Genomic DNA, 57087 nt, shown 5'->3' on the forward strand with positions numbered 1-57087 from the left:
GCCCCAGGCCGCGGCGGCGCGCCCGGCGCCTGCGGATTGCCGCCAAAACCCAGGCCTTCGCGACTCAGGTTGGCAAGGTCCGACACCTTGCTGGTGGCCTTGAGGTCGCCGCCCTTCGCGGCCAGCACCGTGATGACGTCGGCCCGGTTGGCCGCCGCGGCGTACATCAGCGGCGTCTGCAACCGTACGCCGTCCTTCGCGTTGACGTCGGCGCCGGCGTCCAGCAGCACTTTCACGGCGTCTACCTTGCCCGACGCGGCGGCCACCATCAGCGGCGAGGTGCCGTTCGGCGTGCCGGCCTTGAGGTCGCTGCCGGCGGTGAGCAGTGCCTGGATCACCGGCCCGTGGCCCTGCTGGCTGGCCAGGAACAGCGGTGTGTAGGCGCCCAGGCGCGTGGTGGCGCGGACATTCGCGCCGGCAAAGACCAGCATCTGCGCCAGCTCGAGGTCGCCGCTCATGGCCGCCCAGTGCAAGGCCGTCATGCCGTCGCCCTGCGCCGCGTTGACGTCGGCGGCGGACTTCAGCAACGCCTTGACCGCGGCCTTGTCGCCGTTCATGGCGGCGTCGGCGACGGGCGCCGTGGCGGCCGCCGACAACATGGCCGACAGGCCGATGGCCATCACACCGGCGACGAATGAGCCGCGAATCACTTTACGCATATATGTCCCTGTCACTTACTTTGACCACGAAGGACACGAAGACTAACGAAGGGCACGAAAAACACTTTGCTCAACTCTTTGAGAAAGAGGCTTCGTGTCCTTCGCGTTTCCCTTCGTGAACTTCGTGGTTGCCTTCCTATTCAGCGGCCGCGGTGGTCGCTGGAACGGTGTTCAGGTCATAAGCCGCGGTGCTGTCGCCGAACGACTTGAAGTCGTCCATGCCCAGCAGGTGCGCCACCGACAACATCACGTTGGCCATCGGCGTGCCGTCGGCCGCCTTCAGGTGCAGGCCGCCCTTGAGCGCGCCGCCGGCGTGGCCGGCCAGGAACAGCGGGCAGCGCTTATGGTTGTGCACGTTCGAGTTGCCCATCGGCGAGCCGTAGACGATCAGCGTGTTGTCCAGCAGGTTGCTGTCGCCGTCCGGCGTGTCCTTCAGCTTCTTGAGGAAATACGGAATCATGCTGATGTGGTACTTGTTGATCTTGGCGAAGTCGGTGATGCGCTCGTCGCGGTCCTGGTGGTGCGAGGCCGAGTGGAACGCCGCCTTGTAGCCGCTGTCGGGATAGACGCGGTTGGAGGCGTCGCGGCCCATCTTGAACGCGAACACGCGGGTCGTGTCCGACGCAAACGCCAGCGCCTGCAGGTCGAACATCAACTTGACGTGCTGCTCGAACGAGTCGGGGACCCCCACCGGTGCGCCCGGCAGCTCGCGCTGCTCGCCCTTGCTGTTGGACGCCTCGACCTGCTGGATGCGGCGCTCGATCTCGCGCACGTCTTCCAGGTAGTCGGCCAGCCGCGCCTGGTCGGCCGCGCCCAGGTTCTTGTTCAGGCGCGCCACCGCGCCACCCAGCCAGTCGAGAATGCTCTGGTCCTCGCTGCGCCGTTCCTTCCGCTCGGCCGGCGTCGCGCCGACGCCGAACAACAGGTCGAACACGGTGCGCGGATCGCGCACCATCGGCAGCGGCTGGTCGGGCGCCGCCCAGCTAATCGAATCGGTGTAGGTGCACGAGTAGCCGTAGGAGCATCCGCCGGCCTGGTCGACGTTCTCAATGCACAACTGCATCGACGGAATGGCCGTGGTCTGCCCGAAGCGCTGCGCGTAGTACTGATCGAGCGAGGTGCCGACGAACACGTCGGACCCCTGCGTCTGCTTGGGGTGCATCTGCGTCAGGAACACCGCGCTCGAGCGGAAGTGGTCGCCGCCGATCTCCGGGGCCGTGAACGCCTCGGCATTGCGCACGTCGGTGTTGCTGACGATGGTGAGGTCGTTGCGGAACGGCTCGAGCGGCGCCAGCGAACTGGGCGACAGGTCGAAGTCGCGGCCGACCGCGGCCGGCGCCCACAGGTTCTGCTTGATGCCAAACGCCGTGCTGCCGGCAGAGCCGTGCACCATTTCAATCGCCGCCAGGCGGACCTTGCCACGCGCCTGCGCAGAGGTGGCGCGAGCCGGCACCATGGCCTCGAGGAACGGCAGCGCCATGGTGACGCCAACGCCCTTGAGCGCGGTGCGGCGGGAAATGTGCTTCTGCGTGATGTACATCGTCTCTGCTCCTGCTGCCCTATCCGGCTAAAGCCGGATGCTACATCTGCCTAACGCGCGACGTCGGTCGCGCGGCGTTGCTTGCCCGTATCGGTCATGCCCATCCTGAACGCCGGGCTGTTGACCACACCCATCACAAACGCCGACAGCTTGTTGTCGCTCTTGCCGGCGTTACGCACGATTGTGCGAATGGCCGGCATGTCGGTGTACTCAACCCGCCGCCCGATCGCATAGGTCATCAGGCTCTCGGTGAATCCCGTCAGGAACACGTCCGAGTGCGTCATCAGCGCCTCGCGCAGGCCGGCCGGGCCGTCAATTTTGGTGCCGTCGTAGAGGTCGCCCACCACGTCGACCGGCACTTCGTTGTCCTTGATCCGCCAGGCGCCGGTGACGTCAAAGTTCTCGAGCGCGAGGCCGAGCGGATCGATCACCCTGTGGCACGAGGTGCACGCCGGGTTCTTGCGGTGCTCTTCCATGCGCTCGCGCGTCGACAGCATCTTGCCGCCTTCGTTGGCCTTCACCGAGTCATCGAGCGACGGCACGTTGGGCGGCGGCGCCGGCGGCGGCGAGGCCAGCAGCACTTCCATCACCCACTTGCCACGGTTCACGGGTGAAGTGCGGTCGGCGACCGAGGTCAGCGTCAGGATGCTGCCCTGCCCGAGCAGGCCGCGGCGGTTCGGCGGCAGGGCCACGCGCTGAAACGCGCTGCCGGTCACGTTCGCAATGCCGTAGTGCTTGGCCAGCCGTTCGTTGACGAAGCTGTAGTCGGCGGTCAGCAGGTCGGTGACCTTGCGGTCCTCGCGCACGATGCTGTCAAAGAACAGCTCGGTTTCCCGCTTCATCGCCCGGGCGAGCGTGTCGTCGTACTGCGGATACAGCAGGTAGTCGGGGAAAATCTTGTCGAGGTCCTGCAGGCGCAGCCACTGCGACCCGAACCGCGTCGACAGCGCCTCGGCGCGCTTGTCGGCGAGCATGCGGCGCACCTGCTTCTGCAGGCCGAGCGGCGTGCGCAACGACCCGAGCGACGCCGCCTTGACCAGTTCCGCGTCGGGCACCGTGCCCCAGAGGAAGAACGACAGGCGCGAGGCCAGGTCTTCGTCACTGATGCGATACGTGACCACCCCGGTGGCGGTGCGAATCCCGGCCGGCTGTGCCTCGAGACGGAACAGGAAGCGCGGGCTCATCAGGATCGACTGCACCGCCATGCGGATACCAGGCTCGAAGCCGCCCTTGGTCCGGCCCTGCTCGTAGAACTTCATGGCGTCCTGCAGGTCGGCCGCCGTCGGCGCGCCGCGAAACGCCTGGGTCGCAAGTTGGTTGACGATCTCGGCCGCGCACGACTCCTCTTCGGCGGCGCTGGTCGGCCGGCACGAGAAGATCTTCAGGCGGCTCGGCGTGTCGGACACGCCGGTGACGTCAAGCGGGCCCTGCACCACGAAATCGCGCAGGTGCGGCAGCATGGTGATGCCAAAGGTGATGCTGACATCGGCCAGCGTGTTCTCGAGCGGCATCAGCAGGTCGTCGACCGGGCCGTCCAGGTGCTGAATGAAGGCGGCGGTCACGCGCTGCGGGCCGGCCTTGATGTGCACCGGCGGCGTCTGCAACTCGAGGCTGTTCTTCGGGTCGGTCTCGCTCATCCGCGTGTTCAGGTCGAACAGCGCGACCCGCTCACCGTTCACCGACACTTCAACCTGTTCCTTGAGGCCGTAGGCGGTCATGGTGTTGCGGCCCGCCAGTCCGCCGAGCGGTTCGTAGTGCAGCGAGGTCTTGAACACGTAGTGGCCGTCGGCGGGGAACGTGTGCACCACCGAGGTGCCGCCGCGCGTGCCCATCGGCGCGCCGTCCACGCGGCGCATCTGCGAGGCGGCGCGGGCGATCTTGTAGGTGGTCGAGCTCGCCGAGGCCTGGCGATCGCCCACCGCCAGCCGGCTGATCTGACTCGCCGCGCGCAGGTAGCCGTCCATCAAGGTCGGCGAAAACGTCTGGGCGTCAGCCACGTTGTCGAACCCGTGGCTGATGGTGTCGGGCGGCAGGTAGGTCGTCACGTCGACGTCCACGTTCAGCAGGTCCTTGACCGCATTCGCGTACTCGGCGCGGTTCAGCCGCTGAAACGGGCGCGAGCCGGGATTCGGGTTGAGCGCCGCCACCCGGTCCATGCGGCTCTCGAACGCCGACGCCAGCCCGGTCAGCACCGCCGGCTCGGGGCGGCGCGCCCCCGACGGCGGCATCATGCCGGCGCGCAGCTTGCGGATCAGCTTCTCGGTGGTCTCGCCGTGCTCTTCGAGCTTGGCGGCATCAAACGACGCCAACGACAGGCCACCGGCCTTGCCGCGCTCGCTGTGGCACCCGGCGCAGTACTGCTTGACGAGCGCCGTCTGCTCCGCCGGCAGCATGGTGGTGGTGGCCGGAGCATGCGAGACCGCCGGCTTGACCGGCGCCTTCTCGGCGGGCTTCACCGCTTGCTTGCCCACCGTAGCGCGCGCGTTCTGTTCTCGCGCGTAGGTGGGCGCCGAGACCGCCACACCAACCAGGGCCGTGATGAACACGGCGCTAACAAAAGTCTTCGTCAGCATGTGATGCACTTGTGGTTGTTCTTGGCGCCGAGCGACTCGAGCAGCTTGATGGTGTCGGGATAGGGCTGCGTGCGCTGCACGGGGCCGTTGGCGATATCGACCGTGGTGTTGCCCTCGCGGTTCACGCGCATGACATCGGCGCCTTTCGAGACCAGGAACAGAATCGATTCGTTGTCGCCGCGCGATGCCGCCAGGTGCACGGGCGTGTTGCCCTCGTGGTCGGTGGCGTTGACGTCGGCGCCCAGCTCTTCGACCAGGTACTTGATGGCCGGCAGGAACCCGGTTGGCGCATAGCGGTGCGAGTTGGCGGCGAAGCCTTCGCCGTAGCCGACGCCCGACGCGGCGTGCAGCGGGAACACCGCGGGACCGCCATACGGAACCGGCGGCACGCCGGACAGGTCCTGGATCTGGCGAATGCCCTCGCCGGTGAACGGCCGGCCGGCCGGCTTCATGGTCGGGATGTTCGGATCGGCGCCGTGCGCCACCAGCAGCTTCATGGCGGCAACGTCGTTGGCATACGAGGCACGCCAGAACGGGGTGGCGCCGCTCTCGTCCACGCCGGCGAAATCGGAATTAAAGGCCTGGTACCAGACCTTGCGCTGCAGACGCACGTTCGGGTCGGCACCCTTGTCGAGCAGCATCTTCATCAAGTCGAGATACGTCGTCTGCTGCTGCTGATACGCCTTCGGGCTCGGATAGAGCGACTTGGGCGCCCACTGGATGTTCAGCACCGCGTAAAGCGGCGTCGCGCCGTTGAAGGCCGCCACGTTCGGGTGGGCGCCCTTCTCGATCAGGTAGGTCGCCAGGTCGAAGTGGCCGTTGATGATCGCCATCAGCAGCGGGCTGGTCTGGTCACCGGCGTTCAGTTGGTTCAGGTCGGCGCCGCCCTCGACGAGCGCCTTGACCGTGTCGGTGAAACCCTGGCGGGCCGCAAACAGCAACGCGGTGAGGCCGCCCTGGCTGCTGATCAATTCGTTATAGCGGTAGCTGCGGGTCGCGCCGGCGATGTCAACCGGACGGTTGGCGGCCGCCGCCGGGCGGCCGCGGCTCATGGCCTCTTCTTCAGGGGCGGTCAGCGCGAACAGGTCCACCACCTTGGTCGTGGCCTTGTGATCGGCGCCGCGCGCGAGCAGCAGCTTCACGGCATCGGTGCGATTGAACGCCGCCGCAAACATCAGCGGCGTCTCGCCCTTGGCGCCGTCCCTGGCATTGATGTCAGCGCCGTTCTCGACGAGCGACGTGATGGTGCGGGTATCGCCGGCGGCTGCGGCAATCATCAGCGGCGTGGTGCCATTGGTGGTGGTCGCCTTGGCATCGGCGCCGGCCGCGAGCAACGCCGCGACCACTCCCGAATGGCCGCCCTTGGCAGCCAGGTACAACGGGGTGTACGCGCCCAGCCGGGTCGTGGCGCGCACGTTGGCGCCGGCGTAGATCAGCATCTGCGCCAGCTCGGCATCGCCCGTCATCGCCGCCCAGTGCAGGGCGGTGGTGCCGTCACCCTGGGCTTCGTTGACGTCCAGGCCCTTCTTGAGCAGCGCCCGCACGCCGTCGCGATCGCCCTTGCTGGCCGCGTCGGCGACCGGCGCGGGTGCCTGCCCACTGATCGCCACCGTCAGGCACACCGCCAATCCGAGGGCTCCGAATGCTTGCTGTCGCATCATCACGGGGGCCTACTCCTGGGCGGCGGTCGCGTCGGGCGCCGTCGTGAGGTTGAAGGTGCCGCTGCTGTCACCGAAGCTCTTGACCTCGTCCAGGCCCAGGCCGTGCATGACGCTCAGCATGGCGTTGGCCATCGGCGTGCCGTCGGCAGCCTTCAGGTGCAGCCCGCCCTTGAGCGCGCCGCCGGCCTTGCCCGCAAAGAACAGCGGGCAGCGCTTGTGGTTGTGGATGTTCGAGTCGCCCATCGGCGAGCCGTAGACCACCAGCGTGTTGTCGAGCAGGTTGCTGTCGCCGTCAGGCGTGTCCTTCAGCTTCTGGAGGAAGTACGGCAGCATGCCGATGTGGTACTTGTTGATCTTGGCGAACTCGAGGATGCGGTCTTCGCGATCGCCGTGGTGCGACGCCGGGTGGAAGCCGGTGCTCACGCCGCTCGTCGGGTAGACGCGGCTTGACGCGTCGCGGCCCATCTTGAACGAGAACACGCGGGTCGTGTCGGACGCGAAGGCCACCGCCTGCAGGTCGAACATCAGCTTGACGTGATCGTCAAACGAGTCGGGCACGCCGACCGGCGAGGTCGGCAGTTCGCGCATCTCGCCGCTCTTGTTGTAGGCCTCGACCTTCTGGATGCGCCGTTCGATCTCGCGCACTTCGTCGAGGTAGTTCGACAGGCGCGTGCGGTCGGCGGCGCCAATCTCCTGGTTCAGTCGCGCCAGCTGCGCGCTGATCAGGTCGAGAATGCTCTTGTCTTCGGCGCGGCGAATGGCGCGCTCTTCAGGCGTGGCGCCAACGCCGAACAACTGGTCGAACGCCAGGCGCGGGTCGCGAATCATCGGCAACGGCGAGTTGGGGTCGGCCCAGCTGATGGTGTCGGTGTAGACGCACGAGTAGCCGTAAGAGCAGCCGCCGGCCTGGTCAACCGCCTCGATGCACAGCTGCATCGATGGGATCGGCGTCTCCTGACCGAACTTCTGCGCGTAGAGCTGGTCCATCGACGTACCGGCGCGCACGCCCGAGCCCTGCGTCTGCAGCGGGTGGGCCTGGGTCAGGAACACCGCGCTCGAACGAAAATGGTCGCCGCCAATTTCCGGCAACTCAAACGCCTCAGCGTTGCGGACGTCGGTGTTGCTGACAATCGTCAGGTAGTCGCGGAACGGTTCGAGCGGCGCCAGGCTGGTCGGCGACAGGTCGAAGCCCGTGCCCACGGCCGCCGGCGACCAGAGGTTCTTCTGCAGGCCGAACTTGGTCGCACCCGCGGAGCCGTGCACCATCTCGATGGCGGCGAGCCGCACCTTGCCCGCGGCTGTCTTGGCGAAGACGGTGCGCGCCGGCACCATCGCCTCCAGCATCGGCAACGCCATCGTCACTCCCATGCCGCGCAGGACGGTGCGACGGGAAATGTGCTTCTTGGTGATGAACATCAGCCTCTCTCCTCCGTTAACGAACGACTTATCCGGCTAAAGCCGGATGCTACATTGCCCATGTGGTGTCCGCCTTCAGGCGGACCGTGCCTACCGACCCGCGGCGGTGGTCGTTTCGACCGCCGCGACCCGACCCATCCGGAACGCCGCGCTATTGGCGACTCCGGTAATGAACGACGAGAACTTGTAGTTGTTGCGCTTGGCGTCGCGGGCGATGGCGCGCACCGTCGGCATGTCGTACGGCTCGACGCGGCGGCCCAGGGCATAGGTCATCAGGCTCTCGGTGAAGCTGAGCATGATCACGTCCCGGTGCTTCAGCAGCGCATTGCGCAGCGCGATCGGGCCGTCGAGCTTGGTGCCGTCGAACAGGTCGCCGGCCGGATCGACCGGCACGCCGTTGTCCTTGATGCGCCAGACGCCGGTGACGTCGAAGTTCTCGAGCGCCAGCCCCAGCGGGTCGATCACCTTGTGGCACGACGTGCAGGCCGGGTTCTTGCGGTGTTCTTCCATGCGCTCGCGCACCGACAACGTCTTGCCCGCGTCAACCGACTTGGTCTCTTCGAGCGTCGGCACGTTGGGCGGCGGCGCCGGCGGCGGCGAGCCGAGCAGCACTTCCATCACCCACTTGCCACGCAGCACCGGCGAGGTGCGGTCGGCGATCGAGGTCAGCAGCAGCACGCTGCCCTGCCCGAGCACGCCGCGGCGATTGGGATCGGCCAGGGTGACGCGGCGGAACTGCGGACCCAGGATGTTCGGGATGCCGTAGTGCTTGGCCAGCCGCTCGTTGACGAAGGTGTGGTCGGCGGTCAGCAGGTCGGTCACCGGCCGGTCCTCGCGGATCAGGCTGTCGACGAACAACTCGGTCTCGCGCACCAGCGCCTGGGACAACGTGGTGTCCCAATAGGAATAGAAGTGATGGTCGGGCCGGACCTTCTCGACGTCCTGCAGCCGCAGCCACTGCGACGCAAACCGCGTCGACAACGCTTCGGAGCGCGGGTCGGCAAGCATGCGCTTCAGCTGCTTCTCGAACACGGCCGGGGTCTGCAGGGTGCCCTGCATGGCGACCTTCACCAGTTCCGCGTCGGGCACCGAGCCCCACATGAAGAACGACAGCCGCGACGCCAGGTCGAGGTCGCTGACCCGATATGTCTGGCCGGCCCGCAGCGTCGCCGGCGCCTGTTCCATGCGGAACAGGAACCGCGGGCTGGCCAGAATAGCCTGCACCGCCATGCGCACGCCCGACTCGAAGTCACCATCCTGGCGGCCGCGCTCGTAGAACGTCATCAGGCCCTGGAAGTCGTCGGCCTTGACGGGGCCGCGATAGGCCTGGGTCGCCAGCTTGCGGACGATGTCGCCGGCGCAGCGCGTTTCCTCGGCGGCGGTCGTCGGCCGGCACGAGAAAATCTTGCGGCGGCTCTCGGTATCGGACACGCCGGTCACCGCGACCGGCCCGGCCACCGTGAAGTCGCGCAGGTGCGGAATGGCGGTGGTCCCGAATACCTCGCCGATGTTGGTGTCGGCCAGGGTGTGCTCGATCGGCATGATCAAGTCGTCGGCCGGCCCCTCGAAGCGCTGCACGAACGCCGCCGACAGGCGGTGCTGGCCGGCCTTGATGTGGACCTTCGGCGTCTGCATGGTCATGCCGTTGGGGTCCTGCTCGTTCATGCGCGGGTTGATGTCCATCAGCGCGACGCGCGCGCCGTTGATCGACACCTCGATCTGCTCCCCGCGGTAGGGGCCACCGAACAGGTCGCCGGTGGGACCCATGTGCAGCATGATCTTGAAGTAATACTCGCCGTCGGCCGGAAACACGTGCAGCACCGACAGGCCGCCGCGGGTGCCGAGCGGCGCGCCCTCGACGTGGCGCATCTGCGAGGCCGTCCGCGGCACCTTCCAGGTGGTCGAACCGGGCGAGGCGTGGCGGTCGCCCACCGCCAGCCGGCTGATCTGGCTGGCCGCGCGCAGGTAGCCCTCCATCAGCGTGGAGGAAATCGTCTGCGAGTCGGCGATGTTGTCGAAGCCGTCGCTGATCGTGTCAGCCGGCAGGAAGGCGTTGACGTCAACATCGATCGCCAGCAGGTCCTTGACCGCGCGCGCATACTCCGCGCGATTCAGGCGCTGCGACGGACGCGACCCGGGATTGGGGTCGAGCGCGGCGGCGCGATCGATGCGGGCCTCGAAGGCAGTCGCCAGCGCGTTGATGACCTGGGGCTCAGGACGCCGCGAACCAGCCGGCGGCATCATGCCGGCGCGCAGCTTGCGGATGATCTTCTCGGTCGTCTCGGCGTGCTCGAGCACCTGCGCCGCATCGAAGGCGGCCAGTGACAGGCCGCCGGCCTTGCCGCGCTCACTGTGGCACCCGGCGCAGTACTGCTTGACGAGCGCGGTCTGCTCAGCCGAGGTCAGGACAGCGGCCGATGGGGAATGCGAAGCGGCCGGCCTCACCACCTGAGGCTGTCCCGCCGTAGCCGCCCGCGGGCTGGCGGCGGAGGCGGACCGCAAGGGCTGTTGACCGGCCGTCATGACGACCGCGGCGAGGACACCCGCTACTGTTAGACCCGTTCTTTTCATCATCAACACGACACGCACTTGTTGTTGTTCTTGGAGCCGAGCTTCTCGAGCAGCTTCAGCGTTTCGGGATAGGGCTGGGTGCGCTGCACCGGGCCGTTGGCCATGTCGGCCACCGTCTGGCCCTCGCGGTTCACCCTGGTAACGTCGGCGCCCTTGCTGACCAGGTAGAGAATCGATTCGTTGTCGCCACGCGCGGCCGCGTGGTGCAGCGCGGTATTGCCGTCGTGGTCCACCGCGTTGACGTCAGCACCGGCGACTTCGACCATGTACTTGATGCCGGGCAGGAAGCCCGCCGGCGAGTGGATGTGCGAGTTGGCGGCGAAGCCTTCGCCGAAGCCGACGCCCGACGCGGCCTGCAGCGGCGGCACGCCGGGACCGCCGAGCGGCACCGGCGGCAGGCCCGACACGTCGGCCGCCTGGCGCACTTCGCCGGTGTCGCCGAGCCGTTGCCGGCCGGCGGGACGCATCGTGGGAATGTTCGGGTCGGCGCCGTGCTCCATCAGCAGCGTCATCGCCGCGACGTCACCGGCAAAGGCGGCACGCCACATCGGCGTGGCGCCGATCTCGTCGACGCCGGCGAGATCGAAGTTGTATTCCGAGTACCAGACCTTCCGCGTGAGCCGCAGATTCGGATCGGCGCCCTTCTCGAGCAGCGCCTTCATGAACGACAGGTAGGTCGTCTGCTGCTGGTTGTGCGCCCGCGGCTGGGGATAGAGCGCGCGGGGGGCCCAGGTCACGTTCAGCGCGGCATAGAGCGGCGTCACGCCATTCTCGGCGGCCGCGTTCGGGTTGGCGCCGCGCTCGAGCAGCCACTGCGCCAGGTCGAACTGGCCGTTGATGGTGGCAATCAGCAGCGGGCTGGTCTTGTCGCCGGCCGACACCTGGTTGACGTCGGCACCGGCCGCCACGAGCGTCTTGACCGCGTCGGCATAGCCGCCGCGCGCCGCCAGCATCAGCGCGGTCACGCCGCCCTGGGTGCCGATCAACTCGTTATAGAAGAAGGGCCGGTCGATGCCGGGCCTGCCGCCGCCACCGCGACGACCGCCGCCACCGCCGGCACCTGGGGCCGGGGCCGGGGCATCCGCTGGCGGCGTGGTGCCGGCGGCCACGACTTGACCGGTGCGGCCCTGGCCGCCACCACCTGGCTGCGCGCCGCTGCCTGAGGCCTGCGCGAGGAACTCCTGTTCCTGGCTGCTGAGGCTCCCGACGTTGACCACCTTCGACGTCGCCTTGACGTCGGCACCGGCCTTGATCAGCGCCTGGATGGCCTCGACGCGGTTATTGGCGGTGGCAAACATCAGCGGCGTCTGCCCGAAGGTCTTCTCGCGCGCCTCGATTTCGGCGCCGTTTTCGACCAGCGTGGTGACCGCGGTGGCGTTGCCGGATCCGGCGGCAAGCATCAGCGCCGTGGTGCCGAGCGCGTTGCCGGCCTTGGCATCGGCGCCGCCGGTGATCAGGGCGGAAATCACGGCCGCGTGCCCGTGCTCGGCGGCCAGCAGCAGCGGCGTGTAGCCGCCCAGCCGCGTCGTGGCCTTGACGTTGGCGCCGGCGAACAGGAGCATCTGCGTCATCGCCGCATCGCCGTGTCGCGACGCCCAGTGCAGCGCGGTCATGCCGTCGCCCTGGGCCGCGTTCACGTCGGCGCCGCTCTTGATCAGCGTGCGCACGGCCTCGGTGTCGCGCTTCATCGCCGCATCGGCCACCGGCGCGGCCGCGGCGCCGAGCATCACCGACAGCGATAGCGCGAGGACAGCGACGAGCCCGAGACCCTGAATCACTTTGCGCATATGCGTAACCCTGTCACTTGCCTTCACCACGAAGAGCCCGAAGACTACGAAGAACGCGAAGCCAAGTTTTCCAGAAGGACTCTTCGTGTCCTTCGAGATGGCCTTCGTGTCCTTCGTGGTTGCCTTTACTCCGCCGACGCGGTGGTCACCGGCACGGTGTTCAAGTCGAACCGGCCGGTGCTGTCGCCGAAGCTCTGCACGTCGGTCAGGCCGATGTCCTGCATCAGGGCCAGCATCGCGTTGGCCATGGGCGTGCCGTCGGCGGCCTTCAGGTGCAGGTTGCCGCGCAGCGCGCCGCCCCCCTTGCCGGCCAGGAACAGCGGGCAGCGCTTGTGGTTGTGCACGTTCGAGTTGCCCATCGGCGACCCGTAGATCACGACCGTGTTGTCGAGCAGGTTCTTGTCGCCGTCCGGGGTGTTCTTCAGCTTGTTCAGGAAGTACGGAATCATGCTCACGTGATACCGGTTGATCTTGTTGAAATCGGTCACGCGGTCTTCGCGCTCGCCGTGGTGCGACGCGGGGTGGAACGCGGAGCGGACGCCGCTGTCGGGATAGACCCGCGCCGAGCCGTCGCGGCCCATCTTGAACGAGAACACGCGGGTCACGTCGGTGGCAAACGCCAGCACCTGCAAGTCGAGCATCAGCTTGACGTGCTCCTCGAACGAATCGGGCACGCCGATCGGCGCCTCCGGCAGTTCGCGGACTTCGCCGGACGCGTTGTGCGCCTCGACGCGCTGGATGCGGCGCTCGACTTCACGCACTTCCTCGAGGAAGGCGCCCAGGCGGGCGCGGTCGCTGGTGCCCAGCTGCTTCTGCAACCGCGCCACCTCTTCGCTCACCCAGTCGAGAATGCTCTTGTCGGTGCGACGAATGGCGGCGCGCTCGGCCGGCGTCGCGCCGACGCCGAACAACGAATCGAACGCCGCGCGCGGGTCGCGGATCATCGGCAGCGGGGTGTGCGGATCCGACCAGCTGATGGTGTCGGTGTAGGCGCAGCTGTAACCGTAGGCGCAGCCGCCCGACTGATCGACCGTCTCGATGCTCAACTGCATCGACGGGATGGCCGTCTCCTGGCCGAACTTGTGCGCGTAGAGCTGGTCGAGCGACGTGCCGGCCCGCACGTCGGAGCCCTGCGTCTTCTTGGGGTGCGACTGGGTCAGGAACACCGCGCTCGAGCGGAAGTGGTCGGCGCCGATCTCCTGCAGCGAAAACGCCTCGGCGTTGCGGACGTCGGTGTTGCTGACAATCGTCAGGTAGTCGCGGAACGGCTCGAGCGGCGACAGCGCGCTCGGGCTCAGGTCGAACGCGGTGCCGACCGCCGCCGGCGACCACATGTTCTTGGCGGCGCCGAAGACGGTCGCGCCGGCCGAGCCATGGACCATTTCAATGGCTGACAGCCGCACCTTGCCGGTGACCGCGGTCTTGGCGAGCAGCGTCTGGGCCGGCATCATTGCGTCGAGCAACGGCAGGGCCACGGTCACGCCAAGGCCGCGCAGAACGGTGCGGCGGGAGATGTGCTTCTTCGTGATAAATTCCATGGTTTCTATCTCTCCACTGTCGTCGTTTCGACTACGTCAGCCTTGCTCATCTGGAACGCCTGGCTCGTCACGATGCCCATGACGAACGCCGAAAACTTGTGATTCTGTTTCGCGGCCTCGCGTGTGATCCGGCGAATCGCCGGCATGTCGAAATACTCGACCCGCCGGCCGAGGCTGTAGGTCAGCAGCCGCTCGGTGAAGCTCAGCACGAACATGTCCTGGTGCTTCAGCAGCGCCGTGCGCAGGCCCGCGGGCCCGGTCATCTTGGTGCCGTCGTAGAGGTCGCCAATCGGGTCGACCGGGGCGCCGTTGTCGCGAATGCGCCACCGGCCGGTGACGTCGAAGTTCTCGAGCGCCAGGCCGATCGGGTCGATCACCTTGTGGCACGAGGTGCACGCCGGGTTGGCGCGATGCTGCTCCATCCGCTGGCGGGTCGTCAGCTGGACGCCGGCATCTTCGCCCTTGGTTTCCTCGAGCAGCGGCACGTTGGGCGGCGGCGCCGGTGGCGGCGAGGCCAGCAGCACTTCCATCACCCACTTGCCGCGCAGCACCGGCGAAGTGCGATCGGCGACCGAGGTCAGCGCGAGAATGCTGCCGTGGCCGAGCAGCCCGCGGCGGTTCTCGTCGGCCAGCGTGACGCGGCGGAAGTCGGGGCCGTTCACGTTCGGGAGGCCGTAGTGCTTGGCGACGCGCTCGTTGACGAACGTGTAATCGGCCGTCAGCAGTTCGGTGATCGGGCGATCGTCGCGGACGATGCTGTCGAAGAACAGTTCGGTTTCGCGCTTGAGCGCCTGCGCCAGCCCGAAGTCGTAATACGGAAACAACAGCGCGTCGGGATTGAGCTTGTCGAGGTCCTGCAGCCGGAACCACTGCGACGCAAAGCGGGTGGACAGTGCCTCGGCCTTCGGGTCGGCCAGCATGCGCTTGACCTGCGCGGCGAGCACGCCCGGCGCGCGCAGCGTACCGTTGCCCGCCACCTTCAGTAACTGCGCGTCGGGGCCCATGCCCCACAGGAAGAACGACAGGCGCGTCGCCAGGTCGCGATCGGTCAGGCGGTAGTTCTGGCCCGGCCGCACCGTGGCCGGCGCTTCCTCGAGCCGAAACAGGAACTTCGGGCTGGCGAGCATCGCCTGCACCGCGAGCCGGATGCCCGACTCGAAGTCCCCCTCACTGCGCCCCTGCTGGTAGAACTTCTGCAGGCCGTCGTAGTCGGCGGCGGTCAGCGGCGCCCGGTACGCCTGGGTCGCGAGCGTACGGATAATCTGCGACGCGCACGCGGCCTCTTCGGCGGCGGCGGTCGGACGGCAGGTGAAGATCTTGCGGCGGCTCGGGGTGTCGGACACGCCGGTCACCTTGAACGGACCACCGACCGCGAACTCGCGCAGGTGCGGCAGCGTCGTGATCCCGAAGCCCGAGCCGATCTGGCTGTCGGCCAGCGTGTGCTCGATCGGCGGCATCAGGTCGTCGGGCACCGCGTCGAAGCGCTGCACGAACGCGGCCGCCAGTTGATGCGTCCCCGCCTTGATGTGGACCCTCGGCGTCGTCAGGTTCATCCCGTTGGGGTCCGACTCGCTCATGCGCGGGTTGATCTCGACCGCGGCGACGCGCTCGCCGTCAATCGACACCTCGAGGATCTCGCCCCGCACGGTGCTGCCAAACAGCTGCCCGGTCGGGATTGAATGCAACTGCATGCGGAAGCTGTACTCGCCGTCGGCGGGGAACGTGTGCATGACGGCGATGCCGCCGCGCGTGCCGAACGGCGCGCCCTCGACGTGCCCCATCTGCGAGCCGGTGCGCGGCACCTTGAAGGTGACCTCGGCGGCGCCGGTCTTGGGGTCGCCGACCGCGAGCGCGCTGATGCGGCTGGCGGCGCGCAGGTAGCCTTCCATCAAGGTCGCCGAGAAGCTCTGCGAGTCGGCGACGTTGTCGAAGCCGGCGCTGATCTGGTCGGGCGGCAGGAACGCGCTGACGTCGACGTCCAGGTCGAACATGCCGCGCACCGCGCGCGCATACTCCGCGCGGTTCAGGCGCTGGAACGGACGGCGGCCGGGATTGGGGCTGAGCGCGGCCGCCTGGTCGAGTCGCGTCTCCATCGAGGTGGCGAAGGCCGTCAGCACGGTGGCGTCGGGACGCCGCGAACCCGAGGGCGGCATCATCCCCGCGCGCAGCTTGCGGATGATCTTCTCCGCGGTCTCCGCGACGTCAACGTCGTGGCCGACCTTCGACGCATCGAAGCCCTGCAGCGACAATCCCGCCGCGTTGTTCTTGTTGCGATCGTTATGACAGCTGGCGCAGTACTGCTTGACGAGCGCGTTCTGCCCGCCCTCGCTCGCTGACTGATTCGCGAGCTTCGGCGAGGCCGGCTCGTGGCTCACCGCGACCGCTGGCTCCGCCGGGGCAGCCTGTCTCGCCGTAGCGCGCGAAGCGAGCCCGGGCGCGGAGGCGGGCTGCTCCGCGTACACGCGGAATCCAAGCGCCGCGACCAACCCGAAACCGACCACCAACGAGAGTTTTTTCATGCTCGCCTTGTCCCCGGCTGTCGAGGACGGTTTTCAACAGGGCCGTTCTAACACTAAGAAGTCGAATTTTCAACGACTTAGAGGGATTTTGTGTCACGGCTTGTCACTGGCATGATAGTCTCCGTCGGCGGTCCGTGGACGGGCCGGAATCATGTTTTTGGGCCTGTTTTCTGGCCACATCCGCTGAACGCAGGGAGATCACACCATGGGACCTCAAAAGACCATCTCGCGACGGAGGGTTTTGGCGGCCGGAACGGCCGGAATTGTCGGTGCGGCCCTCCCAATTGCTGGTCAAAGCGCGGATCAGGCGGCTCGTCCCAGGGTGCCGGCGGACCCGACCAAGGTCCAGGGGCCGCTCAGCACCGACGTCGGGGGACGATCCCCCTTCGAACAGCCCAAGCGCGTCTCGCTCGGCGCTCGCCGGACGTCGAGCCTGACGCCGCTGCAGGATCTCGACGGCATCATCACCCCCTCGGACCTGCACTTCGAGCGGCATCACGGCGGCGTGCCCGCCATTGATCCCGCGCAGTACTCGCTGCTCGTTCACGGCATGGTCGACCGGCCGCTGGTGTTCACCCTCGCCGACCTGCGGCGCTTCCCCGGCCGCTCGATGATCCGCATGATGGAGTGCTCGGGCAACGGCGGGCGGGCCTATCGCCGCGAAGGCAACCAGACCGACGTCACGCCGCAACAGGTCGACGGCCTGACCAGCACCAGCGAATGGACCGGCGTGCCCCTCGCCACGCTGCTACGCGAAGCCGGCGCCTCGCCGAAAGCCAGGTGGCTGCTCGCCGAGGGCATGGACGCCGCCGTGATGACACGCAGCATCCCCATTGAGAAGGCGTACGACGATGCGCTGATCGCGTACGGGCAGAACGGCGAGGCGCTGCGGCCCGAGCAGGGCTACCCGGTACGCCTGTTCCTGCCGGGTGTCGAGGGCAACGCCAGCATCAAGTGGCTGCGCCGCATCGAGGTTGCCGACCAGCCGTTCATGACCCGCGAGGAAACCTCGAAATACACCGACCCGCTGCCCGACGGCACGGCGCGCATCTTCAGCCTCGACATGGATGCCAAGTCGCTGATCACCGAACCGGCCTTTCCCGACCAGCTGACCGGACCGGGCTGGTGGGAAGTGCGCGGCCTGGCGTGGAGCGGCCGCGGCAAGATCGCAAAGGTCGACATCAGTGTCGATGGCGGCAAGACCTGGCGGCCGGCGACGCTCGACGAACCGGTGCTGCCCAAGTGCCACACGCGCTTCCGCTTCCCGTTCGAATGGAAGGGCGGCGAAACCACCTTATTGAGCCGGGCCACCGACGAGACCGGCTACACGCAACCCACCCTCGATGTGCTGATGGCCGCGCGCGGGCCGGCCACCGCGTATCACTTCAACCACATCCGCGGCTGGAAGGTGCTGGCCGATGGCGCGGTGAAGTTCGCGGGGGGCGCGTAATGAGGATGGTTGTTGCTACGGCGCTGATCGCGGTTACGGCGTCCGCCTTCGCGTCCACCTTCGCACCCGATGATCAATCGAGTGCTTCGGCGAGACAGGCTCCTGCGGCGCCACGGTCGTACGGTCTCGGACGGGTCGCCACGGCTGACGAGATCAAGAAACTCGACATCGACGTCATGCCCGACGGCCGCGGTCTCCCCGCGGGCCGCGGGACGGTGGCCGAGGGCGCCACGATCTATGCGGCCAAGTGCCGTTCGTGTCACGGCGCGACCGGGGAAGGGGCTACGGCCGAACGCCTCGTCGGCCGCGAGTCGGGTCCCAACTTCAACTTCGCCATCGATCCGAAACTGGTGAAGACGGTCGGCAACTACTGGCCGTATGCGACCACGCTCTACGACTACACCTTCCGCGCGATGCCGTTCATGGAGCCCGGCACGCTGACGCCGAACGAGACGTACGCGCTCGTCGCCTACCTCCTCGCACTCAACAAGATCGTGCCAGACGACGCGGTGATGGACCAGGCGTCGCTGCCGAAGGTGGTGATGCCGGCGCGCGACAGGTTCGTGCCTGACAATCGAAAGGGCGGGAAGTTGGTGAAGTAGAGTCCGGCTTCAGCCGGACCCTGCTTCGGGTGCCAGTCCGCGGACGCGCCCCTGGCACTGCACTCCGGCTAAAGCCGGAGGCTACCCTAGCGCTGCACTCCGGCTAAAAGCCGGAGGCTACTTCTGTTGCGGGCTCACCGGCTTGAGCACCGTGAGGTCCTGCGAGTCCACCGAGTATTCGGTGAACGGCTGGTACATCTCGTCCCAGCTCTGCTCGGACCAGTACACCGGAAGGTGCGGGCCCGGGTTCCACTTGTTGCGCACCGAGTTGTCGTAGACGCCAATGCCGGTGATCTTGCTGCCGGCGGGAATCTTGAGCGGCTCGGCCAGCTCGTAATTGAACTGCCAGTTGAAGTCGAACTTCGGCACGTTCAGGATCGTCTGCTCGCGGCCATCGGGATAGGTCACGACCCACTTGAGGCTCTTGCCGCGCAGGTGCATGTGGGGCGACATCGCGTAGAGGGTGATGTCCTCGGTTACCGGCGTGATCCCGGTGAGCTTCCAGTTCTCCGCATACGGCGGGATGTTCGGCGTGGTCCGGCTGCGGCGGGTGCTGCTCGGGTCGGCGACGTACTCGGTCTCGCGGCCCTCGGCGCGATAGATCGACAGGCCGCCCTTGGTGGTCGCCAGCGGATCGCCCGCCTGGCGGATCAGCACTTCGTGGGTCACCGGCACCTTGTTGAACCAGATGCCCAGCTTGGTCCGATCCTTCTCGGGCTTGCCGGTCGGGTTGTAGTGCATCTGCCAGTTCACGTATTTGCCGGCGGGAATGCGCTTGCCGATGTTGGGGCGATGGATGTCGAGGCCGCGGCCCGGCACCCACGACAGCAGCTTGCTCGAGCCGGGCAGGCCGCTGTCGCTCGACGGCAATCCGCGCGAACCGCGATCGCCGATCACCTTGCCGTCGGGCCCGATGATGCGGCCGTTCTCGAGCGTCGTGCCTTCGGGAATGTCCACGAAGTAGATGCCGGCGTGGTGCAGCACCGCGCGGTTGCTCGGGTGCAACTCGACGACTTCCGCAAAGCGGTCCTCGGCCCACGGCACCTTCGAATAGAACATCTGCACGCCGACTTCGCCTTCGGCGGGAATCTCGAACTCGACCGGCATCTCGAGCACGGCGTCTGGCTCGCGTTCGCCGAACGTCCACCCGGTGGCGAACTTCGGCGGCGGCGGCAGGTCGGCGGCGTTGCCGCGCGCCGCGCCGCCATCGACCCACGCGGCAATCGTGTCGATCTCCTTCTGCGACAGGCTGATGTCGTTGCGCATCGGCAGGCTCTGGGTCATGTCGGCGCCCCAGGGCGGCATCTCGCGCGACACGACCTTGGCCTTGATCGCCCTGGCCCACGGCCGCGCGTCCTCGTACGACATCAAGTTCATCGGCGCCACTTCGCCAGGCCGGTGGCAGTTGGCGCATTTCTTGTACATGATCGACGCGACATCCTTGGCGAACGTCGGGGCACCGGCGGATGCCGGGGCTGGAGTTTGAGCGGCGGCGCTGACTGACCCCAGTGCCGCCACGCCGATCACGACGAGAACCAGTCGTTTCATATCGCCCTCTCTACCTGAACATCTTCAGAGCCGCCGCGGCCCAACCGCGGGAATCTTAGCCTATTTGGGTGCGCCGGCAACGCAGGTCGCCACCGCCTCGGCCGCCGAGGTCACGTTGATGCGGCTCATGGGCGCGGCCGTGATGAACAGGCCGCGAATCACCATGGTCCGGTCGCGATGCTGGGGAAAGCTGAACTCGCCCACGCCGAGTAAACGAAAGGCGTTCTTGCCCGCAGGCGGCTGCTTGGGCAACTCGGCCGCGGGGGCCTGGTTGGCCACGCTCGGCACCGGATCGGTCGCGGCGACGAGCACCCAATTGCCGGCACCTTGCTCGCGCAGGCAGCCGGTGACGCTGACAATCTCCACCTTGTTCGCCGCCGGCGCTTGCCATGTGGCGTCGGCCTTCAGGCCGACCACTCCGGCGAGGGATAGCACGAGCATCAAAGACAGGGTCATGACGGGTCGTATGATACCCGACGTGCCCCTTCGACTCGAGGGACTTCGCTCGCGAAGTCCCTCTCGCTCAGGACGAGTAGCCCTGGCGCTCCTGGCAATCCTTGCGGGAACGCCAGCGCTGCTCGCTCACGAAGCGGAACGCACCCGCGTCCTTCTGACTTTTACCGGCGATGAACGCTTCGTGCTCGAGGTCGCCAACGATCCCCTGTGGATGCTGCTGCGCCTCGAAACGTTCGCCGGCGGCACCGTGCCGCCCAATCCCACCGCGGCCGAACGCGATGCCCGTCTCGCGCAACTCACCGCCGTCTTCGCCGACCGCATCGTTTTGTTCGTGGACGGGCATGAGGTCCGCGCCGAGTCGGTGGTCTACCAGCCACCACCCACGTCGCCGCCGGATGCGCTGGCGCGCTTCACGCTGACGGGTCGCATGCCGCGCGGCGCCTCGACGCTGCGCTGGCTCTACGGAATCGTCGCCGATCCGTATCCGCTGGAGATTCGCCAGGCCGACGGATCGTCCACGGTCGAGTGGATCACCGGCACCAACTGGAGCGGCGTGATCGACCTGACGCGCAGCTTTCCGCAGCCCACCCGCTGGCAGATCGCGCGCCAGTATCTCGCGCTGGGCTACACCCACATCCTGCCGAAAGGGCTGGACCACATCCTGTTCGTCCTCGGCCTGTTCCTGCTCAGCCCGCGGGTGAAGACGCTGCTGCTGCAAGTGACGGCCTTCACCCTGGCCCACTCGATCACGCTGGGCCTCGCCATCTACGGGCTCGTCTCGCTGCCGTCACGCCTCGTCGAGCCGCTGATCGCGCTGTCGATCGCGTATGTCGCGATCGAAAATCTCGTCACGCGGGCGCTCACGCCGTGGCGGCTGGCCCTGGTGTTCGCGTTCGGCCTGCTGCACGGGCTGGGCTTCGCCGGCGTGCTGCGCGAGCTGGGATTGCCGCGCGGCGAGTTCCTCACGGGGCTACTGGCGTTCAATGTGGGCGTCGAAGGCGGACAGCTGACGGTGATCGCGATCGCGATGCTGCTGGTGTGGCCATTCGTAAATCGAGGCTGGTATCGCCACCGCGTGGTGCTCCCGGCATCGCTCGCGATTGGTGCGATGGGAATCTATTGGACGATTGCTCGCGTGCTCAGTAGCCAGTAGCCAGTAGCCAGTAGCCAGTAGCCAGTAGCCAGTAGACAGTAGCCAGTAGCCAGAAGAGCTCGTGTCTCTCTGGCATCTGGCTACTGGCATCTGGCTACTGGCATCTGGCTACTGGCATCTGGCTACTTCTGGAATTTCTGAATGCGCTGGCCGTAGGTGTCGGCGGCGTAGACACCGCCCTTCGAGTCGACCACGATGCCGTGGACCCAGTCGAACTCGCCGGGGCCGAGGCCCTGCTTACCCCAGGTCGCGACGAGTTTGCCGTCCTTCAACGACAGCTTGTGGACGCGCTCTCCTGCGTGGTCGGCGATGTATGCGAAGCCATCATCACCCGTGCGCGAGATGGCAATGTCCCACGGGTACCAGCCCTCGACCTTGATCTCGCGCAGGTAGTTCAGGTCCTTGTCGTATACCTGCAGCCGGTGCCCCTCGCGATCGATGATGTACATGTTGTCTTGCGCATCAAGCGCGAGCTTGTGGGGCAGCACCCACTCGCCGGGACCGTTGCCCTTGTCGGCCGGGCCGCCCGCGCCCTTGCCCACTTGCTTGATGAACTTGCCGGTCTTGTCGAACATCGCCACGCGGTTGTTGCCATAGCCGTCGGTGACGACGATGTTGCCGTTTCTGAGGACAGCGACGCCAGACGGCAGGTCGAAGTGCGTGGCGTCGTTGCCCTTCTCCATCGTGGTCCCGAGCTGGAGCAGGACCTTGTCCATCTTGGGGCTGAGCTTCACCACGCGGTGGGCGTCGCGCTCGATCATGTAGACGTTGCCTTCCCAGTCCACGGCACCGGAGTGCTGCCAGTTGGGGTCGAGCTTCTTGCCGTTGAGATCGATATCGCCGCCGGCCATCACCAGGTTGCCGGCCGGGTCGAACACCATGATCGGCTTGGCGCCGCGGTTGAACACGTAGATGCGATCCTGCGCGTCGATCGCGACGCCGGAGATGCCGGGTTGATTGGTGGGCGCCTGTCCGGGCGGCCGAGCGCCAGTCTGTCCAGTCGCACGACGCGCGGCCGCTTGCGCTTCGCGCTCCGCCGGCGGCGGCGGCGCGGTCTTCAGGCCGAAGAATTCGCCGGGCGGCAGTTTCGGCCAGTCCGGCACGAGCTTGTAGCCGCCATCCCCTTGCGCTTGCGCCGTCGCGGCGGCGAGCAAAATCACGACCACGAATGAAGAGACCAGTGTCCGTCGCATATACTCTCCGGCGGTGAGGATACACCACATGAGACGACCGGTGATTCTGGGCGCGCTGGCCGTGGTGCTGGCGTGCGGCGCGGCCGAAGCGCAAGAGGTACCCAAGGGGCAGATGCCGACGCTCGGCCGCCCGACGCAGACTGGCGACGAGGTGCCACTGCTCGACTTCGACGCGTACTTTGTCGGTAAGTGGACGTGGGAGTGGTCGATGCCCGAGACGGCGCTCGCGCCCGGCGGGGACTACACCGGCACCACGGTCTACCGGAAAGTGGACGGCCGCTTCTACGAAGCCGTTACGGAAGGCCAGGGCCCCGCGGGCGCGTTCACGGTTCGCGAGCTGATTGCGTATCACGCCGAGAACAAGACCATTGCCCGGCAGGTGACCGATTCACGTGGGCATGGACGATTGGAGCTTGGGCCCGTCGGTGGGGACCTGGGTGGGATCTACAACCTGCACTACGAGAGCGCGCCGTTCACCTACGGCGGCAAGACGATCCGCCTGAGGAACACCCTGCGCCTGCTGTCGCCGCTCGCCTACCGGGTGGCGACCAGCATCTCGGTGGATGGGGGCCCCTTCACCAACCTGGGGAACCCGTGGTGGCGCAAGAGCCCTTAACAGGAGACGAAGAGATCAGGAGAAACTACTCTCCTGATCTCCTTAACTCTTGTTACTTCTTGAGTTCGATCTTGATCTGCTTCAAGCTCTCGAGCTTGGCCTCGAGTTCGGTGGTGCCGACGGGAAACTTGTTGTACTTCAGCATGTAGGCGACGATGTCGGCCTTCTCGGCTGGACTCACGCCGGACGCGCCACTCGGCGGCATCGAAATGCGGATGCGCTCGAACAGGTCGCCTACCGACAGATCGGTCCAGTTGCCCATGAACTCGGGCCCCGCCAGGGCCGGCGCAAAACCATCACCGGTGAGATCGGCAGCGTGACACTCGGCGCACGCCGTCGTGTAAACGCCCAACCCGCGCTCGGCCTGGGCGTCGGTGTAGACACCGTCCCACACCGTGCGAGCGGCCTGCGCGCCGAGCGAGGACTGCGTGAGCGCCGAGGTCCAGGCAGCCGCCAAGACCAGGAAAGCAATGCGAAGCTTCATGGTGACCATTTTACAGGAGATCAGGAGTTCAGGAACTCCTTAACTCTTTGACTCCTGTTCCTCTGCCCAGAGCCACGCGGCACCCCTGACGCCACTCGCGTCACCATGCGCGGCGCGGACGAGCCGGGTGGCGACGCGATCGGAGAAGACAAACGGGGACCACCGCGCCGGCACGCTCGCATACAGCCGCTCGATGTTCGACAGCCCGCCGCCCAGCACGATCACATCCGGGTCGAGCACGTTGATGACGCTGGCGATGGCGCGGGCGAAGCGGGATTCGTAACGGGCCAGGGCGGCCTCGGCGCGCGGCTCGCCGGCCGCCGCGCGCATGGCCACCTCTGCCGCAGTCACTCGCTCGCCACCGCCGGCCGCGTAGTCGCGGACGAGCGCCGGTCCCGACAGGAACGTCTCGATGCACCCCGCGCGTCCGCAGTAGCACGCCGGCCCCGGCCGCTCGTCGTTGCCGGGCGCAGGCAGGGGGTTGTGTCCCCACTCGCCGGCAATGGCATTGGCGCCGGCGATCACGCGGCCGTGGACGACCAGCCCGCCACCGGTGCCGGTGCCGATGATCACGCCGAACACCACGGCGGCGCCCGCGGCCGCGCCGTCGGTCGCTTCGGACAGCGCGAAGCAATTGGCGTCGTTGGCCAGCCGCACCGAGCGCGCCAGCACGCGCGACAGGTCGTCGGCCAGCGGCTGGCCGATTAACCAGGTCGAGTTGGCGTTCTTGATCAAGCCAGTGGCCGGCGACACCGCGCCCGGAATGCCGACGCCGACCGTGCCGCGGCCGCCGGCGCCGGCTTCGAGCGCCGAGACGAGGCCGGCGATGGCGCGCACCGAGTCGTCGTAGCTGTCGCGCGGCGCGGGGATCCGGCGGCGCTGCAGCTCGCGGCCGTCGGCGGCGAGTGCCACGCCCTCAATCTTCGTCCCGCCCAGATCGATGCCGATGCGCATGCGTCGATTATGTCCGCGGAGCGGCGGACCATGGGTCTTCGCCGTCAATATACAGCCGCAGATTACACCGATTACACAGATTAAAATGCCCGCCGTCCCGCGCGAACCAGACACCAAGGACCCGCGTCGCCGGGCTGCGCCCGGCTGACCAGTGAGGCCCCCGGAGCGAGTTCGAGAGACCGGTCCCATCCGTCGGTTGTCTCTCGAACTCGCGCCGGGGACCTCACTGGCCGGCCGCAGGCCGGCGCGGGTCCTGAAATGTCTGTGTGAATCTGCGAAATCTGTGGCCGTGAAAACAGGCGCGGGGAGCCAACTGAAGCGGTCACGCCGCGGCTGCGGCGAGGGTGACGCCAAGCACGTCAACACAGTCGGGGCAGAACTCCGTGGCGCGGCCCTGTTCGATCAACCCCATCACCTGGTCGGGCGGCATCGCCTCGCGATAGGGCCGCGCGCTCATCAGGGCGTCGGCGACGTCGGCGACCGCCAGCACGCGCGCGGTCGGCGTCAGCTGCGCCGCGGTCAAGCCGCGAAAGTATCCGCGGCCGTCCAGCCGCTCGTGATGGTTGGCCGCATCCTCGGCCAGCTCTTCGAAGATCGGCACGCGCCGCAACACGTTCAACGTGTGTTCGGGGTGCTGCTTGACGATGGCCCATTCAGCGGGGGTGAGCTTGCCGGGCTTGTCGAGAATGGCGTTGGGGACGGCGAGCTTGCCAATGTCGTGCAACAGCGCGGCGCGGCGCAGCCGCGTCTGCTGCTCGGCGCTAAAGCCGAGGCGTTCGGCCATGCCGTGCGCAATCAACGAGACCCGGTCGGAATGTTCAAAGGTGAAACTCGACTTGGCGTCGATGACCCACGCAAACGCGGTGGCGATCTGATCCAGGCGCGCGTCGGTCGCGTCGATGGCCCGCTCCGCCGGTTCGGCGGCCGCCACGACGGCGTTGAGATCGGGCGCTTCGAGCGAGGCCCACAGTGCCGGACTCGAGATCGCCTGCAGGCAATCCACCAGTTCCGGATCGAACCAGCGGCCGCGCCGCTGCGATGCCATCTCGAGCGCGCGCTCGGGCCCGGCCACGCCCCAGAAGATCTCGACCACCTGCGACAAGCCGATGATCCGCGCGGCAATGGGAATGCGCTCGCCACTCACGCCTTGCGGGTGGCCGCCGCCATCCCAGTGTTCGTCCATCAGGTGCACGGCCTGGGCGGTCGCCTCCGACATGCCCAGCGCGCGGGCGATCGCGGCGCTGCGCGCGCAGCGGATCTCGAACAGCTCCCGTTCGGCCTTGGGCCCGATCGCCGCCAGGCGCAGGAATTGCCGCACGCGGGCCAGGAAGTCGCCTTCGGGCTCGACCCACTCGAGCGCGTAGCGCACCTTCTGATCCAGCTTGCGCCAGTCGCGCAGCCAGACGGCCCGCTTGGTTTCGTGCTCGTCCGGGCCGCCGAACATCTGGTAGACGCGCTCGGCGTTGGCCGAGCAGCCGGCATCCTTCAGCAACGCGGCGTAGAACAGGTCGGACGATTCCTCGGGCGACAGCCGCATGGCGTCAGCCAGCCGCATGGCGATCAGGCAGGTGCGCGCGGCGTGGCCGCGGGGGTGGCCCTCGGTAATGTCCAGCGCCGCCGACAAGCCCGACAGGACTGCCGAGATCGGGAATGTGGTGGGGGTTACATCCGGCACTGCGTTATGACGCTGATTGTCCCTCACCGGGTTCGCGAGGCAACCACGAAGAACACGAACACCACGATGGCTTCGTGTCTTCGCGAGCTTCGTGGTTGCGTTGGATCATCTCGTTGCCTTGTAACCCGGCCCACGGATGGGCTGGCCGGGCCGCTCGGCGGTGATCTTGCCGTCGGCCACGACGGCGCGCCCGTTGACGAGGACGTGGGCGATCCCCTCCGAGTAGTGAGTGGGATCGACAAAGGTCGAGACGTCGCGGATGGTGGCCGGGTTGAAGATCGTGATGTCGGCCTTCAGCCCCGGCTTCAGCAGGCCGCGGTCGGCGATGCCGAGGCGGGTGGCGGGCCGCGACGTGAAGCGCCGCACCGCGTCCTCGAGCGTGATCAGCTGCTCGTCGCGCACGTACTTGCCGAGCACGCGCGGAAACGAGCCCCAGGCGCGCGGGTGCGACTTCGACTCCGAGAACGGGCCATCCTCGGCGCGGGCCCCCGAATCGGTGCCAATCGAGATCATCGGGTGGGCCAGCGCCAGCCGCACATCGTCTTCGCGCATGATCGAGATGATGGTCGAGGTCTCGCCGCGGTCGGCGATCACCAGGTCCATGGCGGCGTCGCGCGGGTCCTTGCCCATCTCCTGGCCAATCTCGGCGAGGGTCTTGCCTTCCCACTTGCGCAACGACGGGTCCAGCACGGTTGACACCATCACGCCGGCGCCGCCGCCCGATCCGTACCACTGGTTCTCCCAGTCCTGCGCCGTCGAGTCATCCATGTCCTTCTTGATGCGATCGCGCAGCGACGGGTCGTTCAGTCGCGCCAGCATCTTGTCGAGCCCGCCCTCGCGCACCCACAGCGGCAGGCTGGCGTCGAGGCCGTTCGAGGCGCGATCGTACGGATACATGTTGGCCGTCACGTCGAGGCCGCGCGCCCGCGCCGCCTCGAAGTGTTTCAGCACTTCCGGCATGCGGCCCCAGTTGGCCTTGTAGGCGGTCTTGAGGTGCCACACCTCGGCCGGGGTGTTGGCGCGCTCCGCGATCGTGAACACCTCGTCCAGCGACGGGATGATCTGGCCCGACTCGGATCGCTGGTGCGAAATGTAAATGCCGCCGTGCTTGCGGGCCGCCGTGGCCAGCGCGACCAGTTCGTCAGTGGACGCAAACCGGCCGGGCACGTACTGCAGCGAGGTGCTGAGGCCGAGCGCGCCGTCGGCCATCGCGTTTTCGACCAGTTGCTGCATCTCCGCGATCTCCGACGCCGTGGCCGTGCGCTGGGTGTCGCCGACGACGTACGCGCGCAGGCCGCCGGCGCCCACGAACGTGCCGACGTTGAGGGCGGGCCGCTCCCGCTCGAGGCGCGCGAAGTACTCGCCGAGGGTGCGGAAGTCGAGCACCACCTTGAAGCGGTCGAACTGCGGCTTCACCGAGGCCGCCAGCCGATCGTTCAAGGGCGCGATCGACGACCCTTCGCCGGTGATCTCGGTGGTGATGCCCTGCGTGATCTTGCTCGCGGCGCGGCCGTCCACCAGGATGTTGAACTCCGACTGCCCGAGCATGTCGATGAAGCCGGGCGCCACCACCAGGTTGGTCGCATCAATCGTCGTCTTGGCGCTCTGCCCCGCCAGCTGCCCAATCGCGGTGATCCGATCACCCGTGATGCCGACGTCGCCGAGGAACCACGGCGCGCCCGTGCCGTCGACAATGCGGCCGCCGGTGATGAGGACGTCGAAGCCGGCGCTCGCGGCGGGCGCGGCGCCAGGCGCCGACAGCGGCGGTGCCTGGCACGCGCTCAGCACTCCGGCCACGCACGCGATGAGAAAAAACCGTTTCATGCACATTCTCCTGGGGCGGCCTGGCTCGCCATTCAGTTGGGAGCGACAGCGCACGTGCGGAATCCTATGTAGAATCACTGACGGATGTCGAGCTTCGCCTTTCTGTGGCCCACGGCCGCCTGCGTGATCGCGGGCGCCGCGCTCTACGTCACACGGGGCGTCCTCGACCAGACCGTGACCCCGGCCGGGGTGGTGCGCTTCGCGATGTTGCCCCCGTGGCAGGCGCTGCTCGGGTTCTTGTGTCTCGCCGGACTGGTGCTGCTCGGCATCGATCACCTCAACGCCCCGCGCGGCACCACCACCAATCGCCGGCCACGGCTCGGCGAACTGGTGCTGCCGCTCGTCGCGCTCGGCGTCCTGATCGTGCCGTTCCTGCCGATCGTGCCGGACCGCTGGCCGGTGTTCCAGGCGCTGGCGGGACCACTCGGCGCAATCGTGTGGTTGAGCGTAGCGGGTCTGCAGGTGTGGACGTTGTGGCAGAGCCGGCTGCTCACCGCGCGCTGGCTGGAGCGGTGGACGCTGTGGCGCGTCACGGCGGGCATCGGGATCGCGACGGCCGCCCTCGCCGCACTCGCCAGCGCGCGGCTCACGAACACGCCACTATTCCCCTCGGGCGATGAGCCTCACTACCTGGTGATCGCGCAAAGCTTGTGGCGCGACGGCGACCTCAAGATCGAGAACAACCACACCAGGGGTGACTACAAGGAATACTTCGCCCCCGACCTCGAGCCTCATTACCTGACGCGCGGCAGCGACCAGGAGATCTACTCGATCCACCCGGTGGGCCTGCCGGTCCTGCTGGCGCCGGTCTACGCGACGGGCGGTTACGCAGCCGTGGTCTGGCTCCTGATCCTGATGGGCGCCACCGCCGCCGCGATCGCGTGGTGGTGGACCATGGCCACGGTCAACACCGCCGGCGCGGCCACGTTCGCGTGGGCCGCCATTGCCGGCACCGCGCCCTTCCTGTTCAACACGTTCACGGTCTATCCGGAGATCGCCGCCGCCCTCGCCGTGATGATTGCGCTGGTCACGACGATGAGGACCAATCCGGCGGCGCCGGGCCTGGCGCGGTGGCTCGCCGTCGGCGTCGCGTGCGCGGCGCTGCCGTGGCTGAGCACGAAGTACGCCCCGATGTCGGCCGCCCTGGTCCTGGTGGCGGCCCTGCGGCTGAAAAGTGGACCTGCTCCCCTTTTAGGTAATCCGAAAGTCTGGGGGGTGGTCGCGCCGTATGCGCTGTCGCTTGCCGGCTGGTTGACGTTCTTCTACGCCATCTGGGGGGTTCCGCTCCCCATGGCGCCGTATGGCGCGCTGGTGCAGACCTCGCCGCTCAACCTGGCCTTCGGCGCGCCGGGGTTGTTCTTCGATCAGGAGTACGGCCTGCTGGCGTTCGCACCGGTTTACGTGCTGGCCGTGACCGGGCTGTACCAGATGTGGCGCAGCGGCGGAGAATCGAGGCGGCAGGCGCTGGAGATCGCGATCGTGTTCGGCGCGCTGGTGGCCACCGTGGGCGCGTTTCGCATTTGGTGGGGCGGCACCTCCGCACCGGCGCGGCCGCTCGCGTCAGGGCTGCTGCTGCTGTCGCTGCCCATCGCAACCGCGTTCCGGACGGCGCCCGCCGGATCGGCGCGCCGTGCGGGCCAGCACCTGTTGCTGTGGATCAGCGTCGGCATCGCCCTGACGCTGGCGACCGCGCAAGGCGGGTTGCTGATCAACAACGATCGCGACGGCACCTCGGCGTTGCTGGAGTACTGGTCGCCGCGGTGGGAACTGTGGACGCTGGCGCCCACGTTCATCCTGCAACCGACGGCCATCGCGTGGCTGCAGGCGCTCTTGTGGGTGGCGGCGGCCGCCGGCGCGGGCTGGTTCCTGTCGCGGCACACGACCACCCGCCCCGGGGCGGCGGCGCTCGTTGCTGCGGGCACGCTCGGACTGGCGCTGCTGGCCGTCTCACTGGCATTCCCGTTCCTGCCCACCGGCACCCCGATGCCGCGCGTGGATCTGGGCGCCCGCTCGCGGTTGACCACGCTCGACGGCTTCGACGCGCGCGTCCGGCCGGCAGCGATCATCTACGATCCGCTCCGAAAGGTGGGGGCGACGGAGGTGCTGCCGCAAGTGCGCCTCGGGGTGGAGCCGGGCCTGCGCACCCGGCAGCAACCGGTCCGCGTGCTGCACAACGGACGCTTCTCGCTGCCGGCCGGGACCTACCACGTTGACGTCCGCTTCAACGACCTGACGCCGGCGCAGCCGACACCGTTCGCGCTGCAGGTGGGCCGCGTCGGCCCGCCGCTCCAGACCTGGAATCTGCAGCCCACGCCCGGCGCCAGCTGGCACACCAGCCTCTGGCTGGCCCTCGACGCCAGCTTTGTGGGCTTCCGCGGGCCGGCCGAAATGGAACGGGCGATCGCCTCGATCACGATCACGCCCACCGCGGTGGTCGACTCCGGCGCCCGGCCGCTGGTCGGCGAAGTGCTGTCGGCGGCCACGTACCACGGCGTGATGTTCTATTTCCACGACGAGCAGATGTACCCGGAGCCGGGCGGCTTCTGGACCATCGGCCGGCGCACGGCCGAAGTGACCGTGGCGGTCCCGCCTGGGCGCACCGCCCCGGTGGTGTTGCGCATTCACGGCGGCGCGCAGGCCAACCGCGCCATCATCACCACCTTCGGATGGCGACGCGAACTCGCGCTCATGCCGGGAGAAGCCGCCGAGATCGAGCTGCCGGTCGTGGCCGGCGGGGTCGTCCCGCTGACCATCGCCACCGAGGACGGCTTCTCGCCGCGCACGTTCGACCCTTCATCAACCGACCCGCGGTTCCTCGGCATCTGGGTCGAGATGCTGGACCCGGTGAAAGAACCATCATGATGTCGATTGCCGACCTGAGACGAGAGTACGCCAGCCGCGCGCTCGGTGAAGCCCACGCCGACGCCGATCCGATTCGCCAGTTCACGGCGTGGTTCGATGAAGCGGCCAGCGCGCAGATCCTCGACGTGAACGCCATGACGCTGGCAACCACGACGCCTGACGGCGATCCCGACGCGCGGATCGTGCTGCTCAAGGGCTTCGACGCCGATGGCTTCGTGTTTTTCACCAACTACGCGAGCACGAAAGGCGAGCAGCTGCTGGCGCGTCCCCGCGCGTGCCTGCTGTTTTTCTGGGTCGAACTCGAGCGCCAGGTCCGCATCACTGGCGCCGTGACCAAGGTCTCGCGGGCCGAGTCGGATGAGTACTTTCACTCGCGGCCGTTCGAGAGCCAGGTCGGCGCGTGGACGTCGGCGCAAAGCTCGCCGGTGGCCGATCGCGCCGTGCTCGAAACCCGCTACGCGGAGTTGTCGGCGCAATACGCCGGACAGACCGTGCCGTTGCCCGAGTTCTGGGGCGGCTACCGGGTGGCGCCGGAGAAGGTCGAGTTCTGGCAGGGCCGGCCGAGCCGCCTGCACGATCGGCTGCTCTACACGCGCGGCGCCAGTGGCTGGTCGCGCTCGCGCCTGGCACCTTAAAGGCCACCGATTCACACCGATTGGGCACCGATACTCGGACGCGTTTCTAGAGGTCGAAGGTGCCCTCGCCCACGCGCACGGCTTTGCCGCCGACCTGCACCCGCGTGATCGGTAAAGACGTCGTAGTGCAAATTCCTCATTGCAGGATTCTACCGGGGAGGGCACTTCCCGACGGGATTCACAGATAGAATCGCCGCGATGCTCTTGCGCGGCGCAATGGTGCTTGCCTTGGTTGCCACCGCGACGACCCATGCCGGCGCCCAGTTGCTGATCGTCGCGCCGGCGGCGCCTGGGGGCGGGTGGGATCAGACCGCGCGGGTGATGCAGCGCGTGCTGGCGGAGCTCGAACCGGCGACGACCGTGCAGGTCGACAACATCCCCGGAGCGGCCGGCACGATCGGGCTCGCGCGGTTCGTGCAATCCGAACGCGGCAATCCCCATGCGCTGCTGGTCACCGGGCTCGTGATGGTCAGCGGCGCCATCATCAACGCGTCCCCGGTCTCGCTGTCGGACGCGACCCCGATTGCGCGGCTCACCGGCGAAACCGAAGTGATCGTCGTCCCCGCCGCGAGTCCGCACCGGACGATCGGGGACTTGGTCGAGGCGTTCAAGCAGGATCCGGGTGGTGTGTCGTGGGGCGGCGGGTCGGCCGGCGGCACCGACGATCTGCTCGTGCGGTTGCTGGCCGAACAGGTCGGGCTACCGGCCTCGCGCGTCAACTACATCGCCTTCGCCGGCGGCGGCGCGGCGCTCGCCGCCGTGCTCGGCGGCCAGGTCACCGCGGCCGTCAGCGGCTACGGCGAGTTCGCAGGACAAATCGCGGCCGGGCAATTGCGGCCGCTCGCGATCTCGGCCGAGGCGCGGGTGACCGGGATCGACGCGCCCACGCTGCGCGAATCGGGCATTCCCCTCGACCTCGCCAACTGGCGCGCCATCGTCGCGCCGCCGGGACTCTCCGATGCCGAGCAGGATGCCCTGATCGCCCGCATTACGAGCCTGGCCACCAGCGACGCGTGGCGGCAAGCCGTGTCCCAGAACGGCTGGGACGATCGGTTTCTCGCCGGCGCCGCCTTCCGCCAGTTTCTGCTGGCCGAACAGGCGCGCGTCGGGGCCGTGCTGCAACGACTGGCCGCCGCCGAGAACGACGCGCCACCGCGACACACGCTCGCGGTGACGCCGACGACCGTGCCGACGGTGACGATCGCGATCTTCGGACTGCTGGCGGCCGCGTTGACCGCAACACGCGGGCGCGATCGGACGCCGGTCGTTGCGGGCGGATCAGCGATGCGGATGGCGGCGTTGCTGGCACTCGCCCTCTTGCTGCAGCCGGTCGTGATGACGGCGGCCGGATTCATCATCTCGTCAACGCTGCTGTTTGTCGTCACCGCCACGGCCTGGCGCGGGGTCCGGCCGCTGACGCCCGTCATCGCGAGGGACGCGATGGTCGGTGCGGTCTTCACCACGATCATTTACGTCATCTTCAGCACCGGCCTCGGTGTGTCCCTCCCGTAAACTGAAACTGAAACTGAAACTTGTAACTGAAACCTCCAATTTTCAACTCTTCAACTTTCAACTCGCATGGGAGAACTCTGGAACGGCTTTGTCGTCGCGCTGCAGCCCATCAACCTGATGTGGGGGTTGGCCGGCGTCACGCTGGGCACGGCGGTCGGCGTGCTCCCTGGCATTGGACCGGCGCTGACCGTGGCGCTGCTGCTGCCGGTGACCTACGGGCTGGATCCGACCGCAGCGCTGATCATGTTCGCCGGCATCTACTACGGCGCGATGTACGGCGGCTCGACCACCTCGATCCTGCTCAACACGCCGGGCGAGAGCGCCACCATCGTGACGGCGATCGACGGGCACCAGATGGCGCGCAACGGGCGCGCCGGCGCCGCGCTGGCGACCGCGGCGATCGGCTCGTTTGTCGCCGGCACGCTGGCCACGCTCGCGCTGAGCCTGGCCGCGCCGGTGATGGTCCGGCTGGCGCTGGCGTTTGGCTCGGCCGAGTACTTCGCGCTGATGGTGCTCGCGTTCGTGATGGTCACCACCGTGCTCGGCGGCCGCGGCGCCCGGCTGGCCGGCTGGGTCAGCCTGATGCTGGGCCTGGTGCTCGGCAGCGTCGGCATTGACGGCCTGAGCGGACAGGCGCGTTTCACCTTCGGCATTCCGTACCTGCTCGACGGCATCGATCCGGTGATTGTCGCCATTGGCCTGTTCGCCGTCGGCGAGACGTTATGGATGGTGAGCCGCGGTCCGGGCGAGGACCACGTGCTGCCGGTCCGCGGGTCGCTGTGGATGACCGGCGACGAGTGGCGACGGTCGTGGAAGCCGTGGCTGCGCGGTACGGCGCTGGGCTTTCCGATGGGTGCACTGCCGGCGGGCGGCGCCGAGTTGCCGACCTTGATGTCGTACGCGATCGAGAAGCGGCTGGCGGCGAAGCCCGAGGAGTTTGGTCACGGCGCCATCGAAGCCGTCGCCGGTCCCGAGGCCGCGAACAATGCGTCGGCGGCCGGCACGCTGGTGCCGCTGCTCACGCTCGGCCTGCCGACCTCGGCGACCGCCGCCGTGCTGCTCGCCGCGTTCCAGCAGTTCGGCCTGCAGCCGGGTCCGCTGCTGTTCGAGCACGAGCCGAAGCTGGTGTGGGGCGTGATCGCCAGCTTGTATGTCGGCAACGCCATGCTCCTGGTGCTGAACCTGCCGCTGGTGGGGTTGTGGGTGAAGCTGCTGTCGATTCCACGGCCGTGGCTGTACGGCGGCATCCTCGTGGTCGCCTCGCTTGGCGCGTTCAGCGTGCACCGTTCGGCCGGCGACCTGCTGCTGGTCGCGCTCATCGGCATCATCGGCTTCGGCCTGCGCCGCGTGGGCGCGCCGATCGCGCCGGTCATGATCGGCCTCATTCTCGGGCCGGCGGCCGAGCAGCACCTGCGCCGGGCCTTGTCAATCAGCCAAGGCGACTGGTCGGTGTTTGTCACGCGGCCGCTGTCGGCCGCGCTGCTGGCCGTCGCGGCAGCAATTGTCGTGTTCGGCATCACCCGGCGGCCCACGCTACAATCGAGGCATGAAACTCAGTGACCTGTTCGGCGGCGGCTCCGATGTGCCGGCCGACCAGTTTCCCGATCCAGCGCTTGATGCGCCGGCGGATCCGACACGCGCACCGCAATCGATCGTGTTGGGCGGTGGTTGCTTCTGGTGCACCGAGGCAGTCTTCGCCAAGCTCGATGGCGTGATCAGCGTCGTCTCCGGCTACGCCGGCGGCAGCGTCGACACGGCGAACTACCAGGCGGTCTGCAGCGGCATGACCGACCACGCGGAAGTGATTCGCGTGCGATACGATTCGGGCCGCATCACGCTCGGGCAGATCCTCAAGGTGTTCTTTGCCGTCGCCCACGACCCCACGCAGTTGAACCGCCAGGGCAACGACCTGGGCCGGCAGTACCGGTCGTCGATTTTCTACGCCAGCGTCCACCAGGAGCGCGTCGCCGCGGAGTACATCGAGCAGCTGAAGGGCGCCGGAGTCTTTGACCAGCCCATCGTGACCACACTGGAGCCGCTCGAGCAGTTCTTCGAGGCCGAGGCCGATCACCAGGGATTCGTGGCGCGCAACCCCAACCAGCCCTATGTCGCCGCGGTGGCGATGCCCAAGGTCAGGAAGCTCGAGAAGTCGTTCGCGGACAAATTGAAGAAGTCGTGAGACATAATAGGAGCCGCGTGCGCTCGTAGCTCAACTGGATAGAGCATCGGCCTTCGAAGCCGGGGGTCGCAGGTTCGAGTCCTGCCGAGCGCACCATTAAATACCGGCCTAATTCCGATAGATGGCACTCCTGGGTGCCATCTTTGGAACTCAACAAAACTAGACCAAACCGGCATAACTTCCGGTAGGTTTCGCCTTTGGGATGGCACGGCGGATGGCACCGTCGCCGCTTTCCAAAACATTGCCCCTTGACAAGCATACAACTACTTGTTGTATGCTTGGTTTGTTCGTAAGGCAATAACGCCGACTCGATAGGAGTTGAGAGCGATGACGAAGACCACCGAAGCCCCGACCTTTAGCCAGCTGTTCGCCACGATCGTTGAGCAGCCCGGCATCATTCACGAAGCCTTCAGCCGGTTCCACAACTACAGCCTCGGGAATCAGATCTTGGCGTGGTTCCAGTGCACGCAGCGCGGCATCACGCCGGGACCCATCGCGACCTATTCAGCGTGGCAGGGGATGGGCCGCCAGGTGCGCAAGGGCGAGAAGGCGCTCGTGCTGTGCCAGCCGGTCACCGTCAAGAAGAAGGCCGAAGAGCCGGAAGGCCAGGAGGCCGCCTTCACGCTGTTCACCTATCGCGCGAAGTGGTTCGCGCTGGCCCAGACGGAGGGCGCCAGCTACGAAGCGGCGCTGCCGGCGACGTGGAGCAAAACCCAAGCGCTCGCCGCGCTCGACGTTACCGAGGTCCCCTTCGCGCACACGGACGGCAACTGCCACGGCTACGCGATCGGCCGCTCGGTGGCCGTGTCCGACATCGCTCCCATGCCCTTCGCGGTGCTGGCTCACGAGCTCGCGCACGTGGTCTTGGGCCACACGTCGGAGGGCCAGTGCAGCGACACGACGGACCGGACCCCGCGCGCGCTGCGCGAAGTCGAAGCCGAGAGCGTGGCGATGCTGGTGGTGGGCAGCCTCGGTGAGTCGGGCCTCGAATACTGCCGCGGCTACGTCCAACACTGGTTGAAGGGCGGCACGATTCCGGAACGCAGCATCCAGAAGATCTTCAAGGCGGCCGACACGATCCTCCGTGCCGGCCGTCAGGAGCCCGAGCAGCTGCAGGAGGCCGCATAATGTCGCCCGCAACGGCGACGGCCACCGGATCGCGTATCGTAAAGGGCACTATGTCAAGTCGCGGCAACGCCCCAAGCCTGGCCATCAGCGGCATCCCGCCCGAGGTCCTCGAGCGGTTTATGACTCGGGCCCGGCGTGACGGATGGTTCTCGAAGAACGCGCTGTTGATTGAACTGATGCGCGACTATGGGAACGAGACGCTCACGCCAGCCGCGGCGCCGCCCCCGTTCGACCCTACCCGGAAGCCGGGTTCATCCGGGCAAAAATAATACTTGACGGGCATACAACGACTTGTTGTATACTTGTCTTCGTTGGCACTAACGCCGACCCGATTCGAAGGGTTGAGAGCGATGAGCATCAAGAGCTTCAAGACGAACACCGCCCGGGACATTTTCCTCGGCGATAACACCAAAGCGGCGCGCAAGATCGCCCGCACGGCATGGCCTTCGGCGAGCCATCGCCTGCAGATCCTGAACATGGCGGCGCGCCTGAGCGACGTCGCCCAAACGCCGGGGGTTCGGCTGGAACCCATCAAGCACAGCAAACCGGGCTTCTACAGCCTGCGCGTCAACAATCAATACCGGATCACGTTCCGGTTCGAGGATGGCAATGCCTACGACGTCAACGTCGAAGACCCGCTCTGGCACCAGCCGTAACAAGCTGGTCCCGGGAGACCTGGCGGACCAACGCCGGGCTCCCACCCACCCCGGGGTGATGTTCAAGCTGGAGTTTCGGGAACCGCAGGATCCACCGGTGTCACAACGCGAAGCGGCGCGCCGCCTCGGGATCTCCTACAACTACATGAACCTGATTGAACTCGGCGAGCGCCCGGTCTCTCCGGAGATGTGCGTGAAATTTGAAGCGCTGACCGGCGCCAGCGCTGAGATGTGGGCGGGGTTGCAGATGCGCTACGACCTCTGGCACGCGTTTCAGTCCGCCAAGAAGCCCCGACCCATCCCCGGCGATCCGTTCGCCAGCAGCACGGCGCCGAGTAAGACTCGCCGGCCGCGCCGCTGACGGCGGAGGAATTGAGACACCAGCCTCGCAGGACCGGGGTGACCCTGCGCTCCCAGCGACCAGCTCTCAATTGCCCCCGCCGTTAGAACTCGACCATCGTGGTCACCGCTTGCGATGGCCGGCGGCCTCGAGGATCTCGGCCAGCTTCTTGCCGCTGACATACACGTGAGCCACGTGGCGCGCAAAGGTCATCTTCCCGGTCGGCGCCACGGTGATCGGTCCCGACTTGAGCGCCGCCTCCGCGGCCGCGGTCGCCCGCCGGCCCTCGGGCGTGAACCGTTCCGGCGTGTCGAGGTCTGCAAGCCGGATCGTCGCGGTGTAGCTCACGTCGAAGCCCAGCTCGACCCGGAGGACATACGTATCCGCATCGACCATGCGGACCAGGGACGCTGGGTAACTCGCCGGCTGGGCGCTCGCTGACGCCGGCATCCACAGCGCCAGCAGTAGCAGCCACGTCCAAGCGGCATAGACCTTCGCGTTCGGCCTCTCGCGGAAGCGCTTCTCGGCCTCGGCCGCCAGCACCATGTGCTCGCCGACGCGAGTTGCCGTGCCGAACTGGAACGTCGGCAGGCCGTAGCGCCAGGTGACGCCGACGATCAGCGCGCCCTTGCGATCGGGAGGCACGGCCGACAGCGGCGCCGCGACGTGCGCGAGGCCCTGCTCGAGGATGGTGGAGCCCTTAGCTGGGAAAGTCGGATCGCCCATGGCGTAGCCTCACAATGTCCAGCGCCGGGCGCCAGGCGGGAAATAGATCAGGGTTGGTGAGAATGCCGGAGTGACCGACGCTCATCAGGTCGTGGTTGAGGTCCGCTAGCGGATGCCGCCGAACGACGCCCACACGGCCGTCGCCGATCTCGCCGAGCCACTGCCAGCGGTCGCTGCAGTCGGAGTGGAAGTGCTGCCAGTAGCCGATGTTGCGCCGCGCGAGCTGCGCCACGGCCATCAGGTCCTCGCGCACGGGCGAGCCTACCGAGATCAGGTTGTTGACCTTCAGGCCCGCCGCACACGCGAACAGCACGACCTGCAGCCCATGGGAGTGCGCGACCAGGTGGGTTTGGGTCGGCGGCTGCCGGCGGTCCGGCGCCAGCGGTGGCACGAGCCAATCGAGTAGGTTCTGGCCGCCGGCTTCCCAGTCCGTGGTGTGCGGCTTTCGGCCGAACCAACGGCGCCAGAACTGCTGGCCGTTAACATCGGTCGACCAGACGAAGCCGCGGCCGTCGGGCCCGGTCAGCGTGTGGAACCCGTGCGCCACCATGAAGTTCGACCACGGCGACGCCGGGTGATACCACTGGCCCGCGCTGGAGCCACGCCAGGCCCACGTGCCGGCGATCGGCAGGAACGGGATGGTGTCCCGTTGCGGGGCGCTCACGGGACCGGCGCCCACAGATTGTCAGGGCGGCCTCCGACGGCCGGCGGCAGCGGTCCGCCGGCGTGGTGTGCGCCGGGCGCGCCAGCCCCGACGATGATGTCGAGCCCGGTCCACAGGTTCACCGGGTTACCGGCCGGCAGGTACGCCACCATGTCCTCGCCGTAGCCGCCTTCAATCGAGCGACCGCACCCGATCACGCCGCTCCCTTTGAAGTCACCCTCGAGCGCACACGCCTGCTGCCCACGGGGCTTGGTGATGAGACCCCAACCGTTGTCGCTCTGCGTCGTTCGCAGCGCCCGCGCCACTTCGCGGACGAATTGATGGCAGGCGACGCCGTCGCCCTGTTGGCACCGCGGGTAGCTCTTCGAGGCGGCCGCCACTGCTGTCAGGCACGCGCCCGAGATCGCCATGGTGTTCCCTGCCTTGCCGCACCCCGGGAAGCCCAAGCCAGATGACGGCGGCACAACCACCGGCGGTGCCGGCGGAGGGTCAGGGACTGGCGGCGGCGCCACGGGCACCAGCGGCACGCGGTGGTCACCCGGCGGCAGATCGAGCGGCTCGCGCGCCTGGTAGGCGCCAGCGGCGCAGCGCACGAGGACGGACCCGCGCACGGCGAAGTTGATGAAGCCACTGCCGTCGGCCGTGCGGCGGTCGTCGCCGATCGTGCAGGTCGCAAGGGGCACGCCGGCGCCGGTCACGGCGTCGTGCACCACGATGTTCAGGTTGACCATCGGGCCCGGTTCATCCTCAACGACTGGCGGCGGCGGCGGCGCTTCCACAGGTCCCGGCACCCCTGGTGTTGGCCACTTGACCGGCGGCGGGTCCTCGACGACGGGTGGCCGCTCCGGCCAGGCGATGGTGATCGGCGGCAGCGTCGCGCCGCACGCCACCAGCGCGATCGCGACGACGGTGATGGCGGTCAGTCGTGTCTTCATGACGGTCTCCAGAAAAAGCAAAGCGGCCCGAAGCGCACGCAGGGATTGCGTGAACCTCGGGCCGCTCAGGTCCCGATGCTCTATGTCGTGTCTCAGCGCGCCAGAGCGCGACGCCTTTCAGCCCCCGGACGGTGTGCACCCGCCGACAGCCATAGCTGAGACAACTTCGTGGTCAGTGCTTGATGCCGGGATCCTTGCCCGTTCGAATCATCGTGGCCAGGCGATCGGCGCGGCCGCGCCGACCCGCCAGGCCATCGTCGACCTGCCGCGCCCAGACGGAATCCATGATGTGGAACGAGACCGCCGTCCAGCACGCTTCCTGGAACCCGACATCCCTGGTAGACAGCGCCATGTCGGCAAACCGGATCGCGCTCACGAACTTCGCGGCGCCGGCGACGCCCAGGTTGAAGACGAAGTCGATGATGGCGCGCTGCCGCACGCCATCGAGCGCGTCGAAGTTGGGCCAGCGGCCGCGCACGTCGGTTTCGAACCGATCGACATCCGCGGCGAGCTGCAGCTGGCCGTCGGCCTCGGTGAGCCCATCACGTTCAATCCAGGCCCGCGTCAGCGGCCGGCCCAGGGCTCGCTCGAGCGGGCCGAGGCCGCGGTCGTCGATGTTGTAGCCGCACAGGATCGTGAGCTTTCCGGACGTGCACCGGTAGAGGCGCAGCCGCATACCCTCGTGGTCGATCAACTGCTGGCGTAGCGCGGCGCGATGGTCAGCGGTCACGCGGACCCCAGTTCCGGCGCCACGAAGGTGCCCTGCCACTCGAGCACGCGCGCGCCAGCCTTCACCGGCACGGCGTCGACGCAGACTACGAGCTCATCGCCGTTGGCTTTCACCAGCACGCAGTCCCGGCGCAGGATGCGGCCGTCGCGGATGGTGTGATCCCACGCCAGCATGAACGCCTCGACCTGGTCTTGATGAATCAGATTCACCCAGCCCATGCCGAGCAGGTCTCGCGACGGGTAGCCGGTCATCACTTCAAAGGCGCGGTTCACCGAGACAAACCGGCCCGACACGTCGGCCTGGAACGCCGGGCGGGCCATGCCGTCAAAGATGGCGGCCTGACGCGCGACCACGATGGTCAGTTGGTCCTTCATGCTCCCGCCGCCGTTGGGACTCAGCTCCGCCTCCACCTGCTGTTTGATCTGGCGGACCTCGCCCTCGATGCGATCAACCGTGGCAACCATTCGATGCACGCCCGCAAAGTGGGCTGTCACTGGTGTCACCATCAGCCGCCAGAGCTTCATCGCGAGCGGGCGCGTGAGCCAGTACAGCGCGCCGCCTGGTAATACCACGGCTGCGAGTAACCACCAGGATTCAACGGTCTCCCACATGCGCCCTCCTACACCGCCGCCGCGTAGAACGCATCGCGGATCTCGTCGGCGCGCTGCTGCGTCATCAAGTTGACCGACACCACGTGGGCGAGCATCGTCGCGACCAATGGGTGGTCGGTTTCCACGTGCTCAACAAGGGCCAACATCTCGAGCGCGTAGATCATCGACGTATCGCCGCCCGCGGCGCGCGCCTTGAGTTGCAAGTACTCGGTCGGGGTCATCAATTGGATGAACTTGAACCGAGAGAGCGTGCGAACGGGCGGCGATGGAAGGGGCTCCTGCGCCCACTCGCCGTCCGTCCAGATGACCCGAAAGCCGGGCTCCGGTTCCGGCATCTCGGGCGCCAGCACGTAGCCCGCGTCGGCGATTTCATCCGCCGTAAACGTTGACGGGTCGGTGCGGGTGAGACCGCTCGACAGCCGAATCCGGAACGGGATCGCGGCCGGCGTCTGCCCCGGAAACCGCTCGTTGAAGTACTGATCCAATGTTGACCTCTCCCTACAGGAACCCGGGCTCGAGGGCGACCATGACGGCGCCCCAATTTGTGTTGCCGCTCAACGTCGCCGTGATCGTGGTAGAGCCGGCCGGCGTGATCGGTGCGTCACTATCCGCCGCGGCTGTCACGCCGCCGAATGTCCCTACCTGCGTCGCACCTGCCGACCATGACGACACCGACCCGTTAACGACGGTGTACTGCACGGCCCAGCAGCCGGCGACGGTGGTCGAGAAGTTCACCGAGGCCATGTTCGACGATCCATTGCTGTTCGTCGCGAACACCGAGATCGGGGACTGAATGACGCCCGAGTAGGAGATGGCAATCGTGTAGCCGCCGCCCGTCGACGCGACCGTGTGCGCGCCGGATGGCGGGTTGGAGAGCTCCCAAATCGAGCACTGGCCGGAGCCCTGCTGTATCTGCGCAACCCTCGTCAGCGCGACGCCGTTGTAGGTGATCGCGCTGGCGTCCGGCCACGAACACACTAGAAGCTTCCGGTTACGGCCGCTTCCGCAGGTATGCGAGAACGAGGCGCCGCCGGTGGTCACCGCGTCGAAGGCCACCGTGTCGCGCTGGCGGGGCCAAATGCCCGCCCGGTGCGCGTTCGTCATGAGGTTCAGAAGCCACACCCCGCTCGCCGACAGGATCGTCGGCGTTCGAGTGGCGCCGATCACGCCGCCGTTCCATCCGGACATAGCTAGCTCATATCCTCGCCGCTGGCGACGGCCTCGAGATCGCCGGACGCCGACGCCAACACGGTCAGCTTGTCGCCTTCCTCGAGGTAGAGCGGGCACCATTCTTTCGGAGCGACCGACCCGTCGGCAGGGATCGAAAGCGTCTGCCCAAGCTTGAAGTACGTGGCGGTCGACGAGTCATACCATTCAACGGTGCCGTCGACCGGCACCAACCCGTCGACGTTCGCCAAGTTGATGACGTTGACCCGCACGACGTGATCGGCCGCCACCGCGGGGATCAGGTCCGTCCGCGACGTGCCGACCGCGCACCCGTAGGTCTTGCCTGTAATCGTTGAGACTGACGCGATGTTCGGGGCCGCCATCTATCCTCCAAAAATGATCGCCATTGCGACCGAGCCGTCGAGCCTCACGAAGGGGCCGCCGTTCTTGCTGGCACGAATTGAGTTGGTTGCGGAGTTGTGGTAAATGACCGCGTCACCAGACGGCGATACGGCTGGATCAGACGCGGCCCCGTCGATTTTCACCTGGGACAGTGCCACCGTCCCGGCCTGGATGGCGTTCAAGTTGTCTCGGTGATCCGTGTTTAGCGTGGCAGCCGAATGCACCTCGCCCGCCACATATGTCCGAGGAGTCGTCCAGACACCAACAGCCACCGGACCCAAGGGCCACACCACTGACAACCAAGACAGAAGGTCTGGAAGCACATCCACAAATGGGAGCATCATCACCAGCGCACCCCGTGAGCCGCGTTTTCGATGGCTAGATCCAGAAGCCCTTCCGTCTCTGGGTTCCATCCCCTGTTCACAGTCCGAGGTCGGGCCAACAGCAAGTGCTCAATATTGAGTCGATCGGGGTCGGCCGGGAAAACAACATGGGTGTGGATCGCTCCGCAGCCCATACAGTAGGCAGCCGCGAAGCCGGGGTCGGCCGGCACACCCGCGCCACACTCGCAGTCGACCAGCCAACGCCCGTGGTCCACCCGCGTCAGCTTCTCTGCGACGGACTCGTGCACTGAGATGCGCAACCCTTGTCGCTGAAGCTTCGAGACTACGGCTGCGTGCCTTCGGCGACACGCCGATTCATCTCGCACGCGGTGCACGTCCCTTGTGGTTTCAATAACAAATTTCATGGCGTTGGTTCTCTGTCCTTAGGTGGCCTAGCCGTAGGCCAACACGTTGTCGTCCAGGGTGCCGGCGATCGGATCGTCCAGAATCAGAACGTCCGAAGTGTCTGCTGGTGCAAGGGTGTATTCCGTCGACAACAGACCGTCGAGTGTTAACTCCTGGTCGAGTGCATGAATAAAGGCCTGCGCCGAGTCGATGCCGGTCGTGGCGTCGGTGATGGCGATGGCGTCTCCGACGTCGCGGAGAATCGCCTGCTCAAGGAGCGCGTCGCTGAGTTCAGATCCGATGCGCACCTTGGTGGGCACATTGGTGACACCACCATGCACGTGCGCCTTGAACTGCGCGACCCCGACACCAACATTGCGATCGCCCTGGTAGGGCATCAGAATCGGAGTCGGCAGCGGTTGACGACCGTAGGCCTCAATGCTGGTCTCGTTCTCGCCACGGCTCGACACGGGCCGATAGCGATACAGCCCCTTGCCGCGGCACTGCAGGCCGTCAGCGCCGCCAGGGCCACGGACGTAACCTTCGACGCTACCGTTGTTGGTCAGTTCGAGCATGACTCTCGACCCAAAATAGGTCGCCACGACCACGAAGGACGCCGCCAGATCGGATCCAGCCCCATCCATGGAGCTATTTGCGGTCCAGTCGGTCGTGACTACAGGCGCCACCATGCTTTTGCCACCGACAAACACCGCCTCGTTATCGGGATCTCGGTAGTAGACGAACAACGTTTCCGTGCGGCCGGCTGAGACCGACACGGGGCTGTCGAGCCTGACCAGGACGGTGGTCGCCGCAGCATCAACTCGCCGAGGCACCGTCAGCGTCTCGACGTCGTTGAAAATATGATCGAGCGAAGAAGGCGCCTGAAGTGAGCCAGGCTCATCCGACAGATCTGCGGTCTCGAACTCATACTCTGGCTCCACACCAGCACGGGCGTGCCGGTTCTCGAACCGAAGCGTTTCGCCAGCGTCGGAGTCCCCTCGGAGATAGAGATACCCGCCCTCGCTTTGGAGGATGTCCTGGGCCACTTGCGAGGCCTTCGCGACAGATCCACCGAGATCATCGAATGCAAACGCGTATTCGTCGAGCCCCGTGTCCAGATCGACGTGCGCCGGCGCCTCTTCTGCAAGGTCAATCAGAAGTTGCAGCAGTTCATCGGGGCGCACGTTTTCCTGAAGGTCGAGCGCCACGGCATCGAGCGTGGCGAAGTCGTCCATCCAGTCGCGCGCGACGCAGGTGACGGCCCGAAGGCCGACCACAGCCGGATCCGGCGTGCAGACGCGCAGGCGCCCCTTGAACACGAAACGGGTGTTCGTGCCGTCGGTGAGCCGCAGGCGAATCCAAATGCCATGCCGCCAACCCGTGCGGCAATTGGGATGCCCAGGCGACCAGAAGCCTTCCACGCCGGCCTCGTTCTGTGTCGAGTTGTCCAGCGTGAAGCTGAACGTCCCGGGTCCGGCCAGAAGATCCAACGGTCCGAATCCGAAGATGCCACGCCGCCAGCGGAGTGGGTCCCGGATCAGGTCGGCCGTGATGTCATCCCACTCATCGACGCCGTATTCGTTTAGCACAAGCGCTTCGACGCGTGGCGTCACGACGTTGGCCATTACAGGCGCCTCCCGGCGGTCTGTGCGCCATGACGGGCTGCGGACTCTACCATCGACGGAATGATCGTGGCGAGGTCGCGGCGCAGCCCGGCCAGTTCCTTTAGGAGTCCTGAGTCGGCGCTGCCGCCACCATCACCAAATCTACGGCCACCGCCGCTGAAGGCGAAGTCCTCACTACCCGCCTCGCCGGCTAGGAACAGCGTGGGGCCCGTGACGTGGCCCATGCCACCTTCGGCCATCGGCAGCACAGGCACCCCGCCGATCGTGCCCTGCCCGAAGTCCTCAGGCGCGCCGGGGTCGTAATATTGGGCTTCGATTGTGATCGTTTTGTGCGCCGGAATCGCACCGATGGCGTTCGACACGCCCAGGAACTGATCGATCAGCGCCGACACTTTCACGATCAGCGCGTCCATGCCGGCGATGAGCTTGTCTTGGGCGCTGGCGCCGGTCTCTTTCCAAATGCCCAGCTCTATGCTCTGGTCGATGAGTTCCTGGGTGCCAGCCTCGAGGGGGATGTTCAGCAGCTCGGATTGCACCTTCGCCTGATGCAGGTAGTCCTGCATGGGCAGGAGGGCCAGGCGCGAGCCTTCCTCCGTGCCGGCAAATTCGGCCTGCAGTCGGGTGTGCAGTTCGGTGCCCGTGCGCTGCATGGCTGCGAAGCGCTCGACGTTCAACAGACCGAACTGGGCCAGTGCCTGTAGCGACTGCCCGTGCGCGGCCGCCGCGCCCAGCAGCTGCGGGTTCGTCTCCGCGACGCGTGCCGACAGCAGGAGCTGCTTGAGCCCCACGTCTTCGACGTCCAGGCCGAGCGCCTTGTAAGAGTCGGCGATCGGCACCAGCGACGGTCCAACGGCCTTGATTGCCTCCGACCAGGTCATGCCGCTCGCGATGGCGGCAGCAAACGTGCCGACAGCCTGCGCGCCGAGGTCCGCCAGCTGCTGTTTACCGAGCTGCGCCGCACCCGCCTGCGCGTCGAGGGCCTGCTTACTGGCGGCTAGCGCGAGGTTGTAGGCCTCAAGCGCCTGGGTGTGCTGCTCGGACTGGTCGGCATCGGAGAACTTCGTCAGCGCCTCGCGCGCCTTGTCGAGTTCCTCGCCGGTGGTCTTAACACGGTCACCGACCGCCAGCCACGGGCCGGTCATCCCCGTCGCCACGGCCGCGAACGACGACACAGCCTGAGCACTGGCGGCAGCCACAGCGGCCAGGCGGCGGTCGAACTCGGCGATCAGGGCATTCATCGCCTTCAGCCCAGCCTGCCCCTGGTGGCCCCAGTTGGCTTCGAAGCTCAAGCCGACGCGGTTCGCCTTCGCCTCGAGCTGCTCCAGCGGGCCATGCGTATCGAGGAGCTTATTGCGCAGCTCGCCGATCTCGGCGTTGACCTTCTTGACGGCTTCGTTCACGCCAATCCCGAAGAGCTTCTTGAAGCCTTCCATGGCAGGACCGACCATTGAGCCGATAGCCGACCCAATCGCCTGCCCGCCAGGTCCGCCGAGCCCGAACCCGATCGCGCCCCCAATGCCGGATCCGATCTGCGACCCGATCGACTTGACCGCGCCCCAGATGTCGCCGCCGCCTTCGAAGGCGCGCGCTAGGGTGTCAGGAATCTGCGCGAGATTGTTCACCAGGCCGGTGCGCATGGTGCTCCACGCCTGCGTCCACTGCTGCGAGTCGGGCAGGTTCTCCTGCAGGAGGCGCGTGTCGGCAAACCCGACGAACAGCTTCTTGAGGTCCATGCTCGACTTCAGGACCGGGCCAACCGTCTGCACTTCACCTTTCAACCGGTGGATCTGTTCCCACAGGTCCTGCGTGAAGTCGCCGGCCTTCTTCGCGTCGGTGGCGTATTCGCCGATGGTGACGTTATAGCGCTGCTGAAACTGGATCAGCGGGTCAAGCGTGTCGGCCAGCAGCGAGTAGTCGCGCGCGAGCGTCGAGTGCCCCTTCAACAGCGCTGCTTGGGCGCCTTCCCGCAGGCGTGCGGCCATCTCGCCGAGCTTGCCCGGCAGGACGTTCAGGGGGCCATTGAGCGCATTGAGTTGCTTGACCACCTCCCGGGCACCCGCGAGTGCGTCGGCCGCACCCAGCCCGCGCAGCGACTTCTGGAAATCATCGGCGGATTTCTTCGCCTCCTTGAGTTCTTCCTCGGTGCGTCCGATGGCGCCCGTCGCCTGGTCCAGATGCGGGCCCAGCTTCTCGGCATACTGCCCGACCCCCTTCATGGCATCTGCGGTCTCGTCGAGCGCCTTCGCTTGCCCCTTGGCGGCCTCGGCCGCACGCTCCGCGGCCCGCATCGCCTTGTATTGCTCAGACGCTCCCTTTGGCAGCAGGCCAATCAACTCGCCAAGCCGAGCACTAAAGCGCCCGATGACGTCGGTGGCACCGGTCCACTCGCCAATCCAGCGGCCAATCTGCCAGGCGGCAAACCCGACGGCCACGACGGCGATCCCCTTGCCGACAATCGCCATCGTCGTGCCGAGCGCGCCGGCGGACGCCTCCATGAGCCAGATCCGAGCGGTCAACATGGGTATGGTGTTGCCGAGGGTCCACAGGCCCTTCGTGAGAATGCCGACGTTCGTAATCAGCGACCCGACCACGAAGACGACAGGACCAGCGGCCGCGGCCAGACCGACGAGGCCGATGACGCCGAACTGAATGAAACCTGGCAGCGACGCGAACGTCTTTGCCATCCACTCAAGCAGCGGCACGAGCCCACCGATCACCGACATGGCCGTCTTCATCGCCGGCATCAGCGCTTCGCCGAAGATCAAGGCGACATCCTGGACGCGGTTCCAGAGCAGCGTCGCCTGCGAAGAGACGGTTTCAAAGCGCTTGCCGGCCTCGGCGCTGAGGGCGCTGTTCTCCTGCCAAGCCTGCGACTGGATCTTCAGCGACTTCGCGACGTTGTCACCGGAGAGCGCAAGGCTCCGAAGCAGGTTCGACTGGCGAATTTCCTTCACGCCGAGCGACTCGATGACGGTGTTCAGGTCACCACCTTCAGCCTTTATACGGCCAAGGCCTTCGATGAACATCCGCGTGGCGTCGGCCGCATCTTCCTTGAAGGCCTTCGCGAACACAGCGCTGGACACGCCGGCCACCTTGGCAAACGCCGCGAGGTCTGCGCCGCCCTTCGACACAGCCTGCGAAATCTCGATCAGCGTCTTCGACATCGCCGAGCCACCGGCCTCAGCCTCGATGCCGACGTTGGCGATGGCCGAGGCATAGCCGAGCACTTGGCCCTGGCTGAGCCCGACGGCGTTGCCGGCGCTGGCGATGCGGTTCGCCAGCGAGAGAATCTGGTCCTCAGTCGACGCGCCATCGTTGCCCAAGGCCACCAGCGTCGACGCGAACCGCTCCGTGTCCTTGCCGGCGGCGCCAAAGATGTTCTGAATCTTGGCGATGCTCTCGGCGGCCTGGTCCGACGTAACGTTCGTCGTCACGCCGAGCAGGGCCATCACCCGCGCGAAGTCGACGATCTCGCCCTTGGGGATGCCCAGGGCACCCGCGGCCTCGCCGAGGCGGTTCAGTTCGTTGACGTTGATGGGGATGGACTTCGACAGGTCCCGGAACCCCTGCGCCAGCGCAGCGAACTCCGGCTCGGTGGCATCCACCGTCTTACGGACGCCCGCAAACGACGATTCGAAGTCAACCGCGACCTTGGTGACACCCGCCCCGATCGCGATGAGGGGGAGGCTCATCTTCGACAGCGCCGTGCCGACGTCGGCCGTCTGGCGGCCGTAGGTCTGCAGGCTCTTTCCGGCGTCGCGCCACGACTTGTCCAGGCCGTTGGCGCGCGCGTCGACCTTGTCGAGATCCCGGAAGAAAGCTCCGCTCTCGGTGGCGAGTTCGAGAATGGCGGTGCCGATGCGCGATTTGGCCATCTACGTCTTCTTGGGCCGCCGCATGGCGATACCCATCGAACCCAACTGCTCTGGCGTCGCCACGACGCGGTTGCTCTTACCTGCACTCCGAAGGTCTGCCGCCTCGCGCCAGTCCCTTTGGATCGACTTCTGGTCGTCTTTCTTGAAGCTCCCCGTGCCCACGCCTAACCGCTGAACTTCCAAGAGCGAGTCGCGGGCCCGTAACTTCGGCAACATCCCCACGTAGGCGCGAATCACGCCGATCGGGACCCGGAACAGCCAGGCCTCGGGATCGACGTGATAGAACGCCGTCAACGTCGGGAGGAGTTCCCCCCAGTCCGCCGGCGGGCCGTCGTCTTTGCTTCGGCTGGCGTCGTTTCGTTCGCTGGCCGAAGCTTCGTAAAAACATCCAGGATGAGCACGCACTGTGACGCGCGCAGCTTTGCGCGCACCGCGTCGGGCGCGTCGAGAATCACGTCGATGACACCACGCAGGAGCTGCTCGGCCTCTTCCGCCTCGGCCTTCGAGAGCTTGGCCTTCACCATCAGATGGCCCAGCCGCGGCAACTCGGTTTCGAGCTGCTTGTAGGCGATCAGCGGCAGGCTTTCTGGATGACGAACGTCGTAGGTGCGCCCGTCGATCTTGATGGGCTCACCGTTGGAGAGTGTGCTGAGGTCGAGGGTGGGGCGGTCTTTCACTGCGGCCATGGATGTCTCCTGCGCCAATCTGGGGGTGAACCGAGAAGCCAATGCCGAGACGCCGGCATTGCGCTTCAATCTCTTCGAGCTCAGCGGCCTTATCTCTCAGCCGTTCGCGGGTGGTGCGGATGGTGGCCTTGCACTGCGCCACCTCCGCACTCACTCGCCGGTGCTGATCGATCAGGGCACTAGGTGTCGCTGACACTGTCCTGGGCGACGATGCGCCCGAAGCGTTCGTCGTCCGAGGTGGCGTTGGGATCCTCGAGGGCCTCGAACTGCAGCGCGAGCGCCGCGGCCTGGTCCTTCTTCTTCACCGGCTCCGGATTGCCGGTCTGGATGCAGACGGGGACTTCGTACTGCATGGCGAAGTCATCGCCGTAGGGGGACGGGCCGCGCGCGATGAGCGAGTATTGCGTGACGCTGCGGCCGCGGGTCATGCCGATCTTGCGCGGCGCGCCCGACTCGTTGGTGACGACGTTGCCGTTGAGGGCGATCTTCCACGCCTCGAGGGTCATGTCCGCCAGCTCGAAGCTGATCATCAGCTCCTCGTCGGTCCGCCAGGCCTTGCGGGCGCCGGTGGAACCGGCCGACTTGAACTTGGCGATCGTCTGCGGGTTGCTGACCTTGACACCCTCTTCGGTGTAGTTCCGGTCACCGGACACGCCGACCTTCGTCCAGTCCCCGTCCGGTTCGACGTCGATCGGCGGGAACGCCGTGCCGACCGGCGCCAAGTAGATCGTGAAGGGCGCGGCGATGATTTCGTACGGAGTGGCATTCGACAGATCGGGTGGCATGGCGTGGTCTCCTAGGACTGGGAAAGGGCGAACTTCAGCTCGTGTTTCAGGTTCTTCAGCAACGTGTCTTCGCTGACCATCAGTCCGGCGTCGCGATACTTGTCGAACACGTGCGCGACCGACGGACCATGCAGCTTCTTCAGCGGCAGTCGGGTCTTCCCCTTGCGCTCGAACACCGCCGTGTGTTCATTGGTCTGGCCATGGCGAACGGTGGCGATGAACGCGTGGGGATACTTCCCCTTGCCGGGCGCCGGCAGCCGGGCCGTGACGCCCTTGCCTCGGCCGAGCGACGGCACCGGCCCCTTCGCCCGGAACTTGATCAGCGAGATCGGCGCGCCGGTGGCGATCACTGCGGCGGTCAACCGGTTCAGGTTGGCATCGCGCGTCTTCATGCCGCTCTTGACGTCGCCCACCTTCAGGCCGAGGTCTTGCGCGACCTTGCGGATCATGAACGTCTTGGTCGCCAGCGCCGACCGGTTCAACGCCCGCACGATCGCGGGCTTCGCGCGTCCCTTCAAGCGCTTGATCGCGCGAGAGACGTCCTTCGTCTTGAACTGCAGTCGCAGGGTTCCGGAATCGGCGGCCATCGTTACAACTCCGGTTGTCCCCAGCGCTCCGAGTAACGGAGCGAGTAAGTAATCGCGAGGCCGACGGTCGTGCTACCGGCTTCGCGCTCGGCCGTCCGCGTGACGCCGCGTTCCATCTCACAACTGAGCAACCCGCCCAAAGACCGGTCATCCAGTTCCCATGCGCGCTTGATGTCCTCGAGGAGGTCCTCGACGGCAATCCACGGGTGCCAGTCATCGGCTGGCACGTCGGGCTTGGCCACCTTCGCAATCGCCTGCAGCTCGATCGGCAGTTCCAGGAACACCTTGTTGCCCTGCTGCTTCGGTTCGTCGTCGCCAATCAACATGGCGATCACGACGTCCGGATCGTCCTGGCCGAGTTCCGGCGTCTCGTTCAACAGCACGCTTTGGCCGGCGTTCGTGTTGAAGCCGGACGCGATGAGGATGGCCTCGAGTCGCGCGAACCCCGCTTCAAGAATCTGCCGCCGCCGAGATGCCACTTACGCCTCCACCACCAACACGCGCGTTTGGTCGAACTCGATGCCGATCGTGCTGTCTACCTTCCACAGCTTCGCGGCTTCCCCGGCCTGCTCGGGCGCGCTGACCAGCGTGCCTTTCGGCACCGTCGGCACCTTGTCCCGTCGCAGGACCATCAGCTTCATGTGCTCGCTGCGGCTCAGGTCGAACCCGACAGGGTTCCCGTCGGTCGAGGCGTTCACCCAGGTCACCGTGGTCTCAATCGGCGTGGTGTCCGCGGGTGTCGGCCGTGTCACCACAGCCGGCACCCCGAACGCCCGCATGATTGCCGCCATAGAGACCCGGGCATCCGCCATCAGCGTCGACTAGCTGCCCTGAACGACCTTGATGACCGCGCGCGGGCGCGTGCACAGGTTGAGCGGGTTCGACTGCGCGTGGACCTTGGCCCATTCCTGCATCTGCGGGTCGATGGCGACGCGCGAGTAGTAGGGCAGGCCGACGGTGTTGACGGTGTCGAGGAACTTCGCCGGCGCGTAGCGCGTGATGAAGATCCCCGTGCCTTCGGGCACCACGAAGCACTCGGCGTCGGCGAAGAACTTCGTGCCGTTGACGCTGCCGCGGTAGTTCTCGAAGGTGATGCCGCCGTATTCGAACCCCTTGCGGAGGTCCTTGCGGAGCGTCTGGCTCTCCTGATACTTCAGGCTTTCCTTGACGTCCGGGTGCTCGACGAGCTGGTCGAAGAACGTGTCACCGCAGAACGCGCGGTAGCCGGTGACCGCCTCGGCGCCGAGCTCGTTCTCGCTCAGGCGCTGGATCTCGACGCAGCGGCGCCGGATCTCTTCGCCGTCCGAGTTCAGGTCGATCTCGGCCGTCTGCTGCGAAACGCCGAACTCGGTGAACAGGTTGAACAGCGTCGAGTCGTCGGCGTCGAGCACCAGGCCCTTGATGGCGCCCACGCGGTGCCGCTCGAGCGTCACGTCGAGGTCGCCCTTGAGCTTCGCCTGGCGCTGGGCCACGACGGCCTGCACGCCTTCCGTGGCGTTCTCGCTGCCGAAGGCCCGCACACCCTGCACGTGCTGCGGCAGGATGGTCGATTCTTTCTTCAGGTGCGGCACGACGAAGCTCCGCACCTTGCGCTTGTCGCCGCCAACCGTCGCCGCCGGGGCTCCGGGCTGGCTGGTCTGCACCAGGGCGATCGAGCCGTCGAGCTCCTCGATGACGGCCACATCGGTGGTAATGCCCTCCGACTGGAACAGGCCGAGGCTGCCGATGCGACCGGGCTTGTGCGGCATCTTGTTGATAGCCGCGGTCAGCGACATCAGCGTGAACGCGTCGTTGTTGAAGATGTTGATCAGGCTGCTCATGGTGTCCTCGTTGTCCTCCTGCCGGTTGGGTTTCGCGCGCCCCGACTAGGAGCGTGCCTTCACGCCCAGCGCGGCCAGATCGGCCAGGCCTGCAGCGTCATCCACGCCCTCGTCCCACGAGAGCTCGGAGGTGCGCACTTCAGCGCCCCAGTTGATGATCACGCCGTCGTAGTCGACGGCCGCATCGGTGTCGTTCACGATCTTGTCGAACAGCACGCCGGCGGCCGTTTCACGGCCATCGGACGAAGCATCGTCGAACGCCACGTACTTGCCGGTGGCGCTGACCTGGCCGAGCACCTTGCCCGGGTTGAAGGTCGTGTTGGCGGGCACCGTGACGGTCACCGCGTCGCGGCTGATCCGACCCGGTGACTCGGTGTGGAGGAATTCCCCTGAATACTTGCCTTCGGTCAGAACAGACATTGCGAACTCCTATTGAGAAACGGTGGCCTTGTTGTGCTGCGCGTAAATGGCGGCCGCGTCAATACGGGCCGTCGCCTTCGTGCCGGTGTCCGGGTCGAGCGTGGGGTCGATGTTGGCTTCCGCCTTCATTGCGACGAGCGTGGTCAGGTGCGCCTTGACCTCGTCGATGGTCATGTTGGTCTTGACCAACTGGTCGGCCACCCGCTCGCACTTCGCATTCGCGCAGAGGGCCCGCACCGACGTTTCGCGCGCCGCCGCGGCCGCCCGCACGGCTTTCGCCTCGTTGACACGCGTGGTGACCTGTGCGAGTGGCGCCTTCTCGGTGATCAGCGCCTGCGCCACGTCGATGCCGAGACCGGCGTCGGCGCACAGCTGCAGCACGTCGGAAGCCGCGGCGGCCTGAGGCGGTTCAGCCGCCTTTGGCTGTTCCGGTGCGAGGAACGCCTTCACCTGATCCCGGTATTGATCCGGAACGGTGAGCGTGGCCATCACCCGGCTATCGAGGCACGCCGCGGCTTTCAATCCCTCGATCTTCTCGGTGGCGAAGCCCTTGGCGATCGCTTCATCAGCGTTCAGCCAGGTTTCGGCCGCCATGAGGGCCTGGATGTCTTCCGTCGACAGCGTCGAATGCCACTGGTAGGTGGTCACGATCTGGTCGCGGAACTTGTCGAAGTCGTCTGCGGACTGGCGCAAGGCCTTCGCGTTGCCGCAGACGCAACCCCACGGGTCATGCACGAACATCAGGGCGTTGTCGCCCATGCGAATGGTGTTGCCGGCCATCGCAATAACGGACGCGATGCTGGCCGCCAACCCCTCGACGATCACGTTCACGGTGCGGCCCTTGGTCATGCGCTGGTCGCGCAGACCGTTGGCAATCGCGATGCCCTCGAAGACGCTCCCGCCCTCGGAGTGCAACTTGACGTTGAGCGACTTCACCGTCGCCGGCAGGGCACTCAGGATGTCGAGGAGCTTCTTCGCCGAGACGGCGTCGTCGTCCCACCAGGACTTGCCGATGTAGCCGTAAATCAGCACGTCGGCCTCTTCGGGCTTTTCCGCCTGATTGACGACGTTGAACCATTTGCGCGGCTCGCTCATTGCTGTGCTCCCTGTGGCTGGGTGTTCGTGTCTTCGACGTCCTTGGCTTCAGGCGTGCTGCCCTTGAGCGACACGCGGCCATCAGAGTCGTGCTTCAGGCCCATCTGGTCGGCCCGCGCGTTGTCGTCTTTCTGCTGCTGGTCGATCTGCTCGACGTCCTCACCGTGCTCACTGACGACGGACGCGCGCGAGGTGAAGCCGTTGCGAATAGCTTTTTGATCGGCTTCGACGTCCTGCACGGGATGCAGGTAGGCCCAGCCCTGCGGCATCCACTTGACCTTCGTGAACGGCGTCGGGTCAGCGAGATACGAATTCGGGAACGGCAGCTTGCCGGCCAGGAACGCTGCGTTCAGCCACGCCAGCCACACGCGACGGCACAACTGAAAGCCAATGATCTGGTGCTGCCAGGCCTGAATGCGGCGCCGGAACTCGGCCAGCAGCACGCGCATGATGCGGTCGTTTAGGTTGCGCAGGTCGCCGGTCACCACTTCGTATGGCACGCCGACCGCCACGCACGCCGCCATCAGCTGCTGGCGCATGAACTCGGGATACATCTCGCCGACGGCGGGAGGCTCGGAGAACTTCACATCCTGCCCGGGGTCGAGTTCCTGGAACAACCCGGGCTCCAGCGGCACCAGCGGGCGCTTTGCGGTGTTCTGCGAGGCGCTGAGGCCAGTCAGCGGGTGCGGCGAGTCCGCGCCGTCCGTGGCGTCCTTGTTCGTCACAAACGCCACGAACATGTTGGCCAGTTGTTGGCGCAGCAGCGTGGCGTCGTCGAACTTGTTGGCGTCGAACAGACGCGTCAGCGCCGGCGTGAGGACCGGCAGCCCGCGCAACTGCCCAGGACGTAGCGGGTCGAACAGGTGAATGACCTCATGCTCCGGGACCCGACGTAGCGAGCCGCGATCGAAGTCGTCCAGGTCACCGGGCCGCGACGGGTGGAACCAGTAGGCGACGCGCCGACCAATGCGATCGAACTCGATGCCGGCCTTGATGCGATTGCCATTCGCCGTATAGGTGGTGTGCTGGTGCGGGCACATCTCCGGCTCGAGGATCTGCAGCTGCAGCGGCACCGTCAGGCCGTCCTCGAGGAACCGCGGGCGCAGGCGCACGAAAGCCTCACCGCCCTCAAACCACCCGCGCGTGGCCTGGGTCTGCTGGCCGTAGTAGTCGAGCACGCCATCGGCGTCGCTCTCGTCAGTCCACTGCTCGAACAGCTCCTGAATCTGGGCCCGCAGGCTGGTATCCGCCGCGCGCGACAGCGGCTTGATCCCGGTGCCGACGACGTTCGACACCAACTTGTCGATGGGGCTCTTGGCGAAGCCGTCGTTGCGGGTCGCCTGGCGCGAGCGGTTGCGCAGCGTCGAGAGGTTCCACAAGACCGAGGCGTTCGGACTGACGTCAGGCGCGACCCAGCCCAGCGCCCGGCGGCCCGTGCCGGCGGCCTCGAACGCCGTGTTCTTGACGTTGGGGACTGACGACATACGCGTCATGGCCCCAACGCGCACCGGCGCATCCAGTTCGGGCGAGGCACTGAAGGAGGTGGCCATCAGTGGAACCCACTCCCGGAGGCGTAGCCGACGGACTGCTTCGAACGACCACCGAGCAGCTCGCGCAGCAGGCTCTTGAAGTAGCCGATGCGCGACTGCAGCTCGTTCGAAGAGTTGTAGGTGATGCCACGATCAGCAAACTGCACGCCCTTCTCGACGAGCAGAAGCCCGTCCTCAAGGGTCTGAATGCGTTCGCGGAGCTGCGCCTCGGTGTAGGCCATTCGGGTGTTCGCTACCGAGGATCGGGCCGTTCCGAGGAATCTGTATTTCTTATGTACTTTTATTCGGTCCGGTGAGGGACCGTCTTCGGGCGGGCACCCGCGATCAACACGCCGCGCAGCACCCGCTGGAGAGGCACGCGCAACCGGTGGCCGCGGTGGCAGTAGGTATCGAAGACGTCCTGCGGCAGGCGCAGTGTCACGAGCACCATTGGGTTTGCAGCCTTCGGGCGGCCGCGCTTTCCCCGGGTCAGCGGATGCGGCTGCTGGTGCGCGCCGGGATCCTCGCGCCGGCGGGCCATCACAGCGACACCGCCAACGCTTGCCGCTCAAGCGAACGCCAGAGGGTCACCAGCGGCCGCACGCCAGGCTTGGTGGCCGGCTGCAGGTTGAATACGGCCAGCCGCAGCGCGCTCTTCACGTGCACGATCCGTGTGCGCGCCGGCGCGAAGTCGCTCCAGGCGCTGTCTTCGCAGTTCCACTCAAGGCACGGCAGCGTGGCTAGCCGCAGGTCGGCCGGCGGCGACGCCAGGACGCAGCCGAGGGCCGCCTGGTTGAGCCCACCGAACCGGGCGCGCCACTTCTGATGCAAGGGCCGGTCGGTCAGCATCCGCCGGTTGACATCCGCCCACTGACGCAGGAATGCCTTCGAGCGGTCGTTCACGCGCAGGAACACCACGCCGGCATTCAACGGCAGCTTGTAGGGCTTCGGGCGCACCGTGTAGGCCACGTCGAACGCCTCCTGCCACACGTCGTCCAGCGGCCGCAGGATGACGGTGTCGGCGTCGATCAGCAGCACCTCGGCGCCGTCGGGGAGTTGCTGCACCGACTCACTCCAGAAGTCCAGCTTGTGGGTGTTCGCGCGATACGATTCCTCGACCGCGCCCGACCGCTTCGGCCGATCGAGGCGGATGATCCGCCGTTCCCAGTCG

Annotated in this window: 53 protein-coding genes and 1 tRNA gene (2 of these 54 running past the window's edge); 15 read left to right on the forward strand and 39 right to left on the reverse strand. The window is 66.8% G+C overall.

The window, feature by feature from the left end; genetic code table 11:
- The 9 genes from Q8T13_23430 to Q8T13_23470 form a co-directional block, all read right to left on the reverse strand.
- Positions 1-659: the start of an ankyrin repeat domain-containing protein gene (locus tag Q8T13_23430; GenBank protein ID MDP3720725.1), read on the reverse strand. Its footprint begins 1042 nt before the window's first position; only the first 659 of its 1701 coding nucleotides appear in the window; its start codon is at positions 657-659; the stop codon falls past the left edge of the window.
- Positions 660-795: 136 nt separating this feature from the next.
- On the reverse strand, positions 796-2199 hold the full coding sequence (locus Q8T13_23435) for a DUF1552 domain-containing protein (protein ID MDP3720726.1): 1404 nt from the start codon (positions 2197-2199) through the stop codon (positions 796-798).
- Between the two features lie 50 nt (positions 2200-2249).
- Positions 2250-4772 carry a DUF1592 domain-containing protein gene (locus tag Q8T13_23440; protein MDP3720727.1) on the reverse strand — a complete coding sequence of 841 codons (2523 nt, stop codon included), beginning with the start codon at positions 4770-4772 and terminating at the stop codon, positions 2250-2252.
- Positions 4766-6433 carry an ankyrin repeat domain-containing protein gene (locus tag Q8T13_23445; protein ID MDP3720728.1) on the reverse strand — a complete coding sequence of 556 codons (1668 nt, stop codon included), beginning with the start codon at positions 6431-6433 and terminating at the stop codon, positions 4766-4768. The genes Q8T13_23440 and Q8T13_23445 overlap by 7 nt, the downstream gene beginning before the upstream one ends.
- 9 nt (positions 6434-6442) lie before the next feature.
- Positions 6443-7849 (reverse strand): DUF1552 domain-containing protein, encoded by a 1407-nt coding sequence (locus tag Q8T13_23450; GenBank protein ID MDP3720729.1) that lies wholly within the window; start codon positions 7847-7849, stop codon positions 6443-6445.
- A 90-nt stretch (positions 7850-7939) separates the two neighbouring features.
- On the reverse strand, positions 7940-10423 hold the full coding sequence (locus Q8T13_23455; GenBank protein MDP3720730.1) for a DUF1592 domain-containing protein: 2484 nt from the start codon (positions 10421-10423) through the stop codon (positions 7940-7942).
- On the reverse strand, positions 10423-12207 hold the full coding sequence (locus Q8T13_23460; GenBank protein ID MDP3720731.1) for an ankyrin repeat domain-containing protein: 1785 nt from the start codon (positions 12205-12207) through the stop codon (positions 10423-10425). The genes Q8T13_23455 and Q8T13_23460 overlap by 1 nt, the downstream gene beginning before the upstream one ends.
- 125 nt (positions 12208-12332) lie before the next feature.
- The gene (locus Q8T13_23465; protein ID MDP3720732.1) at positions 12333-13745 is read right to left on the reverse strand and encodes a DUF1552 domain-containing protein; all 1413 of its coding nucleotides are present in this window, start codon (positions 13743-13745) and stop codon (positions 12333-12335) included.
- 5 nt (positions 13746-13750) lie between these two features.
- Complete coding sequence (locus tag Q8T13_23470; GenBank protein ID MDP3720733.1) at positions 13751-16264, reverse strand: DUF1592 domain-containing protein; 2514 nt, start codon at positions 16262-16264, stop codon at positions 13751-13753.
- A gap of 205 nt (positions 16265-16469) precedes the next feature.
- Here Q8T13_23470 and soxC point away from each other — a divergent pair, with 205 nt between their 5' ends.
- Entirely contained in the window at positions 16470-17714 is a 1245-nt protein-coding gene (gene soxC / locus Q8T13_23475; protein ID MDP3720734.1) for a sulfite dehydrogenase, read from the forward strand.
- Positions 17715-17719: 5 nt separating this feature from the next.
- Complete coding sequence (locus Q8T13_23480; protein MDP3720735.1) at positions 17720-18316, forward strand: cytochrome c; 597 nt, start codon at positions 17720-17722, stop codon at positions 18314-18316.
- Between the two features lie 117 nt (positions 18317-18433).
- Here Q8T13_23480 and Q8T13_23485 read toward each other — a convergent pair whose 3' ends face one another.
- Entirely contained in the window at positions 18434-19864 is a 1431-nt protein-coding gene (locus Q8T13_23485) for a hypothetical protein (GenBank protein MDP3720736.1), read from the reverse strand.
- Between the two features lie 60 nt (positions 19865-19924).
- Positions 19925-20320, reverse strand: a complete 396-nt coding sequence (locus Q8T13_23490; protein MDP3720737.1) for a hypothetical protein — start codon at positions 20318-20320, stop codon at positions 19925-19927.
- A 22-nt stretch (positions 20321-20342) separates the two neighbouring features.
- On the opposite strand from Q8T13_23490, the gene Q8T13_23495 reads away from it, so the two are divergent.
- Positions 20343-21473: a HupE/UreJ family protein gene (locus Q8T13_23495; protein MDP3720738.1), complete on the forward strand. Its 1131-nt coding sequence runs from the start codon at positions 20343-20345 to the stop codon at positions 21471-21473.
- Between the two features lie 122 nt (positions 21474-21595).
- On the opposite strand, the gene Q8T13_23500 is transcribed toward Q8T13_23495, so the two are convergent.
- Complete coding sequence (locus Q8T13_23500; GenBank protein MDP3720739.1) at positions 21596-22666, reverse strand: 6-bladed beta-propeller; 1071 nt, start codon at positions 22664-22666, stop codon at positions 21596-21598.
- 28 nt (positions 22667-22694) lie between these two features.
- On the opposite strand from Q8T13_23500, the gene Q8T13_23505 reads away from it, so the two are divergent.
- Complete coding sequence (locus tag Q8T13_23505; GenBank protein ID MDP3720740.1) at positions 22695-23282, forward strand: hypothetical protein; 588 nt, start codon at positions 22695-22697, stop codon at positions 23280-23282.
- A 52-nt stretch (positions 23283-23334) separates the two neighbouring features.
- On the opposite strand, the gene Q8T13_23510 is transcribed toward Q8T13_23505, so the two are convergent.
- From Q8T13_23510 to Q8T13_23525, 4 genes are all read right to left on the reverse strand, one after another.
- Entirely contained in the window at positions 23335-23766 is a 432-nt protein-coding gene (locus Q8T13_23510; protein MDP3720741.1) for a cytochrome c, read from the reverse strand.
- A 39-nt stretch (positions 23767-23805) separates the two neighbouring features.
- Positions 23806-24720, reverse strand: a complete 915-nt coding sequence (locus Q8T13_23515) for an ROK family protein (GenBank protein ID MDP3720742.1) — start codon at positions 24718-24720, stop codon at positions 23806-23808.
- A gap of 322 nt (positions 24721-25042) precedes the next feature.
- Complete coding sequence (locus Q8T13_23520) at positions 25043-26395, reverse strand: HD domain-containing phosphohydrolase (protein ID MDP3720743.1); 1353 nt, start codon at positions 26393-26395, stop codon at positions 25043-25045.
- A gap of 105 nt (positions 26396-26500) precedes the next feature.
- Entirely contained in the window at positions 26501-28219 is a 1719-nt protein-coding gene (locus Q8T13_23525; GenBank protein MDP3720744.1) for a D-aminoacylase, read from the reverse strand.
- Between the two features lie 84 nt (positions 28220-28303).
- Here Q8T13_23525 and Q8T13_23530 point away from each other — a divergent pair, with 84 nt between their 5' ends.
- From Q8T13_23530 to Q8T13_23575, 10 genes are all read left to right on the forward strand, one after another.
- Positions 28304-31081 carry a hypothetical protein gene (locus Q8T13_23530; GenBank protein ID MDP3720745.1) on the forward strand — a complete coding sequence of 926 codons (2778 nt, stop codon included), beginning with the start codon at positions 28304-28306 and terminating at the stop codon, positions 31079-31081.
- A complete protein-coding gene (gene pdxH, locus Q8T13_23535; protein MDP3720746.1) occupies positions 31078-31716 on the forward strand; it encodes a pyridoxamine 5'-phosphate oxidase in 639 nt (212 codons plus the stop codon). Before Q8T13_23530 ends, pdxH begins: the two co-directional genes overlap by 4 nt.
- A 198-nt stretch (positions 31717-31914) precedes the next feature.
- Positions 31915-33228 carry a tripartite tricarboxylate transporter substrate-binding protein gene (locus Q8T13_23540; protein ID MDP3720747.1) on the forward strand — a complete coding sequence of 438 codons (1314 nt, stop codon included), beginning with the start codon at positions 31915-31917 and terminating at the stop codon, positions 33226-33228.
- 66 nt (positions 33229-33294) lie between these two features.
- A complete protein-coding gene (locus Q8T13_23545) occupies positions 33295-34788 on the forward strand; it encodes a tripartite tricarboxylate transporter permease (GenBank protein ID MDP3720748.1) in 1494 nt (497 codons plus the stop codon).
- The gene (gene msrA, locus Q8T13_23550) at positions 34775-35407 is read left to right on the forward strand and encodes a peptide-methionine (S)-S-oxide reductase MsrA (GenBank protein MDP3720749.1); all 633 of its coding nucleotides are present in this window, start codon (positions 34775-34777) and stop codon (positions 35405-35407) included. Before Q8T13_23545 ends, msrA begins: the two co-directional genes overlap by 14 nt.
- 19 nt (positions 35408-35426) lie before the next feature.
- Positions 35427-35503: transfer RNA gene (locus Q8T13_23555), tRNA-Arg, on the forward strand.
- Between the two features lie 231 nt (positions 35504-35734).
- Positions 35735-36535: an ArdC-like ssDNA-binding domain-containing protein gene (locus tag Q8T13_23560; GenBank protein MDP3720750.1), complete on the forward strand. Its 801-nt coding sequence runs from the start codon at positions 35735-35737 to the stop codon at positions 36533-36535.
- A 50-nt stretch (positions 36536-36585) separates the two neighbouring features.
- Complete coding sequence (locus Q8T13_23565) at positions 36586-36804, forward strand: hypothetical protein (GenBank protein MDP3720751.1); 219 nt, start codon at positions 36586-36588, stop codon at positions 36802-36804.
- A gap of 81 nt (positions 36805-36885) precedes the next feature.
- The gene (locus Q8T13_23570; protein ID MDP3720752.1) at positions 36886-37191 is read left to right on the forward strand and encodes a type II toxin-antitoxin system RelE/ParE family toxin; all 306 of its coding nucleotides are present in this window, start codon (positions 36886-36888) and stop codon (positions 37189-37191) included.
- Positions 37145-37552: a HigA family addiction module antitoxin gene (locus Q8T13_23575; GenBank protein ID MDP3720753.1), complete on the forward strand. Its 408-nt coding sequence runs from the start codon at positions 37145-37147 to the stop codon at positions 37550-37552. Before Q8T13_23570 ends, Q8T13_23575 begins: the two co-directional genes overlap by 47 nt.
- 102 nt (positions 37553-37654) lie before the next feature.
- Here the strand turns inward: Q8T13_23575 and Q8T13_23580 are convergent, their stop codons facing one another.
- The 12 genes from Q8T13_23580 to Q8T13_23635 form a co-directional block, all read right to left on the reverse strand.
- Positions 37655-38257: a hypothetical protein gene (locus Q8T13_23580; GenBank protein MDP3720754.1), complete on the reverse strand. Its 603-nt coding sequence runs from the start codon at positions 38255-38257 to the stop codon at positions 37655-37657.
- Positions 38232-38921, reverse strand: a complete 690-nt coding sequence (locus Q8T13_23585; GenBank protein MDP3720755.1) for a hypothetical protein — start codon at positions 38919-38921, stop codon at positions 38232-38234. Before Q8T13_23585 ends, Q8T13_23580 begins: the two co-directional genes overlap by 26 nt.
- Positions 38918-39856, reverse strand: coding sequence for a hypothetical protein (locus Q8T13_23590; protein ID MDP3720756.1), 939 nt, complete (start codon positions 39854-39856; stop codon positions 38918-38920). Before Q8T13_23590 ends, Q8T13_23585 begins: the two co-directional genes overlap by 4 nt.
- Positions 39857-40028: 172 nt before the next feature.
- Positions 40029-40586: a hypothetical protein gene (locus Q8T13_23595; protein ID MDP3720757.1), complete on the reverse strand. Its 558-nt coding sequence runs from the start codon at positions 40584-40586 to the stop codon at positions 40029-40031.
- A complete protein-coding gene (locus Q8T13_23600; GenBank protein ID MDP3720758.1) occupies positions 40583-41197 on the reverse strand; it encodes a PAS domain-containing protein in 615 nt (204 codons plus the stop codon). Before Q8T13_23600 ends, Q8T13_23595 begins: the two co-directional genes overlap by 4 nt.
- Positions 41198-41205: 8 nt before the next feature.
- Positions 41206-41682, reverse strand: a complete 477-nt coding sequence (locus Q8T13_23605; protein ID MDP3720759.1) for a hypothetical protein — start codon at positions 41680-41682, stop codon at positions 41206-41208.
- A gap of 13 nt (positions 41683-41695) precedes the next feature.
- Positions 41696-42385, reverse strand: a complete 690-nt coding sequence (locus Q8T13_23610) for a hypothetical protein (GenBank protein ID MDP3720760.1) — start codon at positions 42383-42385, stop codon at positions 41696-41698.
- 2 nt (positions 42386-42387) lie between these two features.
- Positions 42388-42747 (reverse strand): hypothetical protein, encoded by a 360-nt coding sequence (locus tag Q8T13_23615; GenBank protein ID MDP3720761.1) that lies wholly within the window; start codon positions 42745-42747, stop codon positions 42388-42390.
- 794 nt (positions 42748-43541) lie between these two features.
- The gene (locus Q8T13_23620; protein MDP3720762.1) at positions 43542-45119 is read right to left on the reverse strand and encodes a hypothetical protein; all 1578 of its coding nucleotides are present in this window, start codon (positions 45117-45119) and stop codon (positions 43542-43544) included.
- The gene (locus Q8T13_23625; GenBank protein MDP3720763.1) at positions 45119-48994 is read right to left on the reverse strand and encodes a phage tail tape measure protein; all 3876 of its coding nucleotides are present in this window, start codon (positions 48992-48994) and stop codon (positions 45119-45121) included. The genes Q8T13_23620 and Q8T13_23625 overlap by 1 nt, the downstream gene beginning before the upstream one ends.
- On the reverse strand, positions 48995-49288 hold the full coding sequence (locus tag Q8T13_23630) for a hypothetical protein (protein MDP3720764.1): 294 nt from the start codon (positions 49286-49288) through the stop codon (positions 48995-48997). It lies immediately after the preceding gene.
- Positions 49285-49680, reverse strand: a complete 396-nt coding sequence (locus Q8T13_23635) for a hypothetical protein (protein ID MDP3720765.1) — start codon at positions 49678-49680, stop codon at positions 49285-49287. The genes Q8T13_23630 and Q8T13_23635 overlap by 4 nt, the downstream gene beginning before the upstream one ends.
- On the opposite strand from Q8T13_23635, the gene Q8T13_23640 reads away from it, so the two are divergent.
- Positions 49679-49873, forward strand: a complete 195-nt coding sequence (locus Q8T13_23640; GenBank protein ID MDP3720766.1) for a hypothetical protein — start codon at positions 49679-49681, stop codon at positions 49871-49873. The two genes, Q8T13_23635 and Q8T13_23640, sit on opposite strands and share 2 nt — an antisense overlap.
- Here the strand turns inward: Q8T13_23640 and Q8T13_23645 are convergent.
- The 11 genes from Q8T13_23645 to Q8T13_23695 all read right to left on the reverse strand — a co-directional run.
- Positions 49860-50465, reverse strand: coding sequence for a hypothetical protein (locus Q8T13_23645; GenBank protein ID MDP3720767.1), 606 nt, complete (start codon positions 50463-50465; stop codon positions 49860-49862). The two genes, Q8T13_23640 and Q8T13_23645, sit on opposite strands and share 14 nt — an antisense overlap.
- A gap of 11 nt (positions 50466-50476) precedes the next feature.
- The gene (locus Q8T13_23650) at positions 50477-51052 is read right to left on the reverse strand and encodes a phage tail protein (protein MDP3720768.1); all 576 of its coding nucleotides are present in this window, start codon (positions 51050-51052) and stop codon (positions 50477-50479) included.
- Positions 51053-51054: 2 nt separating this feature from the next.
- Entirely contained in the window at positions 51055-51531 is a 477-nt protein-coding gene (locus tag Q8T13_23655) for a hypothetical protein (GenBank protein ID MDP3720769.1), read from the reverse strand.
- On the reverse strand, positions 51532-51864 hold the full coding sequence (locus Q8T13_23660) for a hypothetical protein (protein ID MDP3720770.1): 333 nt from the start codon (positions 51862-51864) through the stop codon (positions 51532-51534). It lies immediately after the preceding gene.
- A gap of 9 nt (positions 51865-51873) precedes the next feature.
- The gene (locus tag Q8T13_23665) at positions 51874-52872 is read right to left on the reverse strand and encodes a major capsid protein (protein ID MDP3720771.1); all 999 of its coding nucleotides are present in this window, start codon (positions 52870-52872) and stop codon (positions 51874-51876) included.
- A 45-nt stretch (positions 52873-52917) separates the two neighbouring features.
- A complete protein-coding gene (locus Q8T13_23670; GenBank protein MDP3720772.1) occupies positions 52918-53292 on the reverse strand; it encodes a head decoration protein in 375 nt (124 codons plus the stop codon).
- A gap of 9 nt (positions 53293-53301) precedes the next feature.
- Positions 53302-54387 carry a Clp protease ClpP gene (locus tag Q8T13_23675; protein ID MDP3720773.1) on the reverse strand — a complete coding sequence of 362 codons (1086 nt, stop codon included), beginning with the start codon at positions 54385-54387 and terminating at the stop codon, positions 53302-53304.
- On the reverse strand, positions 54384-55937 hold the full coding sequence (locus Q8T13_23680; GenBank protein ID MDP3720774.1) for a phage portal protein: 1554 nt from the start codon (positions 55935-55937) through the stop codon (positions 54384-54386). Before Q8T13_23680 ends, Q8T13_23675 begins: the two co-directional genes overlap by 4 nt.
- Positions 55937-56158, reverse strand: coding sequence for a hypothetical protein (locus Q8T13_23685; GenBank protein MDP3720775.1), 222 nt, complete (start codon positions 56156-56158; stop codon positions 55937-55939). Before Q8T13_23685 ends, Q8T13_23680 begins: the two co-directional genes overlap by 1 nt.
- Positions 56159-56217: 59 nt before the next feature.
- Positions 56218-56367 (reverse strand): hypothetical protein, encoded by a 150-nt coding sequence (locus Q8T13_23690; protein MDP3720776.1) that lies wholly within the window; start codon positions 56365-56367, stop codon positions 56218-56220.
- An 89-nt stretch (positions 56368-56456) separates the two neighbouring features.
- Positions 56457-57087 carry the 3' portion of a hypothetical protein gene (locus Q8T13_23695; protein MDP3720777.1) on the reverse strand. The gene runs 95 nt beyond the window's last position, so only the last 631 of its 726 coding nucleotides appear in the window; the start codon falls outside the window, past its right edge; the stop codon is at positions 56457-56459.

The organism is Acidobacteriota bacterium (genome assembly GCA_030697165.1).
In the GTDB taxonomy this organism is placed as follows: domain Bacteria; phylum Acidobacteriota; class Vicinamibacteria; order Vicinamibacterales; family UBA2999; genus 12-FULL-67-14b.

Bases quoted from the DNA above. Each gene is read 5' to 3' on its own strand.
- Q8T13_23435 (MDP3720726.1), bottom strand. From the start codon at position 2,199: ATGTACATCACGCAGAAGCACATTTCCCGCCGCACCGCGCTCAAGGGC.
- Q8T13_23440 (MDP3720727.1), bottom strand. From the start codon at position 4,772: ATGCTGACGAAGACTTTTGTTAGCGCCGTGTTCATCACGGCCCTGGTT.
- Q8T13_23445 (MDP3720728.1), bottom strand. From the start codon at position 6,433: ATGATGCGACAGCAAGCATTCGGAGCCCTCGGATTGGCGGTGTGCCTG.
- Q8T13_23450 (MDP3720729.1), bottom strand. From the start codon at position 7,849: ATGTTCATCACCAAGAAGCACATTTCCCGTCGCACCGTCCTGCGCGGC.
- Q8T13_23455 (MDP3720730.1), bottom strand. From the start codon at position 10,423: ATGATGAAAAGAACGGGTCTAACAGTAGCGGGTGTCCTCGCCGCGGTC.
- Q8T13_23460 (MDP3720731.1), bottom strand. From the start codon at position 12,207: ATGCGCAAAGTGATTCAGGGTCTCGGGCTCGTCGCTGTCCTCGCGCTA.
- Q8T13_23465 (MDP3720732.1), bottom strand. From the start codon at position 13,745: ATGGAATTTATCACGAAGAAGCACATCTCCCGCCGCACCGTTCTGCGC.
- Q8T13_23470 (MDP3720733.1), bottom strand. From the start codon at position 16,264: ATGAAAAAACTCTCGTTGGTGGTCGGTTTCGGGTTGGTCGCGGCGCTT.
- soxC (MDP3720734.1), top strand. From the start codon at position 16,470: ATGGGACCTCAAAAGACCATCTCGCGACGGAGGGTTTTGGCGGCCGGA.
- Q8T13_23480 (MDP3720735.1), top strand. From the start codon at position 17,720: ATGGTTGTTGCTACGGCGCTGATCGCGGTTACGGCGTCCGCCTTCGCG.
- Q8T13_23485 (MDP3720736.1), bottom strand. From the start codon at position 19,864: ATGAAACGACTGGTTCTCGTCGTGATCGGCGTGGCGGCACTGGGGTCA.
- Q8T13_23490 (MDP3720737.1), bottom strand. From the start codon at position 20,320: ATGACCCTGTCTTTGATGCTCGTGCTATCCCTCGCCGGAGTGGTCGGC.
- Q8T13_23500 (MDP3720739.1), bottom strand. From the start codon at position 22,666: ATGCGACGGACACTGGTCTCTTCATTCGTGGTCGTGATTTTGCTCGCC.
- Q8T13_23505 (MDP3720740.1), top strand. From the start codon at position 22,695: ATGAGACGACCGGTGATTCTGGGCGCGCTGGCCGTGGTGCTGGCGTGC.
- Q8T13_23510 (MDP3720741.1), bottom strand. From the start codon at position 23,766: ATGAAGCTTCGCATTGCTTTCCTGGTCTTGGCGGCTGCCTGGACCTCG.
- Q8T13_23515 (MDP3720742.1), bottom strand. From the start codon at position 24,720: ATGCGCATCGGCATCGATCTGGGCGGGACGAAGATTGAGGGCGTGGCA.
- Q8T13_23525 (MDP3720744.1), bottom strand. From the start codon at position 28,219: ATGAAACGGTTTTTTCTCATCGCGTGCGTGGCCGGAGTGCTGAGCGCG.
- Q8T13_23530 (MDP3720745.1), top strand. From the start codon at position 28,304: ATGTCGAGCTTCGCCTTTCTGTGGCCCACGGCCGCCTGCGTGATCGCG.
- pdxH (MDP3720746.1), top strand. From the start codon at position 31,078: ATGATGTCGATTGCCGACCTGAGACGAGAGTACGCCAGCCGCGCGCTC.
- Q8T13_23540 (MDP3720747.1), top strand. From the start codon at position 31,915: ATGCTCTTGCGCGGCGCAATGGTGCTTGCCTTGGTTGCCACCGCGACG.
- Q8T13_23545 (MDP3720748.1), top strand. From the start codon at position 33,295: ATGGGAGAACTCTGGAACGGCTTTGTCGTCGCGCTGCAGCCCATCAAC.
- msrA (MDP3720749.1), top strand. From the start codon at position 34,775: ATGAAACTCAGTGACCTGTTCGGCGGCGGCTCCGATGTGCCGGCCGAC.
- Q8T13_23560 (MDP3720750.1), top strand. From the start codon at position 35,735: ATGACGAAGACCACCGAAGCCCCGACCTTTAGCCAGCTGTTCGCCACG.
- Q8T13_23565 (MDP3720751.1), top strand. From the start codon at position 36,586: ATGTCAAGTCGCGGCAACGCCCCAAGCCTGGCCATCAGCGGCATCCCG.
- Q8T13_23570 (MDP3720752.1), top strand. From the start codon at position 36,886: ATGAGCATCAAGAGCTTCAAGACGAACACCGCCCGGGACATTTTCCTC.
- Q8T13_23575 (MDP3720753.1), top strand. From the start codon at position 37,145: ATGCCTACGACGTCAACGTCGAAGACCCGCTCTGGCACCAGCCGTAAC.
- Q8T13_23580 (MDP3720754.1), bottom strand. From the start codon at position 38,257: ATGGGCGATCCGACTTTCCCAGCTAAGGGCTCCACCATCCTCGAGCAG.
- Q8T13_23590 (MDP3720756.1), bottom strand. From the start codon at position 39,856: ATGAAGACACGACTGACCGCCATCACCGTCGTCGCGATCGCGCTGGTG.
- Q8T13_23600 (MDP3720758.1), bottom strand. From the start codon at position 41,197: ATGTGGGAGACCGTTGAATCCTGGTGGTTACTCGCAGCCGTGGTATTA.
- Q8T13_23610 (MDP3720760.1), bottom strand. From the start codon at position 42,385: ATGTCCGGATGGAACGGCGGCGTGATCGGCGCCACTCGAACGCCGACG.
- Q8T13_23615 (MDP3720761.1), bottom strand. From the start codon at position 42,747: ATGGCGGCCCCGAACATCGCGTCAGTCTCAACGATTACAGGCAAGACC.
- Q8T13_23620 (MDP3720762.1), bottom strand. From the start codon at position 45,119: ATGGCCAACGTCGTGACGCCACGCGTCGAAGCGCTTGTGCTAAACGAA.
- Q8T13_23625 (MDP3720763.1), bottom strand. From the start codon at position 48,994: ATGGCCAAATCGCGCATCGGCACCGCCATTCTCGAACTCGCCACCGAG.
- Q8T13_23640 (MDP3720766.1), top strand. From the start codon at position 49,679: ATGGATGTCTCCTGCGCCAATCTGGGGGTGAACCGAGAAGCCAATGCC.
- Q8T13_23635 (MDP3720765.1), bottom strand. From the start codon at position 49,680: ATGGCCGCAGTGAAAGACCGCCCCACCCTCGACCTCAGCACACTCTCC.
- Q8T13_23645 (MDP3720767.1), bottom strand. From the start codon at position 50,465: ATGCCACCCGATCTGTCGAATGCCACTCCGTACGAAATCATCGCCGCG.
- Q8T13_23650 (MDP3720768.1), bottom strand. From the start codon at position 51,052: ATGGCCGCCGATTCCGGAACCCTGCGACTGCAGTTCAAGACGAAGGAC.
- Q8T13_23660 (MDP3720770.1), bottom strand. From the start codon at position 51,864: ATGGCGGATGCCCGGGTCTCTATGGCGGCAATCATGCGGGCGTTCGGG.
- Q8T13_23665 (MDP3720771.1), bottom strand. From the start codon at position 52,872: ATGAGCAGCCTGATCAACATCTTCAACAACGACGCGTTCACGCTGATG.
- Q8T13_23670 (MDP3720772.1), bottom strand. From the start codon at position 53,292: ATGTCTGTTCTGACCGAAGGCAAGTATTCAGGGGAATTCCTCCACACC.
- Q8T13_23675 (MDP3720773.1), bottom strand. From the start codon at position 54,387: ATGAGCGAGCCGCGCAAATGGTTCAACGTCGTCAATCAGGCGGAAAAG.
- Q8T13_23680 (MDP3720774.1), bottom strand. From the start codon at position 55,937: ATGGCCACCTCCTTCAGTGCCTCGCCCGAACTGGATGCGCCGGTGCGC.
- Q8T13_23685 (MDP3720775.1), bottom strand. From the start codon at position 56,158: ATGGCCTACACCGAGGCGCAGCTCCGCGAACGCATTCAGACCCTTGAG.
- Q8T13_23690 (MDP3720776.1), bottom strand. From the start codon at position 56,367: ATGGTGCTCGTGACACTGCGCCTGCCGCAGGACGTCTTCGATACCTAC.